General features: G+C 69.7%; 51 protein-coding genes and 2 tRNA genes (2 of these 53 cut by a window edge). 28 read left to right on the forward strand and 25 right to left on the reverse strand.

The window, feature by feature from the left end; all coding sequences use genetic code 11:
• Window positions 1-479: the 5' portion of an RNA polymerase subunit sigma-70 gene (locus tag EIZ44_RS16895; protein ID WP_240691324.1), read on the reverse strand. It extends 424 nt beyond the left edge of the window; only the first 479 of its 903 coding nucleotides appear in the window; its start codon is at window positions 477-479; its stop codon lies off the left edge, out of view.
• A 7-nt stretch (window positions 480-486) separates the two neighbouring features.
• Complete coding sequence (locus EIZ44_RS16900) at window positions 487-1,365, reverse strand: LysR family transcriptional regulator (protein WP_134729603.1); 879 nt, start codon at window positions 1,363-1,365, stop codon at window positions 487-489.
• A 112-nt stretch (window positions 1,366-1,477) separates the two neighbouring features.
• On the opposite strand from EIZ44_RS16900, the gene EIZ44_RS16905 reads away from it, so the two are divergent.
• From EIZ44_RS16905 to EIZ44_RS16930, 6 genes are read left to right on the forward strand one after another with little or no spacing between them, the layout of a single operon-like run.
• Window positions 1,478-2,938 (forward strand): aldehyde dehydrogenase family protein, encoded by a 1,461-nt coding sequence (locus EIZ44_RS16905; protein ID WP_205673177.1) that lies wholly within the window; start codon window positions 1,478-1,480, stop codon window positions 2,936-2,938.
• On the forward strand, window positions 2,935-4,587 hold the full coding sequence (locus EIZ44_RS16910) for a hypothetical protein (protein ID WP_134729607.1): 1,653 nt from the start codon (window positions 2,935-2,937) through the stop codon (window positions 4,585-4,587). The genes EIZ44_RS16905 and EIZ44_RS16910 overlap by 4 nt, the downstream gene beginning before the upstream one ends.
• A complete protein-coding gene (locus EIZ44_RS16915) occupies window positions 4,588-5,577 on the forward strand; it encodes a membrane dipeptidase (protein ID WP_037813984.1) in 990 nt (329 codons plus the stop codon).
• Window positions 5,574-6,269 carry a hypothetical protein gene (locus EIZ44_RS16920; RefSeq protein ID WP_134729609.1) on the forward strand — a complete coding sequence of 232 codons (696 nt, stop codon included), beginning with the start codon at window positions 5,574-5,576 and terminating at the stop codon, window positions 6,267-6,269. The genes EIZ44_RS16915 and EIZ44_RS16920 overlap by 4 nt, the downstream gene beginning before the upstream one ends.
• Window positions 6,266-6,667 carry a RidA family protein gene (locus EIZ44_RS16925; protein ID WP_134663108.1) on the forward strand — a complete coding sequence of 134 codons (402 nt, stop codon included), beginning with the start codon at window positions 6,266-6,268 and terminating at the stop codon, window positions 6,665-6,667. The genes EIZ44_RS16920 and EIZ44_RS16925 overlap by 4 nt, the downstream gene beginning before the upstream one ends.
• Window positions 6,657-7,997 (forward strand): MFS transporter, encoded by a 1,341-nt coding sequence (locus EIZ44_RS16930; protein ID WP_037813975.1) that lies wholly within the window; start codon window positions 6,657-6,659, stop codon window positions 7,995-7,997. The genes EIZ44_RS16925 and EIZ44_RS16930 overlap by 11 nt, the downstream gene beginning before the upstream one ends.
• Before the next feature lie 49 nt (window positions 7,998-8,046).
• On the opposite strand, the gene EIZ44_RS16935 is transcribed toward EIZ44_RS16930, so the two are convergent.
• A complete protein-coding gene (locus EIZ44_RS16935) occupies window positions 8,047-8,709 on the reverse strand; it encodes a fasciclin domain-containing protein (protein ID WP_134729611.1) in 663 nt (220 codons plus the stop codon).
• A 64-nt stretch (window positions 8,710-8,773) separates the two neighbouring features.
• Entirely contained in the window at window positions 8,774-10,300 is a 1,527-nt protein-coding gene (locus EIZ44_RS16940; protein ID WP_439098602.1) for a molybdopterin-dependent oxidoreductase, read from the reverse strand.
• A 185-nt stretch (window positions 10,301-10,485) separates the two neighbouring features.
• On the opposite strand from EIZ44_RS16940, the gene EIZ44_RS16945 reads away from it, so the two are divergent.
• Complete coding sequence (locus EIZ44_RS16945; RefSeq protein WP_167754164.1) at window positions 10,486-11,796, forward strand: outer membrane protein assembly factor BamB family protein; 1,311 nt, start codon at window positions 10,486-10,488, stop codon at window positions 11,794-11,796.
• Here the strand turns inward: EIZ44_RS16945 and EIZ44_RS16950 are convergent.
• A complete protein-coding gene (locus tag EIZ44_RS16950; RefSeq protein WP_240691330.1) occupies window positions 11,786-12,112 on the reverse strand; it encodes a mycothiol transferase in 327 nt (108 codons plus the stop codon). The two genes, EIZ44_RS16945 and EIZ44_RS16950, sit on opposite strands and share 11 nt — an antisense overlap.
• Window positions 12,113-12,117: 5 nt before the next feature.
• Complete coding sequence (locus tag EIZ44_RS16955; RefSeq protein WP_134729714.1) at window positions 12,118-12,612, reverse strand: DinB family protein; 495 nt, start codon at window positions 12,610-12,612, stop codon at window positions 12,118-12,120.
• Between the two features lie 50 nt (window positions 12,613-12,662).
• Here EIZ44_RS16955 and EIZ44_RS16960 point away from each other — a divergent pair, with 50 nt between their 5' ends.
• Window positions 12,663-13,841 carry a DUF6236 family protein gene (locus tag EIZ44_RS16960; RefSeq protein WP_134729625.1) on the forward strand — a complete coding sequence of 393 codons (1,179 nt, stop codon included), beginning with the start codon at window positions 12,663-12,665 and terminating at the stop codon, window positions 13,839-13,841.
• Between the two features lie 12 nt (window positions 13,842-13,853).
• On the opposite strand, the gene EIZ44_RS16965 is transcribed toward EIZ44_RS16960, so the two are convergent.
• The 4 genes from EIZ44_RS16965 to EIZ44_RS16980 form a co-directional block, all read right to left on the reverse strand.
• Complete coding sequence (locus EIZ44_RS16965) at window positions 13,854-16,646, reverse strand: AfsR/SARP family transcriptional regulator (RefSeq protein ID WP_240691325.1); 2,793 nt, start codon at window positions 16,644-16,646, stop codon at window positions 13,854-13,856.
• A 61-nt stretch (window positions 16,647-16,707) separates the two neighbouring features.
• The gene (locus EIZ44_RS16970; protein ID WP_134729627.1) at window positions 16,708-17,535 is read right to left on the reverse strand and encodes an SCO6745 family protein; all 828 of its coding nucleotides are present in this window, start codon (window positions 17,533-17,535) and stop codon (window positions 16,708-16,710) included.
• A gap of 7 nt (window positions 17,536-17,542) precedes the next feature.
• Entirely contained in the window at window positions 17,543-17,968 is a 426-nt protein-coding gene (locus EIZ44_RS16975; protein WP_037813958.1) for a HutD/Ves family protein, read from the reverse strand.
• A 58-nt stretch (window positions 17,969-18,026) separates the two neighbouring features.
• The gene (locus tag EIZ44_RS16980; RefSeq protein WP_240691331.1) at window positions 18,027-18,605 is read right to left on the reverse strand and encodes a TetR/AcrR family transcriptional regulator; all 579 of its coding nucleotides are present in this window, start codon (window positions 18,603-18,605) and stop codon (window positions 18,027-18,029) included.
• A 102-nt stretch (window positions 18,606-18,707) separates the two neighbouring features.
• Here EIZ44_RS16980 and EIZ44_RS16985 point away from each other — a divergent pair, with 102 nt between their 5' ends.
• Complete coding sequence (locus EIZ44_RS16985) at window positions 18,708-19,661, forward strand: hypothetical protein (RefSeq protein WP_134729631.1); 954 nt, start codon at window positions 18,708-18,710, stop codon at window positions 19,659-19,661.
• Window positions 19,662-19,689: 28 nt separating this feature from the next.
• Here EIZ44_RS16985 and EIZ44_RS16990 read toward each other — a convergent pair whose 3' ends face one another.
• Window positions 19,690-20,514, reverse strand: a complete 825-nt coding sequence (locus tag EIZ44_RS16990) for an SAM-dependent methyltransferase (protein ID WP_134729718.1) — start codon at window positions 20,512-20,514, stop codon at window positions 19,690-19,692.
• Between the two features lie 259 nt (window positions 20,515-20,773).
• On the opposite strand from EIZ44_RS16990, the gene EIZ44_RS16995 reads away from it, so the two are divergent.
• From EIZ44_RS16995 to EIZ44_RS17005, 3 genes are all read left to right on the forward strand, one after another.
• Window positions 20,774-21,811, forward strand: a complete 1,038-nt coding sequence (locus EIZ44_RS16995; RefSeq protein WP_134729633.1) for a M48 family metallopeptidase — start codon at window positions 20,774-20,776, stop codon at window positions 21,809-21,811.
• 365 nt (window positions 21,812-22,176) lie between these two features.
• On the forward strand, window positions 22,177-23,688 hold the full coding sequence (locus tag EIZ44_RS17000; protein ID WP_134729634.1) for a S1 family peptidase: 1,512 nt from the start codon (window positions 22,177-22,179) through the stop codon (window positions 23,686-23,688).
• Between the two features lie 135 nt (window positions 23,689-23,823).
• Window positions 23,824-24,780: an RNA polymerase subunit sigma-70 gene (locus EIZ44_RS17005; RefSeq protein WP_134729636.1), complete on the forward strand. Its 957-nt coding sequence runs from the start codon at window positions 23,824-23,826 to the stop codon at window positions 24,778-24,780.
• Here EIZ44_RS17005 and EIZ44_RS17010 read toward each other — a convergent pair whose 3' ends face one another.
• Both EIZ44_RS17010 and EIZ44_RS17015 read right to left on the reverse strand, forming a co-directional pair.
• Complete coding sequence (locus EIZ44_RS17010; RefSeq protein ID WP_134729638.1) at window positions 24,781-25,350, reverse strand: dihydrofolate reductase family protein; 570 nt, start codon at window positions 25,348-25,350, stop codon at window positions 24,781-24,783.
• 193 nt (window positions 25,351-25,543) lie between these two features.
• The gene (locus EIZ44_RS17015; protein WP_134729640.1) at window positions 25,544-25,876 is read right to left on the reverse strand and encodes a hypothetical protein; all 333 of its coding nucleotides are present in this window, start codon (window positions 25,874-25,876) and stop codon (window positions 25,544-25,546) included.
• 258 nt (window positions 25,877-26,134) lie between these two features.
• Here EIZ44_RS17015 and EIZ44_RS17020 point away from each other — a divergent pair, with 258 nt between their 5' ends.
• From EIZ44_RS17020 to EIZ44_RS17035, 4 genes are all read left to right on the forward strand, one after another.
• Window positions 26,135-26,596, forward strand: a complete 462-nt coding sequence (locus EIZ44_RS17020; RefSeq protein ID WP_134729642.1) for a hypothetical protein — start codon at window positions 26,135-26,137, stop codon at window positions 26,594-26,596.
• A 32-nt stretch (window positions 26,597-26,628) separates the two neighbouring features.
• Window positions 26,629-26,877, forward strand: a complete 249-nt coding sequence (locus tag EIZ44_RS17025; RefSeq protein ID WP_205673178.1) for a hypothetical protein — start codon at window positions 26,629-26,631, stop codon at window positions 26,875-26,877.
• Between the two features lie 334 nt (window positions 26,878-27,211).
• On the forward strand, window positions 27,212-27,661 hold the full coding sequence (locus EIZ44_RS17030) for a DUF4240 domain-containing protein (RefSeq protein WP_051729002.1): 450 nt from the start codon (window positions 27,212-27,214) through the stop codon (window positions 27,659-27,661).
• A gap of 179 nt (window positions 27,662-27,840) precedes the next feature.
• Window positions 27,841-28,185 (forward strand): ankyrin repeat domain-containing protein, encoded by a 345-nt coding sequence (locus EIZ44_RS17035; RefSeq protein ID WP_078870498.1) that lies wholly within the window; start codon window positions 27,841-27,843, stop codon window positions 28,183-28,185.
• Between the two features lie 290 nt (window positions 28,186-28,475).
• On the opposite strand, the gene EIZ44_RS17040 is transcribed toward EIZ44_RS17035, so the two are convergent.
• Window positions 28,476-28,549: transfer RNA gene (locus EIZ44_RS17040), tRNA-Pro, on the reverse strand.
• A 126-nt stretch (window positions 28,550-28,675) separates the two neighbouring features.
• Between EIZ44_RS17040 and EIZ44_RS17045 the strand changes: the two genes are divergently transcribed.
• Window positions 28,676-28,749: transfer RNA gene (locus tag EIZ44_RS17045), tRNA-Gly, on the forward strand.
• Here EIZ44_RS17045 and EIZ44_RS17050 read toward each other — a convergent pair.
• Window positions 28,701-33,209, reverse strand: a complete 4,509-nt coding sequence (locus EIZ44_RS17050; protein WP_238608284.1) for a HAMP domain-containing protein — start codon at window positions 33,207-33,209, stop codon at window positions 28,701-28,703. The genes EIZ44_RS17045 and EIZ44_RS17050 overlap by 49 nt on opposite strands.
• A 467-nt stretch (window positions 33,210-33,676) precedes the next feature.
• Here EIZ44_RS17050 and EIZ44_RS17055 point away from each other — a divergent pair, with 467 nt between their 5' ends.
• Window positions 33,677-35,110, forward strand: a complete 1,434-nt coding sequence (locus EIZ44_RS17055) for a PP2C family protein-serine/threonine phosphatase (RefSeq protein ID WP_240691326.1) — start codon at window positions 33,677-33,679, stop codon at window positions 35,108-35,110.
• Between the two features lie 30 nt (window positions 35,111-35,140).
• Here the strand turns inward: EIZ44_RS17055 and EIZ44_RS44725 are convergent, their stop codons facing one another.
• Together EIZ44_RS44725 and EIZ44_RS17060 are read right to left on the reverse strand one after the other, a co-directional pair.
• Window positions 35,141-35,290 carry a hypothetical protein gene (locus EIZ44_RS44725; RefSeq protein ID WP_158714492.1) on the reverse strand — a complete coding sequence of 50 codons (150 nt, stop codon included), beginning with the start codon at window positions 35,288-35,290 and terminating at the stop codon, window positions 35,141-35,143.
• A 96-nt stretch (window positions 35,291-35,386) separates the two neighbouring features.
• Window positions 35,387-36,694, reverse strand: a complete 1,308-nt coding sequence (locus EIZ44_RS17060) for a serine/threonine-protein kinase (RefSeq protein ID WP_051729001.1) — start codon at window positions 36,692-36,694, stop codon at window positions 35,387-35,389.
• Between the two features lie 247 nt (window positions 36,695-36,941).
• Here EIZ44_RS17060 and EIZ44_RS17065 point away from each other — a divergent pair, with 247 nt between their 5' ends.
• Window positions 36,942-37,394, forward strand: coding sequence for a MarR family winged helix-turn-helix transcriptional regulator (locus EIZ44_RS17065; protein WP_037813922.1), 453 nt, complete (start codon window positions 36,942-36,944; stop codon window positions 37,392-37,394).
• Between the two features lie 100 nt (window positions 37,395-37,494).
• Here EIZ44_RS17065 and aspS read toward each other — a convergent pair whose 3' ends face one another.
• Window positions 37,495-38,739: an aspartate--tRNA(Asn) ligase gene (aspS, locus tag EIZ44_RS17070; protein ID WP_134729644.1), complete on the reverse strand. Its 1,245-nt coding sequence runs from the start codon at window positions 38,737-38,739 to the stop codon at window positions 37,495-37,497.
• 289 nt (window positions 38,740-39,028) lie between these two features.
• Window positions 39,029-40,177, reverse strand: a complete 1,149-nt coding sequence (gene xylA / locus EIZ44_RS17075) for a xylose isomerase (RefSeq protein ID WP_134663091.1) — start codon at window positions 40,175-40,177, stop codon at window positions 39,029-39,031.
• A 79-nt stretch (window positions 40,178-40,256) separates the two neighbouring features.
• Between xylA and EIZ44_RS17080 the strand changes: the two genes are divergently transcribed.
• Entirely contained in the window at window positions 40,257-41,390 is a 1,134-nt protein-coding gene (locus EIZ44_RS17080) for an ROK family transcriptional regulator (protein ID WP_134729646.1), read from the forward strand.
• On the opposite strand, the gene EIZ44_RS17085 is transcribed toward EIZ44_RS17080, so the two are convergent.
• Window positions 41,387-42,109, reverse strand: coding sequence for a dienelactone hydrolase family protein (locus EIZ44_RS17085; RefSeq protein WP_134729648.1), 723 nt, complete (start codon window positions 42,107-42,109; stop codon window positions 41,387-41,389). The two genes, EIZ44_RS17080 and EIZ44_RS17085, sit on opposite strands and share 4 nt — an antisense overlap.
• A 134-nt stretch (window positions 42,110-42,243) precedes the next feature.
• Between EIZ44_RS17085 and EIZ44_RS17090 the strand changes: the two genes are divergently transcribed.
• Window positions 42,244-43,473 carry an alkaline phosphatase gene (locus tag EIZ44_RS17090; RefSeq protein WP_134729650.1) on the forward strand — a complete coding sequence of 410 codons (1,230 nt, stop codon included), beginning with the start codon at window positions 42,244-42,246 and terminating at the stop codon, window positions 43,471-43,473.
• On the opposite strand, the gene EIZ44_RS17095 is transcribed toward EIZ44_RS17090, so the two are convergent.
• From EIZ44_RS17095 to EIZ44_RS17105, 3 genes are read right to left on the reverse strand one after another with little or no spacing between them, the layout of a single operon-like run.
• A complete protein-coding gene (locus tag EIZ44_RS17095) occupies window positions 43,468-44,097 on the reverse strand; it encodes a dihydrofolate reductase family protein (RefSeq protein ID WP_134729652.1) in 630 nt (209 codons plus the stop codon). The genes EIZ44_RS17090 and EIZ44_RS17095 overlap by 6 nt on opposite strands.
• A complete protein-coding gene (locus EIZ44_RS17100) occupies window positions 44,097-44,567 on the reverse strand; it encodes an SRPBCC domain-containing protein (RefSeq protein WP_134729654.1) in 471 nt (156 codons plus the stop codon). Before EIZ44_RS17100 ends, EIZ44_RS17095 begins: the two co-directional genes overlap by 1 nt.
• On the reverse strand, window positions 44,564-44,899 hold the full coding sequence (locus EIZ44_RS17105) for an ArsR/SmtB family transcription factor (protein WP_134663085.1): 336 nt from the start codon (window positions 44,897-44,899) through the stop codon (window positions 44,564-44,566). The genes EIZ44_RS17100 and EIZ44_RS17105 overlap by 4 nt, the downstream gene beginning before the upstream one ends.
• Before the next feature lie 500 nt (window positions 44,900-45,399).
• On the opposite strand from EIZ44_RS17105, the gene EIZ44_RS17110 reads away from it, so the two are divergent.
• Window positions 45,400-46,854 (forward strand): amidohydrolase, encoded by a 1,455-nt coding sequence (locus tag EIZ44_RS17110; RefSeq protein WP_134729656.1) that lies wholly within the window; start codon window positions 45,400-45,402, stop codon window positions 46,852-46,854.
• Here the strand turns inward: EIZ44_RS17110 and EIZ44_RS17115 are convergent.
• Entirely contained in the window at window positions 46,851-47,852 is a 1,002-nt protein-coding gene (locus EIZ44_RS17115) for a glycoside hydrolase family protein (RefSeq protein WP_134729658.1), read from the reverse strand. The two genes, EIZ44_RS17110 and EIZ44_RS17115, sit on opposite strands and share 4 nt — an antisense overlap.
• Window positions 47,853-48,043: 191 nt before the next feature.
• On the opposite strand from EIZ44_RS17115, the gene EIZ44_RS17120 reads away from it, so the two are divergent.
• The 5 genes from EIZ44_RS17120 to EIZ44_RS17140 are packed head-to-tail and all read left to right on the forward strand — an operon-like array spanning window position 48,044 to window position 54,606.
• Window positions 48,044-49,036 (forward strand): LacI family DNA-binding transcriptional regulator, encoded by a 993-nt coding sequence (locus EIZ44_RS17120; RefSeq protein ID WP_240691327.1) that lies wholly within the window; start codon window positions 48,044-48,046, stop codon window positions 49,034-49,036.
• Window positions 49,037-49,045: 9 nt separating this feature from the next.
• The gene (locus EIZ44_RS17125) at window positions 49,046-50,662 is read left to right on the forward strand and encodes an FAD-dependent oxidoreductase (RefSeq protein WP_037813907.1); all 1,617 of its coding nucleotides are present in this window, start codon (window positions 49,046-49,048) and stop codon (window positions 50,660-50,662) included.
• 28 nt (window positions 50,663-50,690) lie between these two features.
• Window positions 50,691-52,823, forward strand: a complete 2,133-nt coding sequence (locus tag EIZ44_RS17130) for a hydantoinase/oxoprolinase family protein (RefSeq protein ID WP_037813904.1) — start codon at window positions 50,691-50,693, stop codon at window positions 52,821-52,823.
• A complete protein-coding gene (locus tag EIZ44_RS17135) occupies window positions 52,820-53,332 on the forward strand; it encodes a hypothetical protein (protein ID WP_037813902.1) in 513 nt (170 codons plus the stop codon). The genes EIZ44_RS17130 and EIZ44_RS17135 overlap by 4 nt, the downstream gene beginning before the upstream one ends.
• A gap of 2 nt (window positions 53,333-53,334) precedes the next feature.
• Window positions 53,335-54,606, forward strand: coding sequence for a TRAP transporter large permease (locus EIZ44_RS17140; protein WP_037813899.1), 1,272 nt, complete (start codon window positions 53,335-53,337; stop codon window positions 54,604-54,606).
• 1 nt (window position 54,607) lies between these two features.
• Here the strand turns inward: EIZ44_RS17140 and EIZ44_RS17145 are convergent, their stop codons facing one another.
• Window positions 54,608-55,372: an SDR family oxidoreductase gene (locus tag EIZ44_RS17145; RefSeq protein WP_037813898.1), complete on the reverse strand. Its 765-nt coding sequence runs from the start codon at window positions 55,370-55,372 to the stop codon at window positions 54,608-54,610.
• Window positions 55,373-55,473: 101 nt separating this feature from the next.
• Between EIZ44_RS17145 and EIZ44_RS17150 the strand changes: the two genes are divergently transcribed.
• Window positions 55,474-55,881, forward strand: partial view of a helix-turn-helix transcriptional regulator gene (locus EIZ44_RS17150; RefSeq protein ID WP_037813897.1) — the start only. The gene runs 432 nt beyond the window's last position; only the first 408 of its 840 coding nucleotides appear in the window; the start codon lies at window positions 55,474-55,476; the stop codon falls past the right edge of the window.

The raw sequence follows: 55,881 nt of genomic DNA on the forward strand, positions 1-55,881 counted from the left end.
AGTGCGCTGTTGACCGCCGGAACGGTCGTCTCCAGCTGGGTGGCGACCTCGGCCGCGCTGAATTCGAGCACCGACCGGAGCACGACGACCGCCCGTTGCCGCGCCGGGAGGACCTGGGTCGCGGCGACCCACGCCAGCCGCAGCCCGGCGCGGGTGTCGGCATCGCAGCGCGCGTCGGGGAACGGTTGCAGCCACGGGATGTCCGTCGCCGGCTGCAGCGGCGCGCCCGGATCGTCGCTGGCGGCGCCGAGACCGGACGGCAACGGACGCCGGGCCCGACCTTCCAACGCGGTCAGGCAGACGTTCGTCGCGATCCGATACAGCCAGGTCCGGACCGAAGCGCGGGCCGGGTCGTACCGGTCGCGGGCTTTCCACGCGCGCAGCAGCGTTTCCTGCACCAGATCCTCGGCCTCGTGGAACGAGCCGGCCATCCGGTAGCAGTAGGCGGTCAGCTCGCCGCGGTGCGATTCGAAGTCCACCGCGTCATCATCCGGCACGTGCGACGCTGAGGAAACGGTCGACCACGGGGTTGTTCTCGTGGTCGGTGCGCGAGATCGCTGAGACGGTGGAGAACGCGCCCGGGTCGGTGAGGGTGAGGTAGCGCAGTCCGGGCAGTTGCAAGGCGCGTAAGGCGTTCGGCACGATCGCGATGCCGGTGTCGGCGGCGACGAGGCCGAGCATGGTCGGGAATTGGACGGCTTCCTGGACCACGCGCATCCGGAATCCGGCGCGCAGGCACAGCGTCTCGATGTGGTCGTGCAGCCGCGAGACGCGCGTGCGAGGGAAGGCGAGGAAAGGCTCGTCGGCCAGTTCCGCCATCTCGACGGTTTCCTTGTCCGCCAACGGATGCGTCTCGGACACGGCCACGATCAGCCGTTCGCGGCCCAGTGGGTGCACGGTCAGTCCGGCGGCTTCGCCGACCTCGCGGGCGATGCCGACGTCGAGCTGACCGTCCCCGAGCGCGGCGATTTGCGCGTCCGTGGTCGATTCGGTCAGTTCAAATCGGACTTTCGGCCATTGCCGACGCATTTCCAGCACCGTGGCGGGCACGATTTCGAGCGCCGCCGAGCTGACGAACCCGATCCGCAGCAGTCCGAGTTCGCCCCGTGCGGCGTGTGCGACCGCGGTGAGGGCGTGTTGGCTGTCCGCGAGCACACGACGGCCTTCGGTCAGCAGCACGCGGCCCGGTTCGGTCAGCTCGACGCTGCGGGTCGTCCGCAGGAGCAGCCGCACGGACAGCTCCTTCTCCAGCTTCGCGATCTGCTGGCTGAGCGCGGGCTGGGCGAGGTGCAGCCGTTCGGCGGCGCGGCGGAAGCTGCGTTCCTCGGCAACCGCGACGAAGTAGCGAAGCTGGCGGAGTTCCACGCCGCTGATAATGGTTCCTTATCAGTGAGTAGGCAATAGATACTTCACTCTGTGTTCCGCGCGACTTAGCGTCATGGACGACAAGCACCGTCGCGAACGTCGAGGAGCACCCGTGGATCACGCATTGTCGTTGCAGCACTTCGTAGCGGGACGGTGGGTTCCCGGCGACGGACCGGTCGCGCGGAGTGCCGACCCGGCGGATCCCGCGCAGATCGTGGCCGAGTACCGGACGGCCGGTCCGGAACTGCTGGACGAGGCGGTGCGCGCGGCGGTGGCGGCGCAGCCGGAGTGGGATCGCCAGGGCACCATCGCGCGCGGTCTCGTGCTGCGGCGGGCGGCGGAACTGCTCGCCCAGCGCGCCGAATCGGTGGCCGCGTTGATGACCCGCGAACAGGGCAAGACGCTGGCGGAGTCGCGCGGCGAGGTGGCTGCCTCGGTCGAGACGCTGCACTATCACGCGGGCCGGGCGCGCAGTGCCGACGGCGTGCTCTACCCGTCCGGCAACCCGGACGAGGTCGTGCGGACCGTGCGCCGTCCGCTGGGTGTCGTCGGCGTGATCACGCCGTGGAACTTCCCGGTGCAGATCCCGGCGTGGAAGCTCGCGCCAGCGCTGCTGTGGGGCAACTCCGTGGTGTGGAAGCCGGCCAGCGACACGGTCGCGCTGGCGGTCGCGTTCGCCGAGATCCTGATCGAGGCCGGGGTGCCGGACGGCGTGCTCAACCTGCTGCTCGCGCCTGGATCGCTCGGTGCCGAGCTGGTGGAACGGCCGGAGCTGTCCGGCGTCACCTTCACCGGGTCGGTGCCGGTGGGCCGGGCGATCCAGGCTGCCGTCGTGCCGCGCGGGGCGAAGGTGCAGCTCGAACTCGGCGGGCACAGCGCGGCGATCGTCCTGCCCGACGCCGACCCGGCCCAGGCCGCCGCGGCGCTGGTCACCGCGTCGATGAGCGGGACCGGGCAGAAGTGCACGGCCGCCCGCCGGATCATCGCGGTCGGGGACGCCTACGACCGGCTGGTTGCCGAGCTGTCCGCGCGGGTCAAGGGCCTCGTGGTCGGCTCGGGCACGACGCCGGGAGTCGAGATCGGGCCGTTGGTGTCCGCCCGGGCGGCGGAAGAGGTCGAGGGCGCGATCCAGCAGGCGGTCGACGAGGGCGCGACGGTGCTGGCCCGCGCGGACTGCCCGCAGGGCGGGGCGTTCGTCGCACCGACCCTGCTGGCCGGGACGCCCGAACTGACGATCAGCCAGGAGGAAGTGTTCGGCCCGGTCGCCACCGTGCTGCGCGCCGCCGACCTGGACGAGGCGATCCGGCTCGCGAACGGCACCCGGTTCGGGCTCACCGCGGCGGTGTTCACCGACGACGAGCGCGCGGTGCGGCAGTGCCTGCGCGACCTGGACGCGGGCATCGTGAAGGTCAATGCGCCGAATACCGGGTCCGAGGTGCACGCGCCGTTCGGCGGTCTCAAGGACTCGTCGTTCCCGGCGCCCCGCGAGCAGAACGGCGAATCCGCCGCGGAGTTCTTCACCTGGACCAAAACCGCGTACCTGCGGACGTCCGCGCCCCGGGAACAATCGTGACCCGGCCTGCGGACACCGCGCTCGCCCCGGCGGAACTGGGCGCTGCCCGCTACACCCGGCACAGCTTCGCGCGGTCGTTCCTCCGGCAGGCCGCTCGGGAACGCTGGGCAGTGTCCCGCACCCGGTGGGAGTTCGACGACAGCGGTCACGGCGAGGCGGTGTACCGGATCGACGCGGACGGCACTCTGCTGCACTTCACGGTGTTTTCCACGGTACTGCAGGAAAACGAGCGCACTGACCGCGTGATCGCGAAGCGGTGGGATGTTACTGCCGCGCTGGTGGAAGGCCCAGTTCCGGACACTCGGATGGCAGAGCTGCGCCGTGAAGTACCACGGCAGGAAGCTGGCCGCGCCGACGCTGCGACGCTCGTGTGGACTCGGGCGAACCGGAGCGAACGGTTCTTCGAGTACGTCGCAGCTCAACTGGCCGCCGGTGAACAGCCAGACTGCGCCACGATGGGCGACAACTGCTACATCCTGCGCAGCACTGCCTTCTACAGCAACGGAAAGTTCGGTCTCGCCGACTTCGACCGGCTTGCCGAAATCCCGCCGCTGCAGGTGCCCTACCGCGCGCAAATGCTGGCCGCGTGGCTGCTGCGCGAGTTCAGCTACGACCTGGTCGAGCATTGCGCCGCCCGGCGAAACCCCGCCGCGGCAAAGCTTTCCGGCGACTGGCGGCGGTACCTCGGCCTCGGGAACGCGACCGGACTCGGCATGGTCCCGTTCGTGGTGAACCATCCGCACATCCTCGACGCCTGGTGCTCGGCACGGGAACTCCCGCTGGCCCATGCGCTCGACGCGGAGGCGGACGCCGGTGCGGTCCGGCGGGCGAGCGAACTGCTCGACCGCGCCCGCCGGTACTTCGCCGAACGCGACACCCTGACGACCGCGCCGTACCTGACCGGTCCCGAATTGGCTGAACGTCTCGCCGGAATCGCCTCGCTGCTCAGCGAATTCCCCGCGGGCGGCTTCCGGTGGCGGGACCTCGACGACCGGGCCGCGGAGTTCGGCGCCGAGGCCCGGGCCGTGCTGCACACCGTCCTGGTCGAACTGGACGATTCGCTCGACTCGGAGATCGAGCACCTGCTGACCTGCGACCAACGGCGGCGCGTCGACCTCGCCCAGTCCTGCGGCGAGCTGCGCGACCTGCTCGCCGACCGGTACGACTGGACCCGCGAGTTCGACTTCGCCGACCCGGACGAACAGGCGCGGTTCTGGTTCTCCGCCGAGGACAACGAAGAACCCCGGCGCGGCAACCGCGGCCAGGACCCGGGCGAATCGATGGAGCATCCGATCGACATCGCCCGCGCCGTGCACGCCCTCCGGCACGATCTGGCCGGTGCCGACGCGGGCCGTTCGGTCGCGGAGTTCCTGCTGGAATTCCCGTGGCACCGGGGCATTGTCGCGCGTGTGCAGTCGGTCGCCGGGCTCCGCTACGGCGAGGTCCGCGCGAACCTGCTCGCCGACGATTTCCTCCCGCTGCACCTGCAGCGATTCCAGCTCGCCCTCTACGGCATGGAGAACTACAGCCCGCAATCGACCGACTGGTTGCGCGTCACGCTGTTCTCCGGCGCGCCCCGGGCGCGCGACGTCGAGTCCGGAGTGGACGACGACTGGCTGTTCACCCGCAAGCCCGGAAAGGAGTCCTGAGTGGACCCCCTGGAGCACGGCGACCTCACTGTCGTCGACGGACTGCAGATCAACAACTGGGACCGCAAAGTCCTGGAGGAACTGAAAGCCGGCGGCGTCACCGGGGTGAACGCGACCTGCGCGGTCTGGGAAGGCCCGCAGGAAACGCTGCGCGCGGTCGCGGACTGGTACGAACTCGCGCGGGACAACGCCGATCTGGTCGTCCTCGCCGGGAACGCCGACGACATCCGGCAGGCGAAGCGCGACGGCAGGCTCGCCGTGCTGCTCGGCTTCCAGAACACCTCGCCGTTCGGCGACGACTACCGGATGGTCGAGGTCTTCCACCGGCTCGGCGTGCGCATCGCGCAGCTGACCTACAACATCCAGAACCTCGTCGGCGGCGCCTGCTACGACGAGCACGATTCCGGGCTCACCGCGTACGGCCGGTTCATCGTCGCGGAAATGAACCGCGTCGGGATGCTGGTCGACCTGTCGCACGTCGGGAACCGCACGAGCCGCGACGCGATCGACGCCTCGGCCGGGCCGGTCGCGATCACGCACGCGAACCCGCTGTCCTTCGCGGATTCGCCGCGCAACAAGCCGGACGACGTCATCGACGCGCTCGCCGCGCGCGGCGGAGTGCTCGGCTGTTGCCTGTACCCCAACGTGATCGGCGGCGAGAAGACGACCCGGCGGCAGTTCTGCGAGATGGTCGCGGGGCTGGTCGAGCGGATCGGGCCGGACCACGTCGCGCTCGGCAGCGACTGCACGCGGAACTGGTCGCAGGACTACGTCGCCTGGCTGCGCAACGGCCGGTGGCGGCCCGCGTCGGCGGTGCCGGTGGAGCCGCAGTGGCCGGTGTGGCCGAACTGGTTCGGCGGACCGGCCGATTTCCCGGTCCTCACCGAAGGATTGCTGGAAGTGGGCCTGGACGAGACCGTCGTGGCGCAGGTGCTGGGCGGAAACTGGCTCCGGCTGTTCGACACGGTGTTCCCCGGAGCCGGGCAATGACCGCGGCGAGGGCCGAGCGCGTCTCGGCGGCCGAAACCGTGCAGACGCGGGTTTCGGTCCGGGAGATCCACGAGGTTTCGCTGCGCGCCTTGCGGGCTTCGGGTCTGAGCAGCGGCGAGGCGGACTACCTGGCCGAGGTCATCGCGACCGCGGAAATCCACGAGGCCGCCGGGCTCGACGCCTTGACCATCGAGACGGCCCGGATCCCGGCCGGACGGGTCGGTCTCCGGCTGGAACATTGCGACGGGTACGCCGTGGCGCACGACCCGGCTTCGCGCGGTCCGCTGCAGGCTTTCGTGCCCGCCTGCGAAACGGCCGCCGTGGTGGGCACGTTGGTCGTACCGGGAATGGCTGGCAGTCCGGTACTGGACTGGGCTGCTTTGGACATCGCCGAACGGGCCGGGCGGATACTGTCCCTTTCGGACGGTGGGCACCGCACAGTCGTCACGCCCGGCGGGGATCTGCTGCGGCTTCCCGCCGGGCGTGACGAACCACGTCCGCCGGTCGCGGGATTGGTGATCCGCCCGCTGTCCGAGGTGCCGGACGCGCAGGTGATTTCCACCGCGGCGGAACGGAAACAGCGGAATCGCGAAGCGGTCACCCATGGCGTGTCCGTGAAAGCTCCATTGTGGACTCTCGCGTATTCGATCGCGCGCGGGTTCCTGATTCCGGACCACCGGGAGGGCCGATGACCTCGCGCGAGCTGGTGGCGCATCCGCACGGACCGCGGCCCTACGCCGGAGCCGCCGTGTTCGGCGGAGTGATCTGGGCGTGCGGGCAGGTCCCGGCACGGCGGGACGGCAGCGTCCCGGAAGGAATCGACGAGCAGGTGCGGGTCGCCCTCGACAACCTCGAGGACACCTTGCGGGCCGCGGGAGGGAGCCTGCGCACGCTGCTCAAACTGACGGTGTTCCTCGCCGACCTCGGCGAGTTCGACGCCTACCACCAGGCCTACCTCGACCGTTTCGCCGGCATCGACCTGCCGCCGCGGACCACGGTCCAGGTCGCCGGGTTCCGGGGGACGAAACGCATCGAGATCGACGCCGTGGCGGCGGTCGGCAGCGAGGAGACCAACCGACATGAAGACTGACCGCGCACCGGACAACGCTGTTCGGGCGACCCTGGATTCGGCCCGGCTCAACGGGTTCCACCGCAAGCTCGCGCTGTACTCGTCCGGCGGGCCGTTCCTGGACGGCTACATCCTCAGCATCATCGGCATCGCGCTGGTGCAGATCGGCCCGCAGTGGCAGATGGACTCGCTGTGGTCCGGCCTGATCGGCGCGTCCGCGCTGGTCGGCGTGTTCATCGGGGGAGCGGTGTTCGGCCCGCTCACCGACCGGATCGGCCGGAAGCTGATGTACACGATCGACCTGATCGCGATCATCGTGTGCTCGGTCCTGCAGTTCTTCGTCGCCGACGCCGCGCAACTGTTCGTGCTGCGGCTGCTGATCGGCATCGCGGTGGGCGCGGACTATCCGATCGCGACCGCGCTGGTCACCGAATTCGCGCCGAAAGCGTGGCGGGCGCGGCTGGTCGGCGGGCTGAACGCGATGTGGTTCGTCGGGGCCACCGTCGCCGCGTTCGTCGGGTTCTTCCTGCTGAACGTGGACCAGGGCTGGAAGTGGATGCTGCTGTCGTCGGCGGTGCCCGCGCTGCTGATCGTGATCGCCCGCACCAGCATTCCGGAATCGCCGCGCTGGCTGCACAGCAAGGGCCGCGACGCGGAAGCGCTGGAGGTGCTGCGCACGACGATCGGCGAGCACGCGACGCTGGACGATCTCCCGGAAGCCGAAACGAAAACCCCGATGTCCGCGTTGTGGCGCGGCGGATATCTCAAGCGGGTCGTGTTCATCTCGATCTTCTGGACGTGCACGGTCGTCCCGTTGTTCGCGATCTACGCCTTCGGGCCGCAGATCCTCGAACTGTTCAACCTCGGCGGCGGAAACCTGTCGCACCTCGGCTACGGCCTGATCAATTTCTTCTTCTTCGTCGGCAATATCGCCGCGCTGCTGCTGGTGGACCGGCTCGGCCGCCGTCCCGTCCTGATCTGGGGCTTCGCGATTTCCGCGGCCGGACTGTTCTATCTCGGTCTGCAACCGGGCGCCGCGTTGTGGCTGATCGCGCTCGCCTTCGCGGTGTACGCGGTGTTCAACGGCGGACCGTCCATTCTGGAATGGATCTACCCGAACGAGCTGTTCCCGACGGAGGTCCGCGCGTCGGCGGTGGGGCTCTGCACCGGGATCAGCCGGATCGGCGCGGCAGTCGGCACCTTCGCGACACCGTGGGCGCTCACCAATCTCGGATTGTCGGCCACGATGTACATCGCCGCTGGGATCGCCGCATTGGGCGCGATCGTGAGCGCGTTCATGGCCCCGGAGACCAAGAACGTCGATCTGCACGTGGCTTCTTCGCTCAGCTAGAACGGGAAACCGGGCCCGGCGCCGGGGAGGCGCGCCGGGCCCGGTGGCTTCAGTTCTTGTTGGTGCCCGGGGTGAGCACCTTGTCGATGACGAACACGGTCGCGTTCTTGGTCGGGATGTTGCCGCACAGGATCTTCGCGCCGTTGACGGTCATGTTCTCGCCCGAACCCTCGATCTTCAGCGGGCCGCCCGCGGTGTTCAGCGAGGTCACGGTGCCCGCAGCGGCGAGGCCCTTGGCGTCGTAGCGCTTGCCGACGACGTGGTACTGCAGGATCGGCGCGAGCTGGTTCGGGTTGGCCGCCAGTTCCTTGAACTTCGCGTCGCCGAGCGCGTTGAACGCCGGGTCGGCCGGGGCGAAGACGGTGATGGCCTGCTGGCTGTTGAGGGTGTCGACCAGGTTGGTGGCCTTGACCGCGGCGACCAGCTTCGTGAGCAGCGGGTTCGTCGAGGCGGCGGACGCGACCGGCTGCGGGCCCATCGAGTCGAGCGAACCCGGCGCGTTGCCCTGCGGCAGCTTCGAGCAGGCCGGGCCGAACACGTCGGCGTTGGTGGTGACACCGGAGTCGCTGCTGGACATCGGCGCCGAGGACGGCATCGACGAGGGCATCGCCGACGGGGAGCTGCCCGAGGCGTTGTTGTCGGTGCTGGTGCCGCACGCGGTGAGGGCGAGGGCGGCAGCGGCGCCGATACCGGCGAGGCGAAGGGTCTTCACGGCAATTCTCCGTTCACAGTGGATTGTTCGACAGGGATTCGGCGCCGGGCCGGAGCCGGATTGGTCAGGAAGCGATAAAAGTCGTGGAATGCCATCCGGTCGCCCCGTCGGGCACGGTTCCGGCGCGGGCCTCGGTCTGGGTGTAGCCGGAGTTGTCGGTCGCACGCACGAAAACCTGGTGCGTGCCGGGCTTGACGGAAATCTGGGTCCACCACATCCGCCAGGTGTTCCGGTTCACCTCGGCGGACAAGGTGGCCGGCTGCCAGGGCCCGCCGTCCACTTTGGTCTCCACCTTGGCGATCCCGGTGTGCTGGGCCCAGGCGACGCCGGCGATCCGCACCGCCCCGGCCGGAACGGTGGCGAATCCCTTGGGCGTGTCGATCCGGGATTCGGTCTTGATCGGCGCCTGCTCGCCCCAGCCGCGGCGAAGCCAGTACGCCTGCCGGGCCTTCCACGTGGTGACCTCGATGTCGACCACCCATTTGACCGCCGAGACGTACCCGTAGAGCCCGGGAGTGACCAGCCGCGCGGGGAAACCGTGCTCCAGCGGCAGCGGTTCGCGGTTCATCCCGATCGCCAGCATCGCGCCGCGCGAACGGTCCAGCGCGGCCGCGACCGGGGTGCCGGACGTCCAACCGTCCACACTGGAGCAGAACAGCTGCTCCGCGCCCGGCTGGACCCCGGCTTCCGCCAGCAGATCGGCGAGATCGACGCCGATGAAGTTCGAAGTGGACACATAGTCGCCGCCGACCTCGTTGGACACGCACGTCATCGTCACCGTGCGCTCGACCAGCGGCCGGTCGCGGAGATCGCGGTAGCGGTACCGGATTTCCCGGTCGACCATCCCGTGGATCCGCAGGCTCCAGTCCTCGGTGCGCACCTGCGGAACCGACAACGCGGTGTCGACGCGGTAGAAGTTCCGGTTGGGCGTGAGGAACGCGGGGGTGCCGAGTTTGGCGAAATCCGCGTCGGCGGGAATGGGCGGAGCCGAAACCGCGGGCACGAGCGGCCCGACCGCCTCCCGGGACGCCGCGGCATCTCTCGTTCCGCTGATCGCCTGCCCGGCACCGCCGAGAACTCCGGCCCCGACGACGGTGCCGACGCTGCTGAGCAAGAACGACCGGCGCGACGAATCCGTCGCCTGCTGTCGCGCAGCGATTCGGTGCAGCAGCAGGAAAACCGCGACCCCGACGACGAGACTGGCCAGCGGAGCCAGCAACGCGACCGCGGTCAGATCCGGCCGCGCGGCCACCGCGACCCCGCCGATCAGTCCAAACGCGACAATGATCGCGACACCCGGCCACGGCTTCCGCCGGGACAGCAGCCCCGCCGCCGCGGAGACGACGACCAGCACCGCCGCCATGCCGCCGAGCAGGACGGCTTTGTCGTAGGTGCCGAAGGTCCGCACCGCGAAGTCTTTCAGCGGCAGCGGCGTCAGGTCGATGGCTCCGTTGCCGACCGCGAGGTACGGCGAGGCGTTGACGTTGCCGAACGATGCAGCCAGGTGCCCGGCGGCCAGCGCCGAGAGCAAGGCGAGCACGCCGCACAGCGCTGCCGGAAGGAACCGCAGACGGGAGGTCATGCCAGGCATTCGCAGCCGGACCGGGCGCGGATGGGTGGGTATGCGTCACCCGTCCGGGGGTCCGCTCGGGCCTGTGGCGCCTTTCTCGGCGCATTTGCGTGATTTCGTGCGCAAGCGGCCGTTCCGTCGGCTAAATTCCCGGACGACTCCGGATGGAGCAGTCATTCGGGAGAATGGGGACACCGATGCGGCGAATGGTGATCACTGCGGCCTGTCTGGGGGTGCTGGCAGCCACGGCCGCGTGCGGCGGCGGGGCGGCCCCGGCCCTGCCCGCCGACCAGGCCGGACCGGCCGGGCAGCCGCCCGCGTCGTCCGCCGAGCCGGAAGCGGTCACCGCCGATCCGCCGATGGCCTTCGACACGAGCAAGGGCGTCGCGCTGCCCCGCACGGCGCTGCAGGCCAACATGGGCGGCTCGGTCACGTCGAAGTTCATGACGCTGCGCGACCGCACCGGCTACATCATCGCCCCCGAATCGCTGAGCGCGGTCGACGTCCTCACCGGCCGCGAGAAGTGGAACACCAGGATCGAGGGCCCGGCCGCCGACCCGAACGCGCACAAGGGCCCGTTCGTCGAGCAGAGCGGACCGCGTCCGCCGCTCGTCACCGACCAGCTCGCCGTCGGAGCCGTCCCGCTGCGGATGCCCGAGCAGGGCACGACGCCCGGCTACCTCGCGCTCGCCGTCATCGCGGTGAATCCGCAGACCGGGGCCAAGGTCTGGCAGACGAACACCAAGATCGCCGACGACCAGTACGGGATCAGCGGCGACCGTTCGGTCACGCACGTCGTCGCGGCCACCGGCAAGGCCGTGGTCGCCAGCTTCGCGCAGTCGGAGGGCAACCTCACCGTCGCGCTGGACCCGGCGACCGGGAAGCAGCTGTGGGTGCGCAAGGACTACGACGCGGGCAGCGTGAACGGCGACGTCGTCGTCGGAGTCGACTCGAATGTCGCCGAGAACGAGTCGATGGTCCAGGCGACCGCGCTCGACATCGCCACCGGCCAGCAGAAGTGGGTCGGCGCCGCCAAATCGAGCGCGGTCGAGATCCTGCCCGCCGATCCGGCGATGGTGGTCCTGAAGGCCAACGAGTACAGCAGCGGCCACGCCTTCCTGAAGTTCCTCGACGCGGCGACCGGCGCGGAGAAGTTCTCCGTGGAAGGCACCCGGAACCTCGGCCCCGATTCCTACGGCGACTGCCTGTACGACGAGCAGTCAGTGCTCGCGTGCACCGACTCCGGCGTGCTGACCGCGTACGACGCGAAGGCCGGGACCAAACTGTGGAGCCTCCCGGACCAGGCCGCGAACCGCGTCGCGCCGGGCGGCCTGACCGTCGCCTGGCACGGCGCGCTGTACGGCTACACCAACGGAAGGCAGCCGATCGTCCTCGACGCGAAGACCGGCAAGGACCTGTCCACCGAGGTGGGCTTCGTGCCGGACTGGGTCAGCAAGTACGCCGCGGCGGGCGTCGACCAGGACGGCTCTCCGAAGGCTTATCCGGTCAAGAAGTAGCCGTCGCGCCGTCCTCCGCGAGGATCTGCTCGCGGAGGATGTCCGCGTGGCCGCAGTGCTGTGCGAGTTCGCGCAGTACGTGCAGGTAGACGAACCGCAGCGGGAGCGGGCCGCGCCGGTTGCCGGGCAGGATGTCGGTCAGTTCGAGCGGCGCGGTGGCTTCACGGGCGGCTTCGCACGCCTCGCGGTGCGCCTGCTGAATGGAGGCGATGGTGTCGTCGTCGGTGAGGACGAATGATTCGTCGGGTGTCTCCGGGATCCCGATTTCGGCGCGCGAACGTCCGGTGACGGCCTCGTCGAACCAGGCCTTCTCCACGAAGGTCAAGAAGTAGCCGTCGCGCCGTCCTCCGCGAGGATCTGCTCGCGGAGGATGTCCGCGTGGCCGCAGTGCTGTGCGAGTTCGCGCAGTACGTGCAGGTAGACGAACCGCAGCGGGAGCGGGCCGCGGCGGTTGCCAGGGAGGATGTCGGTCAGCTCGAGCGACGCGGTGGCTTCACGGGCGGCTTCGCATGCCTCGCGGTGCGCCTGCTGAATGGAGGCGATGGTGTCGTCGTCGGTGAGGACGAATGATTCGTCGGGTGTCTCCGGGATCCCGATTTCGGCGCGCGAACGCCCGGTGACGGCCTCGTCGAACCAGACCTTCTCCACGAAGGTCACGTGTTTGACCAGCCCGAGCAGCGTGGTCTTCGACGGCACGAGCCTCCGGCGGGCCTGCTCCTCGGTGAGCCCGTCGAGGCAGTGCTGGAGCGCTTCGCGGTGTTCGTCGATGAAGTAGTCGAACTGGGCCTTGGCGTGGTTGTCGATCGCTGATTCCATGGGCACGGACCCAGCTTGCCGGATGTCGGAATCCAGGTGAAGGAGCAGGCATGCCGTCGTTCGGCCTGTACTACCCGTGGACGCACTTCCAGAACGACAACTGGCTCAAGCTCGCGCTGCTGACCTGGGACCGGCTGGCCCGGATGCGCCCGCCCGCGGCGCCGGACCGGGACGGGGACCTCGTCCGCCGTCTCCGCGGCGAGACCGATTTCCTGGTGGAGACCGCGCCGAGCGCCGCCGTGCTGAACGTCGTCGCCGAGTCGTTCGGCGAGATTTTCGATGCCGACCCCGGCCGCCTGCTCGACCGCTACGGGCTGGACGAGCCGCGGGCGTGCGACGGAGACCCGAGGGGGCCGGGCTGGCGAGGGTACGCGCCGCCGATCACCCAGCACATGGTGATGGGGCCGCCGCCGGTCGAGGTGCTGACGGCGGTCCCGGTCGGCGGGCCGGGCGCGAAAATGACCGGCGGGCTCCGGGACGGGCTGGTCCGGCTCGGCCTCGCGGTGCCGATGGACGGACAGTGGGTCGGTCTCGACCCGGAACTGGCCTCCATCTACCTCGCGGTGCTGGCCGACGCGATGAGCCACCGCGAAGCGCTGTCGCCGGTCACCGACGACCCGCGCATGCATCACGCGACCGGTGCGCTGGACCGGTTGGTGTCGCTGGTGTTCGACGAGCACGTTCCGGTGCCGGCGGTGGAGAACGTCTCCAGCGCCTACCTGCAGATCGCGCTCGAGACGGTGCTCGAACCGTCCCATGTGGACCGGGTGCCGGGGGAAAAGCTCATCAGTTTCCGGGAAAAGCACCGGGCCGAGCTCGCCGTGTTCCAGGCGCACGTGGCGAGCCTCGGCCCGGAGCTGCAGGCCGCCGCCGAAGCGGACAATCTGGAAGTGGCGGTGGCGCATCTGCGCGCGTTGTACGAAACCCGGACCCGGCCGCAGCTGGAAGAACTCCGCAAAGCGTTGCGCGGCATGGGCATCGAGGCGTCCGCGGGAACATTGGTGCAGAAGATCGACCTCAACGCGGCGGCGGGCACCGTGCTCGGCAGTGTCGCCGCGGCAGGCGGACAGCTTGCGGTAGCGGGTGTCGCAGTCGCGGTGACGCTCGTGCCTTATCTGGCGGGGAAGACGAAGGCACGGCGGCAGCAGATGGCGAAATCGCCGGTAGCGTATTTGCTTGCGGCAGACCGCAAACTCACCGGACGCGCGCTGCTGCGGCGCGATCGCTAGGGGACGCGCGATTCAGTACGGCGCGGACCGGGTCTTCCCGGCATCGAGCCGAGCCAACGCCGTTTCCACCGCGTTGACCTCCGCGAACCGGCCTTGGGCGCGGAACAGATCGAGCGCCAGCTGCCACACCGAGCGAGCCTTGGCAGAGTCGCCCATTGCGCGGTGGGTGTGGCCGAGGTGTTCGAGGGTGTCGGCCTCCAGGTAGGTGTTGCCGGATTCCCGGTACAGCGCAAGCGCTTCGCGATAGTGCTCGATGGCGTCGATGTGGCGGCCGGTGTGGTGGGCGATGTGCGCGAGGCTGTCCAGGACGTCGGCCACCGCCGGGTGGTTCGCAGTCCGGTAAAGCTGGAGCGCGCGTTCGCAGTGCGGCCGGGCCTGCTCGTGCTGGCCGAGGAGGGTGAGATACCAGCCGACGCCGTTCTCGGCCTGCGCTTCCCACACCGGATTGCCGAGCGGGCGGAACAGTTCCAGCGAGCGCTGAGCGTGTTCGAGCGCGGCGCGCTGGTCACCGTACAGCTCCCAGGTTTGGGCGAGGTCGTGTTCGATGATTGCCCGGACGCGCTGGTCCTCGCCGCGGTCGGCCAGGTCCAGCGCTTCTGCTAGGTGGGCGAGGGCGTCGTCGTGCCGGGCCCCGCGGGCGCAAGCCAGGCCGTAGCGGCGGTGCGCGAGGACGCGGGTTTCCGGAGTCCCGAGCGCGTCGGCGGCCTGCACCGCGACAGGCCAGACCGCGAGGTCTTCATGCAGGAATCCACGCCGGTAGTGATAGGCGGTGAGCGCCAAGGCGATCTGCCACGCGGGTTGGTGCCACCCGTGTGCGGAGGCGACGCGCTGGGCGTCGAGAAGGCAATCGTGGTCCGCGTCGAACCAGTCGAGAGCTTCTCCGGTGCTCGCCGGCGGATGCGGATAGGGATGGTTGTGTCCGGTGTCGATGCCGGGCGGGAGGACGCCGTGCGGATGCAGGACCCGGTTTCCGGCCAGCGCGGTGCCGGTGTAGTAGCCGATGACGCGGACCAGCGCCGCGGTGCGCGCCTCGGCGGGAAGGCTGGTGTGGGTCCTCGCGAAGAGGCGGACCAGGTCGTGCATCCGGTAGCGGCCGGGCGCGTCCTGCTCCACCAGTGAAACCCGTTCCAGCGCAAGGAGAATCGCCGCGGTGGCGTTCGGGGACAAGCCGGTGAGGTTGGCGGCCGCGCGGACGCTGATGTCCGGTCCGGGAGCGAGGCCGAGCAGTTCGAACACCTCGGCGTGCTGCGGCGGGAGAGCGCGCAAGGACCACGACAGGACCGCGGCGACACTGGCATCGCCGTCGTCGAGCGCGCTCACGTCGGTGAGTTCGGCGGCCAGCGCGGCCAACGGGAAATCGGGGTGTTCGGCGGCGCGGGCGGCCAGGATTCCCAGTGCCAGCGGAGAACCGGCGCAGCGGGTGACGAGTTGTTCGGCGGCGTCGGGGTCGGCGTCGAGATAGTCCGGGCCGAGCCGGTCGACCAGGACGCTTCGGGCGTGTGCCGCGGGCAGCGGCCGGACCGCCAGCGGAGTGGCGCCGTGCGTGGTGGTCAGGCTGGTCATGCGGTTGCGGCTGGTCACGACGACGGCGCAGCTCGGCTCGCCCGGCAGCAGCGGCGTGATCTGGCTGGGGTCGCGGGCGTTGTCGAGGACGACGAGGACGCGTTTCCCGGCGAGAAGGGTGCGGTAGAGCGCGGTCTGCGCGTCGGGTTCGGCCGGGATGGCGGAGCCGGTGACGCCGAGCGCGTGCAGAAAACCCCGCAACGCGACGTCAGGCGCGGTCGGGTCTCCGTCCGGGCTGAAGCCGCGCAGGTCGACGTAGAGGCGGCCGTCCGGGAACGCGGTCGCTTGCCGGTGGGCCCAGTGCAGCGCGAGGGCGGTTTTGCCCATGCCGCCACCGCCGTGCAGGACGGTGACGGGCACCGCGGCGTGTGGTTCGGCGAGGGTGTCGAGGTGCCGGAGTTCGTCTTCGCGACCTGCGAATCGCGGCGGCGGGGACGGGAGTTGCTGGGGGACCGGCGCTGCCCACGCCCGCAGCGGTGCGGGGCCGGGAGTTTGGGCGGCGAGGATTTCCTCGTGCACCGCGCGCAGGTGCGGCGACGGGTCGGCGCCGAGTTCGTCGACGAGCATCGTGCGGGTGCGCTGGTACCGGGCCAGGGCTTCGTCGGTGCGGCCGCTGTGGTGGAGGGCGCGCATGAGGGCGGCGGCGATGCGTTCGTCCAGCGGGTATTCGTCCGCGCGCCGGGCGAGGAGACCGAGGACAGCGCCGTGCTGTCCGCGACGCAGCTGCCGGTCGGCGTAGTCGAGTTCGGCGGCGGTGCGCTGGCGGGCAAGGGAATGCCGGACGTTGTCGGCCCACGCCGAATCGACCCCGAGCAACGCGTCGCCCTGCCACCTTTCGAGGGCGTGTTCGTACAACCGCGCGGCCTCGGCGTCGTCGGCGGTCGCACGGGCTTGGCCGACCAGGTCGGTGAACTGGTGCAGATCGAGCGCGTCGGGGCTGGGCAGCGGGATGACGTATCCGCCGGACCGCCGTTCGATCCCGCCGCCGTGCGGATGCAGGACCCGGCGCAGGCGGGCGACATAGGTCTGCAGCGCGTTCGCGACGCGCGACGGCGGATGCTCGCCCCACACCCGGGTCACGAGCTGATCGGCCGGAACGACGCGCCCGGCGTCGAGCAGCAACGCGGCCAGCACGAGCCGCTGCCGCGCGTGCCCGACCGCCAGCACCTCGCCGTCCGCGGTCGCGCCGACCTCGCCCAGCACCCGGAACTCCAGCGCCATCGCGTAGCCTCCCCGGTCCACCGGACGAGGCTAAAGCATTGCCGAGCGGGCATGAATCGAAAATGAGCCAGACCCTTGCCCGTCACCGCGATCCGGCGGCCACCAGCTTCGCCGTGATCGGTTCCAGCGCGGCGATCAACTCGTCGAGTTCGGCCGCCGACAGCGCTTCGTACGGCGCAGCGGCAAGCTCGTCGGTCAAGCTCTCGATGCGCTGCTTCACTTCACGGCCCGCGTCGGTGAACCGACCCTCCGCGTCGACGAGACCTCGTTCGCGCAAGCCGTCCATGATCGCGGCCAGCCGCTTCTTCGGCAGGTGATGCACGCGCCCGAACGACTCCGGCGGGTGGATGCCCATCTCCAGCGCGGACAGGATGTGCGCCTCCGCGCCGCCGATCCGCGCGCCGACCAGCGCGGCGATGTGCCCGTCCCCGCGATGCTCGCGCAGCATGGTCGCGGAATGCCACAACCGCGCGACCGGATCGCTCGGCATCGGCAGGGTGCGCATCCCGGCGTACATCATCCGACCCACGGTGGGCGCGCTCGTCGCGGCCTTGGCGGTCAGGTCGGCGGCGCGCACCAGACCCGGGGAACCGGCGAGGTCGTCGCCGAGGATCCGGCGCACCGACGCGGCGCTGCCTCGTTCCCGCGCGGCGACGGAAGCCTCGGGCGGGATCGTCTGCCACGCGCTCGGGATGTGCCGCGCGGCCTCGCCTTCGGCGAAGTTGTAGAACGCCGCGTGGACGACCTCCGCCGGCACCCGCCCGAGCGGCGCGGCGCGGCTGGCGAAGTATCCGTCCCAATAGGTGCGGTGGCCGAGTGCGGCCAGTTCTTCGTTGCACTCGTCGGCGAAGAAGGTGACGAGGCAGATCGGCTCCAGGAGCTCGAACATGCGCCGGGCAGTGCTGGTCATCGCTGCATCATGCCAGCGTGGTGAGGAAAATATCGGCGATTTGTTCGCCGAGGTCGACCGACGCGACCGCGCCGTCCGGGCCGTTCTCCGCCGGGGAGCGAAGGACGACCTCCGCTCGGTACAGCCCGCGCCGGGTCATCACGTTGAGCGCGCGGGTCGGCTGATCGAGGGTGACGCTGACCGTGTCCTCCCCGGCGAACCGGAGCTGGTCGCCGCGCTCGAGGTCCGTCGTGGTTCCGTTGACGGTCAGCCGGAGCGGCCCGAGAGCGGTGAAAAGCCGGTCGATTCCGGGGAAAGACGAGAACGGCGCGTCTTCGAGAAGGTCCGCGACGCTGATCCGCCACCGGGAGGGATCGGCGTCGGCGGCGAGTTCGCGGGTGGTGCCTGCGCCGTTGCGCCAGGGGACCGGGGCGACTTCGGACGGGTTGAGCATCAGGGCATCTCACTCGTTCTCCGCGGCAGATGCAAACCCGCCGGGCGTCAAACGGGGTTCACCGCGGCAACAGCGTGCGGACCGCGTCCGGGAATCCGGCCACTCCGTCCGGTCCGGACAGTGCCAGGTTGAAGAGAAACCCGGGCAGGAGCGCCAAAATCGCCTGCGCGAGCACCTCGGCCGGCACACCGGTCCAGGCCCCGGCCTCCTGGCGGCTGCGCACGAGACCGGCCACCTCGGCACTCATCTCGGCCGACGCGGCGGCGAGGCGCTCGGCGAGTTCCGGATTGCGCTGGGCTTCCGACCAGACCAGCACCGCCATACTCGCCAGTTCCCGGTCGCGGTGCAGTCCGGTGACGGCCTCCAGCAGTTCCGCCATCACCTCGCCGACACCGTTCTCATCGCCGCGGGCGAGGGCAGCGCGCAGCACGCCGGTGACGTCGTCGAGGTTCTGCGCGGCGACCGCGACGATCATGTCCTCCTTCTTCGGGAAGTACCGGTAAACCGCGCCCGCGGACTTGCCCGCCTCGGTGAAGACGTCCTGCATCGACGTGCGGTGGAAGCCGTCGCGGAGGAAACAGCGGCGCGCGGCCGCGAGGATTTCCCCGCGCTGGTCGTCCTTGTACTGCTGGCTCACCCTCGGCAACGTCCGCTCCTCGCCTTGACACCCGTCGCCGGGGCAGCCTAGCGTAAAAGAAAAGCGGATGTCCGTCCTCTTTTAGTGTCAGGAGACCCCGTCATGCCCATGACTCCCGTCCCGGACGTCACGCTGACCCCGGTCGCGTCCTTCCCGGAGAAGTACTTCCCGGAAAACCTCGCCGTCCGCTCCGACGGTTCGGTGCTGGTCACCGTCCTCCTGCAGCAGGAGCTGTGGATCGTGCCGGAGCAGCAGCGACCCGTTCTCGTGCACCGCTTCGACCATCCCGTGACCGGGATCGTCGAGGTGCAGCCGGACGTCTTCGTGCTCAGCCTGACCGAGGGCTACACCACCCACGAATCGCATCTGGTGCGCCTCGACCTCACCGGCTGGACGCCCGGCGAACCGGTCGCCCCGGAGGTCGTCTTCACCTTCGACGACCGGGTGCGCGCACTCAACGGCAGCTGTCTGCTCGGCAGCGGAGTGCTGGCCGTCGCCGACTGCTTCGCCGGGCTGATCTGGCGCGTCGACCTCGATGCCGACGCTCGTAGTGGGCAGGCCCGGGTCTGGCTGGCCCACGACACCATGGCCGACGACCCGGACGCCGAGATCGCCCCGCCGCGGCAGCCAGGCGTCAACGGCGTCCGGTACAGCGCGCGGACCGGCTACCTCTACTACACGTCCACCGCGCAGAAAGTCTTCATGCGAGTGCCAGTCGACCCCGAGACGCTCGACCCGGCCGGTGGCGCGGAATTCGTCGCCGCGATCGACAACGCCGACGACTTCGCCCTGGACGACGAGGCCGGATTCGCTTACGTGACAAGGCATCGCGCCAACACGCTCGACCGGGTGCCGCTCATTCCGCGGCACGGCAGCGAAGTCCGGCACATCGCGGGCGAGCCGTTCGACGAACGCCTGGTCGGGCCGTCCAGCGCGGCCTGGGTTCCGGGGCAGGAAGGGCGAGCCTTCTACGTGACCACGGACGGCGGCACGACCGCCCCGCCGGACGGGATCCTTCGCAACGCCATGCTGCTACGGGCTGACCTGCATCCGTGATGCTTAGGGGAGGCGGTTTCGGCGCGGATCAGGGCTTGCGCGCGACACCCGCCAGCATCGCCGCCTCGCTCGGATCCGCGAAGTCGACCACCGGCGTGTTGACCCCGCTTTCCTCGGGATGCCAGGCGGCGGTCCAGGTGACCCCCGGGTCCAGCATCTCGAAATCGCCGAACAACGCGCGGATTTCCGCGTTCGAGCGCAGCACGTGCTTGCTGACATTGGTGTCGTACAGCTGGATCACCGCGCGCAACTGCCTGGCGATATCCTCGGGCAACCCTTCGTGGGTGATCTGCGACAGCACGAGATACGACCCCGAGGGCAGCATTTCCCGGTACCGCGCGATGGCCTCCGGCCCGAGGTCGCGCCCGTCCGGGCCGGGCTGCTGGATGTGCAGGACCGCGGTGACCAGCAGCGCCAGCGGCCGGCCGGGATCGATGACGCCGGTGTCCGCGACGGACTGCCACAGTTCGTCCGGTTCGCGAAGATCGCCCTGGATCACCGCGTGGCGTTCGGGATCCCCGTGGCGCTCCAGCAGGATCCGGGAATGCGCGACCGCCACGGGTTCGCGGTCGATGTAGACGACGCGGGAATCCGGCGCGACCTCGTCGGCGATCTGGTGGACGTTGCCCATCGTCGGGACGCCGGACCCGATGTCGACGAACTGGCGCACGCCGAGGCGCACGAGATGCCGCACCGCGCGGTGCAGGAACGCGCGGTTGGCCCGGGCGCAGTACATCCCGGCCGGGAAGGCGGAGAGGACCATCTTGCCGAACTCGCGGTCGATGGCCCAGTTGGCCGTGCCGCCGAGATACCAGTCGTAAACCCGCGCCACGCTGGGCCGGTCGAGGTCCACGCCCGGGATGGGCTCTTCAGGTCCTTGCGCCACGCCGCCTCCCCCGCAGTCGTGGCCCAATCGTAGCCAATCCGGCCGATCCCGCCGGACGGGCACAGCGGCGACCGCCGGCCCGGCGCGGGCAGTGGTCTGGACAACGCGGATATTCCTTGCGTGATCCACTGCGTTTTCGTTAATGGGAAACAGCAGTTCAGCGCCGGGGAATCGGCCGGTGATCGTCGTTGAGTAGGCTGCTGTCAACGACTTCATTGGGGGAGCGATGACTGAAGAAATCGAACCGGTGCGCCGGGCCGCCGTCCGTTTTCCGGGAATCAGCCCGAGAGCCTACGAACACCCGGTGGACCGCGGCGCGCTCGCCACGTTGCGCGCGATGCCCGGATTCGCCCAGGTGATCAAGGCCGTCTCCGGTTTCTACAACGAACGCGGCGAACGGCTGATGGCGCTGGCGTCGTCGATTCGCGTGGGACCGAAGCAGTATCCGGAACTCGACCGGTTGCGCCACGAATGCGCCGAAACGCTCGATCTCCCCGCCGTGCCGAACCTGTTCGTCTACCAGGACCCGCGGCTGCAAGCGTCCGCGCTCGGCATGGACGAGCCGTTCATCCGGATCAGCACCGCGCTCGTCGAGCGGCTGAGCCACGAATCGCTGCGGTTCGCCATCGGCCACGAAATGGGGCACGTGCTGTCCGGGCACGCGGTCTACCGCACGATCATGGTGCGCCTGATCAACCTCCAGATGTCGATGTCCTGGACGCCGGTCAGCGCGCTCGGCATCCGGGCGATCATCGCGGCGCTGAGCGAGTGGTACCGCAAGGCCGAACTGTCCTGCGACCGCGCGGGCCTGCTCTGCGGCCAGGACCCGACCGCCGCGCTGCGCGCGCAGATCCAGCTCGCCGGCGGCGTCGACCCTTCCCGCATCGACATCCCGTCCTTCCTCCAGCAGGGAGCGGAATACGAGTCGGGCGAAGACATCCGGGACAGCCTGCTGAAGCTGAAGTACGTCGAGACCGAAACCCACCCGTTCGCCGTGGTCCGGGCGACGCAGCTGCAGAAATGGGCCGCGTCCGAGGAGTACCGGGCGATCCTGACCGGCGAGTACCCGCGCCGGGACGACGACGCGCCCGCCACGGACTGGAAGGACGACCTGAAGTCCGCGGCGAAGTCGTACAAGGATTCCTGGACCGCCTCGGCGGACCCGCTGACGAAGGTCTTCACCGACGTCGGGGAGACGGTCGCGGACACCGCGAGCAAGGTGTGGGCCAAGTTCGGCGGGGGCTCGGAGAACGGCAACGCCTGAGCTCGGCTTCGCGCGGAAATTCGGAACCGGAAAAGGCCGCGGCGAAATAACTGACAATTCTTGTCTGCTCGGACGCCGACAAAGCGCCGCATCTTAACCACGTATCCAGAGCCCGCGGAATGTGGGGTACGTCACCGCGTGCTGCGGTAATGGCGGCCTGATGTGCGCGATGGTATCTGCGGCGCGTGAGGGGATGGGGCGCGTCGGCAAACGGGGGAGGGGCATGCGGCAAACGGAGGAATGGCTTCCCGTGCCGCGGTGGATTCCCCGGCGTGGACCGGCCGTAATCGGCGAGTGCGGAAAATCCTCGCTGTTCTGTGGCCGGTAATCGGAGGAATTCAGCGTCCGAACGAAAGGGTTTCTTCATGGTGTTCAACCGGAAAGCTTCGCGCTTGGCCGGCTGTGTCGCCGGGGTGACCGCCGCGGGGCTGCTGGCCGCCGCGGCGCCGGCGAACGCGGTGGCCGGGGGTGCACCGGTCACCGGTGCCGCGGCGTCCTCGCTGGTCCGGCTCGCGATCGGGGGTGACGCGACCAGCGGCGGCCACGCCTGCACGGGAACCCTGGTTTCCTCGCAATGGATTCTGACGACCGCGTCGTGCCTCACCGGCAAGACCGGGGCGCACGCCGGCGACGGACTGGTCGACGGCGCGCCGCCTGCCGTCGCCGTGAACGCCGCGGTGACTGAAACCGGGAAGCCGACCCGGCAGATCGCCGTGGACCGCGTGGCGACGCGGACCGACCGCGACGTCGTGTTGCTGCGGCTGGTCGCGCCGGTTCTCGGGGCCAGCGCGGGGAATCTCGCCGCGACGCCGCCGCCGTCGAGCGGGCAGGTGACGGTGGCCGGGTTCGGCCGCACGGCGACCGAATGGATCCCGGACGCTCCGCAGTCGGCTTCGCTGACCATCGCGGCCGGCGCACCGGACCACGGACTGGCCCTCGAGGCGTCCGGCACGAGCGGCGTGTGCCGAGGCGACGCCGGAGCGCCGGTGTTCACTGCCGACGGGCGGATCACCGGCGTCATCACCGGTTCGTATCAGCACAACTGCCTCGGCGAGACCGCGACCAACCCGGCAGTGAGTGCCGCCCGGGTGGACGACCTCGGCGACTGGGTCACGGCGCACACCGTCGCGGGACACCACGGCCTGTACCGCGTCGACGCCAACGGGGCGGTCCTCGCCTATTCCGGCACCGGCAGCGCTTGGACGACCCTGGGCACCGGGTTCGACCGGGTCTACGCCGGGGAAAGCGCGGTGGTCGCGACCCGCGCCGACACTCACGACGTCTACCGCTACACCGGGACCCCCGGCCAGTGGGCGAAGATCGGCGGCCCGGGCGACGGGTTCGTGGTCAACGCCGACGGCGTCTACGGCTACAACGGCGGCGGCGTCCTGCGCTGGACCGGCACCGGCTGGGAAACGGTCGGCCCCGCCGGGACCGCGTTCTACGCCGCCGGCCACCTGCTCGCCCGGACCGTGCCCGGCACCGGCGACCTCTACCTGATGACCGCACCCGGCACCTGGGTCAAGATCGGCACCTCCGGCAGCGGCTTCGCGATCAACGACGACGGCATCTACGGAGCCAACGGCGGCGGCGTGTACCACTGGACCGGCAGCGGCAGCGCCTGGGCGAGCGTCGGCAAGGCGCAGAGCGCGCTGTACGCGGGCGCGCACACGCTGCTCGGCATCGAACCGGCCACCAAGGACGTCAACCTGCTGACCGGCAACGGCTGGGCCCGCATCGGCGGCTCCGGCGACGCGTTCGCGGCCAACGCCGACGGCGTGTACGGCATCAACAGCGGCGGCATCTACCGCTGGAACGCCCAGTCCGGCGGCTGGGCGGCGATCGGTCCCGCCACCCGGGCTCTCGCCACTGACTGATCCCGCGCACCGGCCGTGAAGGACCCCTTGCGGGACTGGGATTCCCGCATGGGGTCCTTCACAGACCGATGAGAAATCCTCCGCCCGGTCGTCAGTTCTGGTGACCCCCTCTCCGCGGTGGAAGGATCGACGACCATGAGCCCGCCGGACACCGACGACCCAGCGCGGTTCGCGCTGCTGACCGAGCGCCACCGGCGTGAGCTGCAAGTGCACTGCTACCGAATGCTCGCGAACTACGAAGACGCCCAGGACCTGACGCAGGAGACCTTCCTGCGAGCGTGGAACAAACGGGAGTCCTTCAACGGCCGTGCTGCGCTGCGAACCTGGCTGTACCGGATCGCGACCAACGCCTGCCTCGATTTCCTGGAAAAGCGCAACGACCGCACCCCCGTGCCGTCCGACCTCGCGGGCGCTGAGCTGCCGTACCTGCAGCCGTACCCCGACCGGATGCTCCCCGAAGACCCGCAGGAATCGGTGGTAGCACGGGAGACGATCGAGCTGGCGTTCATCGTCGCCGTCCAGCACCTGCCGCCGAGGCAACGTGCAGTCCTCATCATGCGCGACGTCCTAGGCTGGCCAGCGCCGAAAGCCGCGGAAGCCCTCGAGCTGACCGTCGCGTCGGTAACCAGCGCACTGCAACGGGCGCGCGTGACAATGCGCGAGCAACTACCCGCCCGCCGTCTGGACTGGCGCAGCCCGGCCATCCACGAACTGTCGCAAGACGAGCGCGCCGTGGTGAAGTCGTACATCGAAGCCCACGAACGCAACGACCTCGACCGCCTCATGTCCCTTCTCCGCGACGACCTGCGCTTCGCGATGCTGCCCGACCCCGGCACCGTGATCACAACGGCCCGGGACGCCGTCGACGGCTGGGTCTCCGGCGGCCTCTTCCAGCGCTACGACGACTGGCGCTGCATCGCCACGACGGTCAACCGCATGCCCGCCGCCGCGCTCTACCTCCGGACCGCCGACGACCCGGCGTACCGGCTGCTGAACCTCGCGGTCCTGCACATCGCCGACGGAAAGATCGCCGAACCCACCGGATTCGAGGTCGCCGACAAACCATGGCTGGGCCTGGTCGCGACCCTGTGATCACCGCCTGGTCTCGTAGCGGGTCAGCACCACGCCGCCGGGAAACGTCCGCGTCTCGACCAGATTGAGGTTCACCCAGCTGTCCAGCGCGCTGAAGAACGGCGTACCGCCACCCACCAGAACCGGATGGGTGACCACCGCGTACTCGTCGACCAGCCCCGCCCGCATAGCCGCCCCGGCGAGCGTCGCGCCGCCGACGCTCAGCGGCCCACCGTCGCCTGCCTTGAGGTGCGCGATCTCGGCGACCGCGTCGCCAGCGAACAGCCGGGCGTTCCAGCCGACCTGTCCGATCGTCGACGAAAACACGACCTTCGGCGTATCCCGCCAGTTCCGCGCGAACTCGACCTCCGCCGCCGTGGCGCCCGGCTGCTGGTCGCCGGTCGGCCAGTAGGAACTCATCGCCTCCCACAGCTTGCGCCCGTAGAGCGACATGCTGTTCGCGCGCTCCTGATCAAGCCACCACTGGAACAACTCCTCGCTCGGCGGCCCGCTCCAGCCGATGTCGTCTCCCGTCGCGGCGATGTAGCCGTCCAGTGTCAGGTTCATGCCGAAGATCAGTTTCCGGGTCATGCCAGCCTCCCTTGTGCGTCGATCGCACACATACAGACGGGTGGGGCGCGAAAACCTCATCGGGGGCTGTCAGGGCCATGCTGGATCTCCATCAGCCCCACCACGACCTGGTCGCCGAGCCCGGCTCGCCCCTCCCGGCGTGTTGGCGAGCCAGCACAGCCCGAACCGGGGTGTCCAGTTGACTGCTTGGCAGTCACGCACGACGCGGCCCACGGTCGTCTTCGACGGCAGCGGGCGGCCAGGGTTCGAAGCCGGTGTCGCCGATCTCGCCCACGACCATCAGTCCTTTGCGGAGCAGGTAGCCGAGCACGGCGGCGAAGAACCTGGCGAAGCGATCGCTGTCTTCGGGAACCACCCGTGCTGTGTTGGTGATCAGCCAATCCAGCGAAACCCAGTCGTCGAGACCGTCCTCGATGGTCTCGACGACGAGCCGCTCGACATCATTCCGCGAGAACGGAAGCCTGCGCGCGGGAAACTGTTGCGATGAGCATCGCGACAATCGCAACGACGAGCCCGGCGACGCCACCCTCGACGTACAGCCTGAATGCGGGAGCGCACCCCGTGTCCTACACCCCCGCGGGATCTCGCGGCGGGCAGGGCGATTTGTGTCGGTGCGCACAAACGCTTCAGTGGGCCTCGCGAACGAATGGCGGAAAATTCTGACGGAAAGGCGTGGCATCTGGGCTCACGACATGCACCGATCGCCGGGGTTCCGACTAACCTCGTACCCGATCCTGCTCCCTCCTCTGGAGTGGTTGCGTCAACGGCCAGGTTGGGAGTGAAAATGACTAACTTTTCGAACTTCGACAGCCACGGCGACCTCTACTACGGAGGCGGCGTGGCTCGGTTCTCTTTCGGCTTGCTGGTGGTTTCCTCCCCGGACAGTGTTGACGACCACTCGAGCGGGGACCCCGCACGCGAAAATGTGCACGCTGGCAAGGATTCAGTGCACGTGCCCGTTCGTCAGTCGGCCAGCGGGCTGGTTGCTGTCGCGTGTGTCGAAGAGCCCGTCATTCCGGAGGGGCTCGCGCTGGTGCATCGCGGCGTGATTCAGCTGGCTCGATCGTCGATAGTGCTCTACGACCCCAACGGCCAGCTTCGTTTGGAATTGCCCGTGGAACGCGACTTGAACGCGATATCCGTCTACGGCGACGACCCCGCAGAACCAGCCGAGGTCGTCGTGGTGCTAGGCGTTCCCCGACAACACCGTCCGGTGGCCGCTTCCTGGGGCCCAGGAAATAACTAGACAGCCTTGAGAGAATATTGATGGGAGCGAATATGACGGATATCGAGCAGTTGATGGATAAGCTGTGCCGCGCAGGCGTCACGGTAATCCTCAAGGCGGACGACGACAGAATGAGGGAGGGCGGCAAGCCGTGGACGTTGGTGATGTCAGGCGCGGGCCTCGGAGGGCAGGGATTCATCCGCGCCGAAGCCGCCAGCCTCGACGACTGCCTGGAACAAGGCCTCAAGCGACTGCGCGCCAAGTGCGACGGCTTCGAATGGCTGGCTGAGATCCAGCGCTGATCGGCCGGCGGCCTCAAGGATGAGTGATTGGACTGGAAATAAAATGACCGATCTATTCGCAGTGGTCGGCGAGGCCGCTGCCTGGATATTCGATCGCCGTGCAGATTTGGAAGACCGTGGCATGAGGGTAATCGTAGATTCGGGCAGCGACCGAATCTATACCTAGTCGAAACGGCCGCGGGTCGTTCGTGGATGAACTGCGGTGTGCACTTGGCGATCATGTGCGCGGTACCCAGCAGGACCGCGAGCGAGTTGAAGCCGGATTGATCGAAGAACTGGGCGGCATCGGTAATCTCAGCCACATTGTCAACTCACCCGGAGGGAACAGGTCCTGATGGACGACCACGAGTTCTGGGCACTCGTCTCCTTGGTGCGGCAGGACCCTCCGGCGACGGATCAGGCCGCTTTCGCTCCTCTGGAAGAGGAACTCGGCAGGCGCGACGAAGCTGAGATCAAGAAGTTCGAGGACATCCTCGCCCAGCGTCTCTACGACCTGGACCGGTCCGAGTTCGCCGCGGTGCCGTCGGCCGCCACCGGTTTGCCTCTCTCCAACGATTCCTTCCTGTACTGCCGGGCAGCGGTGGTGCTGGCGGGGGAACAGGCCTACCGATCTGTTCTCGAAGACCCGGAAAAATTCGGTTCATACGCCGGGACCGGTGGACCAGAGGCCGAATTCCTGCTCTACGTCGCGCAACACGCATACGAGAGCTCGACAGGAAAAGAATGGGACCATGTCAGCCCTGTCGACTACGAGACGGGATCGAACCCGGCGGGCTGGAGCTGAAGTGGGGTTCGGAGACAAAGCCGTGCAAATTCGCCTCGCCAGAGAGTGAAGCACAGTCGGTTCGGGCGGATGTCCGCGTGGTTGGGATACCGAGCTCAAAATATTGACCTACCTCGCCGATCGCCTAAGAATTTCCGGGAATCAAAGCAGAGGTCACCAGTGGTGGAGAGGATGTTGTTGTGGTCGAGTATATGACGCCCGCACATATTGCGGTAGAGATGAGCGATCTTCCGGCTCTTCGGGATCTTTTGGATCAAGGTGTCGATGTCGACGAAGAATGCAACGGCATGACGCTCCTGCAGCATGCCATTGACGTCGAAGGCGATGGTCATGTGCAGACGGGCACTCCATTGCATGTCGATCTCACGGCTTATCTTCTCGCTCGCGGAGCCGACCCGCTTCGTCGAAGCACTGACTTCGAGCAGGTGACGGCAGAGGAGATGGCTCGAAGCTACGGTCACTGGCTGGCGCTTGCCCTGTTTGAAGCATGGAAACACCGCGAAAGTCGATCGTCTGATCTGTGATGTTGAGTCGGTGGCAGCGCAGCGATTGCTCCGGTGGTGCCGATGCCAGGTCATGCGATCGGGTCGGCGAGCCAGGTGCGGAAGAGTGCACCGTGTCGCAGTAGCCGCGGATGGGTGCGAGAGCTCTTGGGTTCCACCTTGAGTGGCGTAGATCACCCATCGATCAAGGCCTACCAGGCGAGCGAGCCGAGGTCAGTGCTCGGCGCGAAGGTGGCAAACCTCAAACAGAAGGGTGGCCGCGTCCGGCGGCACGAAAAAGGGGCTGAACCCGCAGGTCCAGCCCCTATCGGTCGGGATGACAGGATTTGAACCTGCGACCCTCCGCTCCCAAAGCGGATGCGCTACCAAGCTGCGCCACATCCCGGCACCCCCGAAGCCCATGGCCTCCGGGGCCTCGCGAAGGCCTCCGGAACCCAGGTACCCGGGGGGTGTACGACCCACCCTAGCGGGCACGCTAAGCTTGCTTCGCTCCCGGGTCACCGAGGGCGCTGCGGGTGTAGCTCAATGGTAGAGCCCTAGTCTTCCAAACTAGCTACGCGGGTTCGATTCCCGTCACCCGCTCCAAGCACTTCCGAGTTCGAGGACGACGCCGCGTCCGCCTCCAGGCGGGCGGCGATCACGTCCAGCAGCAGGTCAGTGTCCACCGGCTTCGTGATGTAGTCGTCCGCTCCCGAAGCCAGCGTGCGTTCGCGGTCTTCCTCCGTCGCCTTCGCTGTGACGGCGATCACTGGCAGGTCTTCGTGGGCCGCTTCGGCTCGGATGGCTGCGATGGTGGCGTTGCCGTCCAGTTCCGGCATCATCACGTCCATCAGCACCAGCGCGGTGTCCTCGTGGCGTTCCAGCGCCCGGATTCCGGCCACACCGGTGTCGGCGTAGATGACTTCCAGGCCCGCTTGTTCCAGGACCGCTGCGAGGGCGAAGACGTTGCGCAGGTCGTCGTCGACGATGAGGACCTTTTCGCCGTTGAAGCGTTTCGGGGCGCTGTTCGGTTCGGCCACGGTGATGGTGCTCGGCAGGACCGGCAGCTTCGGGGTCGGGCGCACGGGGGTCGTCGGGGCGATCAGGTTCGCGGCGCCGACCGGCAGGTACAGCGTGAAGGTGCTGCCCTTGCCGGGGACGCTGCTGACGCGCAGTTCGCCGCTCAACAGCTCGGTCAGCTGCTGGCTGATCGACAGGCCCAAGCCGGTGCCGCCGTACTTGCGGCTCGTCGTGCCGTCCGCTTGGCGGAAGGCGTCGAAGATGACTTCCAGCTTCTCCTCGGGGATGCCGATGCCGGTGTCCTCGACGCCGAACGCGATGATCCCGGCCGCCGAGCGCAGCGATTCCTGTTCGACTTCCTCGGGGTCTGCCATCCGGATGTGCAGGCGTACGCCGCCCTCGTCGGTGAATTTCGCGGCGTTCGACAGGAGGTTCCGGAGCACCTGCTGGAGGCGGTGTTCGTCGGTGTGCACGCTGCCCGGCACCGGCGGGTCGATCATGACGGCGAACTCCAGGCCCTTGTCCGCGGTCAGCGGGCGGCACAGCGATTCGACGTAGTTCACCAGCTCCGGCAGCGTCACGTCGGACATCTGCAGGTCCAGCTTCCCGGCCTCGACCTTCGCCAGGTCCAGGATGTCGTTGATCAGCTGCTGCAGGTCGGAACCCGCCGCCCAGATCGTCTTCGCGAACTGGATCTGCTTCTCCGTGAGGTTGCCCTCCGGGTTCTCCGACAGCAGTTTCGCCAGGATCAGCGCGCTGTTGAGCGGAGTTCGCAGCTCGTGCGACATGTTCGCCATGAATTCGTTCTTGTACTGCGACGCGACCGTCAGCTGCCCGGCCCGTTCCTCGAGCTCCTGGCGGGCCTGCTCGATCTCGATGTTCTTGACCTCGATGTCGCGGTTCTGCTGGGCCAGCAGCGCCGCCTTCTCGGCCAGTTCGGTGTTCGACCGGCGCAGTTCGCCCTGCTGGGCCTGCAACTGCTCGGACCGCGCGCGCAGTTCCTGGGCCAGCCGCTGCGATTCGGTCAGCAGCGCTTCGGTGCGCGAGTTCGACAGGATCGTGTTCACGTTGACGCCGATCGTGTGCCGCAACTGCTCCAGCAGGTCCAGGTGCACCGCGGAGAACTCGTTGACCGACGCCAGTTCCAGCACGCCGAGCACCTCGCCCTGGAACAGCACCGGCAGCACGATCACGTTGACCGGCGGCGCCGAGCCGAGCCCGGACGACACCAGCGCGTACTCCGGGGGAGCGCCGTTGACCAGTATCGTCCGCCGGTCCACCGCGGCCTGGCCGATCAGCGATTCGCCGAGCCGGAAACGCAGGCCGGTGCGCGCCTGGGCGAGGCCGTAGGCGGCGATGCAGTCGAGCAGCTTGTCCGGGTCGCCGGCGTCCTCGTCGTCGTGCGCGATGAAGAACGCGCCCTGCTGCGCGCTCACCAGCGGGGCCAGCTCCGACAGGATCAGCGTCGCCACCGACGCGAGGTCGCGGTGGCCCTGCATCCGCCCGGACAGCCGCGCCAGGTTCGTCTTCAGCCAGTCCTGTTCGCGGTTCGCGGAGGTGGTCTCCTTGAGGTTCGCGATCATCTGGTTGATGTTGTCCTTGAGGTCCGCCAGCTCGCCGGACGCGTCCACGGTGATGTGCCGGGTCAGATCGCCCGCGGTCACCGCCGTCGCGACCTGGCCGATCGCGCGGACCTGCGTGGTCAGGTTGCCCGCCAGCTGGTTCACGCTCTCGGTCAGCCGCTTCCAGGTGCCGGACACGCCTTCGACCTCGGCCTGACCGCCCAGCTTGCCCTCGGTGCCGACCTCCCGGGCGACCCGGGTGACCTCCGCGGCGAACGCGGACAGCTGGTCGACCATCGTGTTCATCGTGGTCTTGAGCTCGAGGATCTCGCCCCGGGCGTCGACGTCGATCTTGCGCGACAGGTCGCCGCGCGCGACCGCCGTCGTGACCTGCGAGATGTTCCGCACCTGACTGGTCAGGTTGTGCGCCATGAAGTTGACGTTCTCGGTCAGGTCCTTCCACGTCCCGGCCACGCCGGGCACCCGCGCCTGACCGCCGAGGATGCCTTCCGTGCCGACCTCGCGGGCAACCCGCGTCACCTCGTCGGCGAACGCGCGCAGCGTCTCGACCATGTCGTTCAGCGTTCCGGCCAGCGCCGCGACCTCGCCCGCCGCGTCGATGGAGATCTTCTTCGACAGATCGCCGTTCGCCACCGCGCTCGCCATCGTGGCGATGCTCCGGACCTGCACGGTCAGGTTGTCGGCCATGACGTTCACGTTGTCGGTGAGGTCTTTCCAGATCCCCGCGACGCCCGGAACGCGCGCCTGGCCGCCCAGCCGTCCTTCGGTGCCGACCTCGCGGGCGACCCGGGTGACCTCGTCCGCGAAGGCGGACAGCTGGTCGACCATCGTGTTCAGGATGTTCTTGAGCTCCAGGATCTCGCCGCGCGCGTCGACGGTGATCTTCTGCGTCAGATCGCCGCGCGCCACCGCCGAGGTGACCTGGGAGATGTTCCGCACCTGGTCGGTGAGGTTGTTGGCCATGAAGTTGACGTTGTCGGTGAGGTCCTTCCAGGTCCCCGCCACGCCCGGCACGGTCGCCTGACCGCCCAGTTTTCCTTCCGTGCCAACCTCTCGCGACACTCGGGTGACCTCGTCGGCGAAGGACGAGAGCTGGTCGACCATCGTGTTCAGCGTCGTCTTCAGCTCGAGGATTTCGCCGCGTGCGTCGACCGCGATCTTCTTCGTCAGGTCGCCCCGCGCGACCGCCGTCGCGACCTGCGCGATGTTCCGGACCTGCGCGGTGAGGTTGTTGGCCATGAAGTTCACCGAGCCGGTGAGGTCGCGCCAGATGCCGGCGACCCCGGGCACGGTGGCCTGGCCGCCCAGCTGCCCTTCGGTGCCGACCTCGCGGGCGACTCGGGTGACCTCGTCGGCGAAGGACGAGAGCTGGTCGACCATCGTGTTCATCGTGGTCTTGAGCTCGAGGATCTCGCCCCGCGCGTCCACGGTGATCTTCTGCGTCAGGTCGCCCTTCGCGACCGCGGTGGTCACGTGCGAGATGTTGCGGACCTGGTCGGTCAGGTTGTCGGCCATCTGGTTGACCGAGTCGGTCAGGCCGCGCCACGTGCCGGCCGCGCCGGGGACCTCCGCCTGACCGCCGAGGCGGCCTTCGCTGCCGACCTCGCGGGCCACTCGGGTGACTTCGTCGGCGAAGGAGGAGAGCTGGTCGACCATCGTGTTCAGCGTCGTCTTCAGCTGCAGGATCTCGCCCCGCGCGTCGACGTCGATCTTCTTCGTCAGATCGCCCGCCGCGACCGCCGTGGCGACCTGCGAGATGTTGCGGACCTGGTCGGTCAGGTTGTCCGCCATCAGGTTCACCGAGTCGGTGAGGTCGCGCCAGGTGCCCGCCACGCCCGGCACGCGCGCCTGGCCGCCCAGGCGGCCCTCGGAACCGACTTCGCGCGACACCCGGGTGACTTCGTCGGCGAAGGACGAGAGCTGGTCGACCATCGTGTTGATGGTGTTCTTGAGCTCGAGGATCTCGCCCCGGGCGTCGACGTTGATCTTCTGCGTCAGGTCGCCGCGGGCCACCGCGGTGGTGACCGACGCGATGTTCCGGACCTGCTCGGTGAGGTTGTCGGCGAGGAAGTTGACCGAGTCGGTGAGGTCGCGCCACGTCCCGGCCACGCCGGGGACCTCGGCCTGACCGCCGAGGCGGCCCTCTCCGGCGATCTCCCGGGACAGCCGGATCACCTCGGCGGCGAACCGCGACAGCTGCGCGTTGAGGCCGTTCACGGTCTTCGCCAGCTCGGCGTACTGCCCGCGCAGCGGACGGCCGTCCAGCTGCAGCGCCATCGGCTGCGACAGATCGCCCTCGGCGACCGCGCCCAGCACCCGGTCCAGCTCCACGACCGGGCGGCTGACGTCCTCGATCAGCCCGTTGACCGTGTCGACCGCGGTGGCCCAGCCGCCGGGGCCGATCTCGGTGCGCACGCGTTCGGTGAGCTTGCCCTCCTGGCCCACCTCGCCGCGCACGCGCATGAGTTCCGTCACGAGCCGCTGGTTGCGCTCGGCGATGTCGTTGAACGCCGACGCGAGCCGGGCGGTGATCCCGTCGCCGTGCGCCACGAACCGCCGCCGGAAGTTGCCGTCCCCGAGGTCGTGGACCGCGGCGAGCAGCCGCTCCAGTGCCGCGACCTCGTTCGCCGGGACGGAATCCGGGTCAGGGGCCCCGGAGTTCCGGGGGCTCCCGGAAGCCTGGGGAGTCTCTGTCATCTCTGCCGACCTTCCCACCACGCGTGTGCCAGCCATGGTCGTCGACCCAGCCTGCCACGGTTCGCCCTACACTTCGACCCAGTCCGCCCGCGCACACTGTGCCAACCTGGAAGGACCAGGACCGTCAGGTCGACCCGGAGGCAGGAGGTTCGTGCATGGTGTCACGGCCCGCTCCGGCGTCGGCCCTGCCACCCGGCGCCGAGCTGCCCGGGCACGCCGGTTTCTGGCGCTCGGTGCTCGACGACGTCCGGGAGCCGGTGTTCCTCCAGGACCCGGAAGGCGCCCTGCGCTGGGCCAACGCGGCCGCGCAGCGGCTCGGCCCGGCCGAGCTCGTCGGCGTGACCGAGACCACCGGCAAGGTCGGCCACCGCCCGGCCAAGGTCCGCGCGCTGCCCGGCGGCTGGCGCGCCTGGACCGTGGTCGACGACGGCCGCCGCCGTCCCGAAGAGTTCCTCGCCGAGGCCGGTCCGAAACTGGCGCTCGCGCGCGGACGGCACGGCACGGCCCGGGTGATCGCCGAGCTGGCGGCGTCCGCCTTGGGCGATTGCGCCTTCGTGCTGCTGCCGACGACCCGCGGCCGCTGGGAATGGTGGAGCTGCACCGAGCACGGCGCGGCGGGCCACGGCCGGATCCGGCGGGTGCCGGCCCAGCTCGCGCCCGTGGTGTCCGACGCGGTCACCGACGTCGCCCGGCCCGAGGTCCGCGCGGTGCCCGCGACCGAGGTCGCGGCGCTGCCCGCGGCGGTCGCCGAGCCGTTCGAGGGGCACCTTGAGGTGTCAGTGGTTTCGTTCGGCTCCGGCATGGCGGGCGCGGTGCTGCTCGGCAGGCGCGGCGAGCCCGCGTTCGGTCTCTCGCAAGGCGAAGCCGTCGAGGCGTTCGCGGACGCGGCCGGCACGGCGCTGGCCAACGCGCAGCGCTATGCCCGCCAGGAGGAAGCCACGCGCGGGCTCGAATCGACGTTGCTGCCGACGCCGCCCGCGCAGGTCGAGGGCGCGAATTTCGAGCTGTGGTACGAACCCGCGGGCGGGGTGCTGGGCGTCGGCGGCGATTTCTACGACGTCCTTTCCCGCGACGACGGCAGCGCGTTCGTGGTGGTCGGCGACATCTGCGGCAAGGGCGCCGAGGCGGCCGCGCTGACCGGACGCGTGCGGCATTCGCTGGCCGCGCTGCATCTCGTCGAACGCGACGGCCGGACGATGCTGCGGCTGCTCAACGAACTCCTGATCTCCGGCGGCAGCAACCGGTTCGCGACGCTCGTGCTCGGTTCGGTCGCGGCCGCCGAGTCCGGGCTCGACGTCACTCTCGCCTCCGGCGGCCATCCCGCCCCGCTCGTGCTGCGGCGCGGGGGCGGGGTCGAGGAGATCAGCGTGCCCGGCACGCTCGTCGGCGTGTCGCCGCAGGCCCGCTTCGCCGAGGCGACGACGCATCTGGACGAGGGCGACGTCTGCCTGCTCTACACCGACGGCGTCACCGAAGCCCGCAACCGCACGGAATCCACCGAACTGTTCGGCGACGAACGGCTTTACACGGTGCTGGAGGACTGCGTCGGGCAACCGGCGCGCGAGGTCGTGCGCCGGTTGCGCGAGGCGGTGCGGGCCTGGCTCGGGAATTCCGGCCACGACGACATCGCGGTGCTGGCGATCGAGGCCGCGCCGCGGGCAGAGTAAGCACCGTTTTCCTTGCCCGGCACCGGAAAGCTACTTCCCGGGCCGGGTCTCCGGCTCCGGCGCTCGCTCCGGTTCCGGAACCGCCTCGGCGTCCGGTTTCGGCTCGGCCGTGCGGGCGGGTTCCGGGCGCTCGAAGTGTTCGCGGCACTGCCGTCCGAACCGGCGCGAGTGTGCGGTCATCGGTTCCACCTCCCCGGCTCGCCACCAGGATCGCGCGCCGGGACGGACTTCGCCACCGAATTGCGCCGCGTCAGCCGACCGGGTGGTCCGGTCTGTCTAATGTGGAGGCTTGCCGCTCGGCGGACCGGTGGCCGTGTTGCGGGGCGGTTTCGTCTGTCCTGGCGGGGTTTTCGGCGGTGTCCGGCCCGGCTGGCTCGTTGGGCTGACCTGGCTTTCCGATGCCGGCGCGGTCTGGGCCGTCGTGCCGGGCGGAACCGCCGTGGTCTGCACGGGCGGCGTCGCCGCGTTCGTCGAACGGACCGGCGGCGCGGACGGCGAATGCCGCGGCGCCTGGTCCGGGGAATCGGACGGAGCGGACGACGGCGGAGAAACCGGAACCGGTGCCGGGTCGAGGCCCGGCGCGGACCCGGTGCCGGGGCGAAGCGGAGACGCGAACAGCAGCGTTCCGGCCGCGACCAGCACGACCGGCAGGCCCGCCGCGAGCACCGCGCGCCGCCGCGAGACCCGGTGGCGGCGGCAGAAGACGGCCAACCGCGTTTTGATCGGAAGCCGCAACGTTTCCGTGCCGCGCAACGCACGCGCCACGGCGGTCGCGGAGGGTCTTTCTTCCGGATCGCGCATGGTCATCGCGCGCAGAGTCCTCGCCAGCGGTTCCGGCGTGCCCGGCGGCACCCGCGGCGATCGATGCAGCCGCACTACCGCGGTTTCCGCTGCCGTACCCGGGTATTCGCGGACGCCGGTGAGGCATTCCAGGAGGACGAGCCCGAGCGCGTACACGTCCGAAGCCGGGCCGGGGTGCTCGCCGAGCACCTGCTCCGGCGAGAGGTAAGCCGCCGTCCCGACGACCGCGCCGGTGTCGGTCACGCGGGTCGCGTCCACGATGCGCGCGACGCCGAAGTCGGCGATCCGCGGGCCGTCGTCGGACATGAGGATGTTGGCGGGTTTGAGGTCGCGGTGGGTCACCTCGTGCGCGTGGACGTGAGCGAGCGCCTCGGCCAGCTGCGCGCCCAGTTCGACCACCCGGTCGGCGGGCAGCGGCCCGGAGCACAGCCATTCGGACAGGTTGGGCCCGTGCACGCAGTCCATGACGAGGTACGCGTACCCCTCGTCGATTCCGGCGTCGACGAACCCGACCAACCCCGGATGCCGCACCGCGCGCAGCGCCGCGATCTCCTGGTCCCGGCGGTTGCGGCCCAGTTCGACCGCTCCGGCGTGGAACAGCTTGACCGCGACCTCGCCTCCGGTTTCGCGGTCCTCGCCGCGGTGCACGCTGGCGGTCGCGCCTTCGCCGATCCGCTCGCCCACCTCGTACCGGCCGGCCAGGACCAGCGGAGCGGGCCCGTACCGGCCCAGCGCGAACCGTCTCGCGGTCGTGCCCGCGTCCGCATCGCCGGTGCCGGTCATGTGCCGCTCGCCTTTCCCCCGGGTAGCGGGGACAACTTACTCGCCGTCGGGCGAGGACAAAAGCTGAGCCGGGTCCGGGGGAGGACGCACGAGGTCACGCCGCCGGGCGGACCTCCCGGCGTTTCGCGAGTACAGTGGCAGCTGAGTACTACCGGCGCGCGCAATACTTGCAGTCACATTGACCTGCGCCGATGCTGCTCGGGGCCCGCGGCCGCCCGCAACCGGGGCCGTCTGGAGGAGGTGCACCATGTCGGTGTCGGACGACGCCGTCGAGGCGCGCGCGCAAGGCTGGCGGACGCTGGCGGCGCTGCACGCGCGGATCGAAGACCGGCTGAACCGCGCGCTGGAAAGCGAGCACGAGCTGTCGGTGAGCGAGTACACGGTGCTCGACGTGCTCGGCCGCCAGGACGGCTTCCATCTGCGGATGAGCCAGCTGGCCAACGCGGTGGTGCTGAGCCAGTCGGCGACGACCCGGCTGGTCACCCGGCTGGAGGAGCGCGGCCTGCTGTCGCGCTACCTGTGCCAGGACGACCGGCGCGGCATCTACACCGAGGTCACGCCGTCCGGGCAGAAGCTGCTGGCCGCCGCCCGCCCGACGCACGACACGGCGCTTTCCGCCGCGCTCGCCGAGGCGGAGGAGCTGCCGGAGCTGGCGCCCTTGGTCACCGCGCTGGGGTCGCTCACCTTCGCTGCTCAGTGACGTTCCGTGAAGGGCTCCTTGAGGGAACCAGATTCCCTCAAGGAGTCCTTCACGGACCGCACACCCCGCGTACCAGGCCAGCGGCACCTTCGAGGGGCGATCAGGGCCGCAGGCGGTGCAGGTCCCGGGGGAAGAGCGTCGCCCCGCGCACGTTCGCCACGCCCAGCACGCGCGCGACCCAGCGCTCCAGCCCGATCGCGAACCCGCCGTGCGGCGGCATGCCGTATGCGAACGCGTCGAGATAGTCCGAGTACTGCCCGGCCGCCTCGCCGAGCACGGCGAGGTAGTCCGCGTGCCGGTGCAGCCGCTGGCCGCCGGTCACCAGTTCCAGGCCGCGGAAAAGCAGGTCGAAACTGTTCGACCGGGCCAGGTCCGCCGGGTCCGGATGGGTGTAGAACGGCCGTTTCGCCATCGGGTATCCGGTCACGAACAGGAATTCCGACCCGTGTTCCCGCTCGGCCCATGCGCACAGCCAGCGTTCGTGCGCGGGCGCGAGGTCCGGTTCGCCGCGCGGGTCCTCGCCGGTGTTCCGGGCCAGAAGTTCTTGCGCCGCGGCGAAATCGATCGACGGGATCTCGTCCGGCACCGTCGGCGCGTCCGGTCCGGCCGCGGCGGCCATCTCCGCTACGACGTCGCGCAGCATGGCCATGACGTCGCGGTGGTCGGCGATGAAGCCCAGTTCCGCGTCGAGACTCGTGTACTGGGCCAGATGTCGTGCGGTGTCATGCGGTTCGGCCCGGAAAACCGGCCCCACCTCGTACACCCGCTCGAACACGCCGACCATGGCCTGCTTGAAGAACTGCGGCGACTGCGCGAGGTAAGCGGGACGGCCGAAGTAGTCGAGCTGGAACACATTCGCCCCGGATTCCGTCGCGGTGGCGACGATCTTCGGCGTATGAATCTCAGTGAATCCCTGCCTGTCCAACGCCCGGCGGAACGCCGCGACACTGGCCGCGGCCACCTCGAATCGCCGCCGCAGTACCGGATGCCGCAACGCGACCGCGGCATTGTCCAGCACCACCGGCAACCCGGCGGCCACTTCGGGCCGATAAAGATCGAACGGCGGCCGCTTTTCCGGCGCGGACAGCACTTCTAAAACCGGTTCCCGCAGTTCAATTCCTTGCGGTGCCTGCGGATTGGCGACCACCTGCCCGGTGAGCCGCACGACGGTCTCCTCGGCGACCTCCGGCGGCTCGGCGAACACCGCCTGCGCGGTGCCGGACCGGTCGCGGACGACCAGGAACGCCACGGATTTCAGCACGCGCCGGCGGTGCACCCAGCCGGCGATCGTCACGGTGGAGCCCACGCGGTCACGCAGGCAGGCCACCGGGGTGCGGGTACTCATTCCTTCTCCTGAGCGCACTCGGCGACCCCTTGGGGGTGCGGGCGAGAAGGGACACTCGCGGTGCCACCGCACCTTCGCCGCCGAGTGGGCGGCCTCGTTCTGGCCGGGTGACGGCGGCCGGGCCGTCGGGGCATTTCCTCCCCGCACTCAGGAGTGTCTTCGCGCTGGGCCGCGACGCTGCCTTCTCACCGGCGGCAGCTCTCTGTCCCTCGCGGTGCCCTGCGCTACTCGTCTCCGTCAACGTGTTGCCCGCAACGGTAAAACACCGCCACCGCCCGTGTCGCCTGATTTACCGCACGCCCAGCAGGTGCTCCAACGCCAGTTGGTTGAGCCGGGTGAAGTGGTAGCCGCGGCGGCCGGCCGCTTCGACGTCGAACTCGTCGGCGGCCAGATCGTCCAGGGTTTCGCCCTCGGACAGCGTCGGCGTCGCCAGCTCCGGCACCCGCGACGCGGCGAGCGCTTCGGCGACCTCCGGATCGGCGCGGAACGCACGGGCTTTCTCGCGCAGGATCAGGTAAGTGCGCATGTTCGCCGCCGCGGAAACCCAGACGTCCTCGGGATCCTCGGTGCGCAGCGGTTTGTAGTCGAAGTGCCGCGGGCCGTCGTAGCCGCCGTGCTCCAGGAGGTCGACGAGGAAGAACGCGCTGGCGAGATCGCCGTGCCCGAAGATCAGGTCCTGGTCGTACTTCGGGCCGTGCTGGCCGTTGAGGTCGAGGTGGAACAGCTTGCCCTGCCACAGCGCCTGCGCGATGCCGTGCACGAAGTTCAGCCCGGCCATCTGCTCGTGGCCGACCTCCGGGTTCAGCCCGAACAGCTCGGGCCGCTCCAGTTGCGAGATGAACCCGAGCGCGTGGCCGATCGTCGGCAGGAGGATGTCGCCGCGCGGTTCGTTCGGCTTCGGCTCCAGCGCGAACCGCAGGTCGTAGCCTTGCGAAACGGCGTAGTCGGCGAGGACGTCGAGCCCTTCCTTGTAGCGGGCGAGTGCGGCGCGGACGTCTTTCGCCGCATCGGATTCCGCGCCTTCGCGGCCGCCCCACAGCACGTAGGTCTGCGCGCCGAGTTCGGCGGCGAGGTCGAGATTGCGCCGGACCTTGGTCAGCGCGTACCGCCGGATGTCGCGGTCGTTGCTGGTCAGGCCGCCGTCCTTGAAGACCGGATGGCTGAACAGGTTCGTCGTCGCCATCGGCACGCGCAGGCCGGTTTCCTCGAGCGCGCGCTTGAACTTGGCGATCGCGGTGTCGCGGTCCGGTTCGGTGGCGAGGAGGTCGTCGTCGTGAAAGGTGACGCCGTACGCGCCCAGTTCGGCCAGCCGGTGCACGCTCTCGACCGGGTCGAGCGGCGGGCGCGTGGCGACGCCGAACGGGTCGGCCGCGGGCCAGCCGACGGTCCACAGTCCGAACGAAAATTTGTCCTCCGGTGCGGGGGCGTAGTCGGCCATGCCCGTCCCTTCATTTAGTTCACGTTGTAGACTAAATACTGCGCTACGGTCGTCCCGGCCGTCAAGAGCGGAGGTCTGCATGGAACCGGTCCGGCACGACGCGATGCGGGCGCGGAACCTCGAACTGGTGCTCGGCGAGATCAGCCGCGGCGGCCCGCTGACCCGCGCCGCGCTGGCGGAGCTGACCGGGCTGACCAAGTCGACGGTGTCCACTTTGGTCGGCTCGCTGCTGGACGCGGGCTTCCTGTCCGAGACCGCCGCAGTGCGCGCGGGGGAGCGCGGCCGGCCCGGGGTCGAGGTTTCGCTGAGCGGCGCGCGGATGGCTTCGCTGGGGCTCGAGGCCAATGTGGACTATCTCGCCGCGTGCGTCCTGGACTTGACCGGCACGGTCCGCCGGTCGGTTCGCATCGAGCGGGACAACCGCGGCGTGCCAGCGGAAACTGTGCTGAAGGCGGTGCGGGAACTGGCTTCCGCGGAGTTGGCCGAGGCGCGCGAGCTGGGCTTGACGGTCGCCGGTGCGGTGCTCGCGGTGTCCGGCCCGGTGCGGGACGGCGTGGTGCTGAGCGCGCCGAACCTCGGCTGGCGGAACGTTCCGGTCGAGCTGGAGCTGCCGGTCCCGGTTTCGGTGGACAACGAGGCGAATCTCGGTGCTCTCGGCGAGCTGTGGTTCGGTGCCGGGGCGGCGGATTTCCTTTACGTGTCGGGCGAGATCGGCATCGGCGCGGGACTGGTCGTGGACTCGCGGTTGTTCCGCGGCACCGGCGGCGAACTGGGGCACGTGCTGGTTTCCCCGTCCGGGCCGTCCTGTCGCTGCGGTGCGGCGGGCTGTCTGGAGACCTACGCCGGGCAGGAAGCGATGCTCGCCGCGGCTGGAGTATCCGCAGTGGACGCTCTCGCCGCCGCTTTGGCCGCGGGTGACGACGCGGCGTTGTCGGCCGTCTCGGCGGCGGGGGAGGCTCTAGGATTGGCGCTGGCGTCGGCGGTCAATCTCGTGGATGTGGACCGCGTGGTGCTCGGCGGCGTATTCGGGCCGCTGTTTCCCTGGCTGGCACCCGCTGCCGAGGCTGTGTTGCGGGCGCGGTTGACCGGCCTCCGCGGTTCGGTGCCGGTGCTGAGCCCGTCCGCACTCGGCGATTCCGCCGCGACGCTCGGTGCCGCTGGCCGCACCATCCACGGCGTTTTGGCTGATCCGGGGCCGTTCCTCGCCCGTTAGCCGAGGTTGTCGGCAAGCAGGGTCAGGACGTCGCGCCAGGCTCGCTCGGCCTGCACCGGGTGATAGCCGACGCCGGGGAGAAGCCGCTGCTCCGGGCCGATCGGCGGGTGGTGGAACGCGTGCTGGGCGCCGCCGTAGACGGTGAGTCGCCAGTCGACGCCCGCCGCCTGCATCTCGGCGGCGAACGCGTCCCGTTGCGCGGCAGGCATGATCGGGTCCTCCGAGCCGACGCCCGCCCACACCGGGCAGCGGATGTTCGCTGCCTCGCCCGGACGGCCGGTGACCAGGCCGTTGATCGTGCCGATCGCGCGCAGATCGACGCCCGCGCGGCCGAGCTCCAGCACGATCGCGCCGCCGGTGCCGTAGCCGATCCCGGCGATCCGGTCCGGGTCGGTCCGCGGTTCGGCGAGCAGCACGTCGAGGGCCGCGCGGCCGATGTCGCGCATCCGGTCCGGGTCGTCGAGCAGCGGCAGGCAGCGCGCCAGCATTTCGTCGGGATCGGTGAACCAGCGTCCGCCGTGGATGTCGAACGCGAGGGCCACGTAACCGAGTTCGGCCAGCGCGTCGGCCCGTGCGCGCTGAAAGTCGTTGAGGCCGGTGCCTTCCGGCCCGATCAGGACCGCGGGCCGAGGGCCGGTCCCCGCGGGGAGCGCGAGACGCCCGACCATGGTGAGGCCGTCGGCCGGGTATTCGACGGTGCGCGTCGTGACGGTCTCCATGAAAACCCACCGTAATGAGCGGCGGGCCCCGGCGGGGTGCTGTTCACCGTCGGCGGACACGTCCATTCAGGTGACCCTCTCGCGGCGCTTCCGGAAACATGTTAGGAAAGCTTCCTAACTAAAGGAGGATCCGGATGCGCAAGACGATGGTGCTCACCGCGGCCGTGCTCGCGGTGGCCGGAGCGGTGCCCGCGGTCGCGATGGCGGGGGACGGTCCGGCCGCGGATTCCGCTGGGTGGCATCCGAAAGCGCGCAACATCGTCTACATCCAGGGCGACGGCATGGGCGCGGCGCAGCGGGAGTTCGTCCGGCTCGCGACGACCGGCCGCAAGGGCGACCTGGTCATGAACCGGCTCCCGGTCACCGGCATGGTGCACACCGACCCCGACGACCCGGAAGAACTCGTCACCGACTCCGCCGCGGCGGCGACCGCGCTCGCCACCGGGCACAAGACCCGCAACGGCGCGGTCGGCCAGGACGCGCAGGGCCGCCGTCTGCTGACCGTGCTCGAGCAGGCGAAACGCGCCGGGAAGTCGACCGGACTGGTCACCACCGCGCAGGTCACCGGGGCGTCGCCGGCCGCGTTCGCGTCCCACGTGCCGTCGCGGGATCTGCAGAGTGACATCGCGAAGCAGTACATCACCGAAAGCCGTCCGGAAGTCCTCCTCGGCGGCGGCGAAGACTGGTGGCTGCCGAAGGGCGATCCGGGCGCGTGGCCGGACAAGCCGGGCGAGGAAAGCCGCAGCACGCACGGAAACCTCATCGAGCAGGCGAAGCGCTCCGGCTACACCTACGTGCGGAACGCCAGCGAACTCGCCGCGACTCGCGCGCCGCGGCTGCTCGGACTGTTCGCGAACGAGGACATGGTCGATTACGGCCCGGACGGCAAGGGCGCGTACCAGCCGAAGGTCGCGTTGCCGGTGATGGCGAAGAAGGCGCTCGACACGCTTTCCGCCAACCCGCGCGGCTTCTTCCTGTTCCTGGAAGAAGAAGGCATCGACGGGATGTCCCACGAAAACAACGCGCACGGCGTCCTCGACGCGGGCCGGGCGCTCGACGCGGCTGTCGCCGAGGTGCTGCGCTTCACCCGCTCGCATCCGGACACCCTGGTGATCATCGGCGGCGACCACGAGACCGGCGGACTGGCCATCGAGAACACCGACGGTGCGCCCGAAGGCAACGAGGACGGCCCGTTTCCCGTTCCCGGCACCAAACTTTCGCTGACCGTCGACTGGACGAGCGGCGACCACAGCGGCGTGCCGACCCCGGTCACCGCGACCGGCCCCGGCTCGGACCGCCTCGACGGGACGCTGGACAACACCGACGTCTACCGCGCGATGGTCTCCGCCGCGCACCTTTCATGAGGCGAGATTCGTGACTCCGTCGTAGTCGTCGAGCGCGGCTGCTCCGGTGACGTCGTACTCCAGCAGCACCAGTCCGCTGGGCGTGGCTTCGTGGCGGACGAGCCGCAACCCGGTCGCCGACACCGGATGCGGGAACTGCAGCCGTCCCGCCCCGAGCACCGTCGGCGTCATGACCAACCGGACCTTGTCCACGACTCCCTCGGACAGCAGGGTGTTGCCGAGCCGGGCGCTGCCGTGAATCTGCAGCTCCCGGCCCGGCTGCGCCTTGAGCTCGCGCACCGCGGTGGCCGGATCGCCGCGCAATACGGTGGTCGGGGCCCAAACGCCGGTTTCGAGCGTGTTCGACACGACGTACTTCGGCAGGGAGTTCATCCGCTCGGCGAATGGATCGTCCGGATCCGTGACCGCGGGCCAATCCCGCGCGAACGACGTGTACGTGCGGCGGCCGAACAACAGTCCGTCCGCCAAATCCAGCCACTCCGACGCCCGCTGGACGAACGCCTGGTCGAGATGCGGAACGAACCAGCCGCCGCGGGAGAACTCGCCGCTGGTGTCCTCTGTGGACGATCCGGGCCCTTGGCTGACGCCGTCGAGCGTGACGAACGCGGTGAGGGAGATTTGCATCAGGCCCCGCCCTCCGCGACCCGGGCGAGCTGAGCCGTGACCGTGCCCCAGCCGTCCGCGAACCCGAGATCGGCGTGCCGTTCCCTGGCCGCCGGATCCCCGTGCCGGACGACGACGCGGTAATCCGTCCCGTCCGGATGATCCCGGAGGACGATCTCCGCCGTCATCGCGACCGGCTGCGGTTTCGCCGGCCGCCACGCGCTGTCGAGGGCATTCGTGAAAACGAGCCGCTCGTAGTCCTCGACCACGAGGAAGCACGCGTCGAGATGCGGGACGAAGGTGTCGCCGTCCTCGCTCATCCGCGTGACGAACGCACCCCCAGCGCGCACGTCCAGCTCCTCGACGCGGCACCGCAGCGGGGCGGGAATCCACCACTGGGCGAGGCTGGCCGGGTCGGTCCAGGCGTCCCAGACGCGTTTGCGGGGCGCGCGGATGACGCGGTCGAGGGAAAGATCGAGGTCGGGGTTCACGGCTGGTCCTCCTGGCTGGTGACGAACTGCTCGAGCCGGTCGGTGCGCCCGGCCCAGACGCGCCGCTGCTCGGCGAGCCAGTCCTCGACGAGCGCGAACCGCTCGCGGTTGAGGACGCACGTCCGCACCCGCCCGGACTTCTCGGTGCGGATCAGCCCGTGCGACTCGAGCATCCGCACGTGCTTCATGAAGGACGGCAAGGTCATCGGCGCGTCGCCCGCGAGCTCCCCGACACTCGCCGGCCCCACCCCGAGCCGCCGCACGACAGCCCGCCGGGTCGGATCGGCGAGGGCGGAGAAGACCCCGTCGAGCGTGGTCGAATACTGAGCCATGAGGCTAAGTATTGCGGGCGGTGATGGTTAGCGCAAGGGCTAAGTGTTTCGGTCGCGGCGGGGACGGGGCTCGGCTCACGGTCGGAGTCCGACGGGGTGTCGGCTGCGGGGCGGGCGAGGCAGCTGGCCGGGCGGAATGCGAGATCCTGCGCGAAGCGGGGTCAGCTGGTCGCGCTCCGTGCGGAGGTGTTCGAAGCTTCCGCTGCGTCAGGTCAGACCGGGCGGCCGATGTCGGCGCTCAAAGCCCAGCCTACGAGGGGATCAGCCGTGCAACGGCCACCGCGAACCAAGACAGCTCCGCCCGACCCGCGCGGTCCAGCGGAACAAAGCGGCAACCGAGGGAGTCGAACCCTGCGCGGCTTGTGAAGGCGGCGCTCCTGACCGGCCCTGACCCTTCGGCGGGCGACGGCTGCCATGCATTGCGTGTACCCGTTTCAACGCCCGCCCCAGCATCGCAATTCCCGCTTCACCCGAACGGGGCCTGCTGGCAGGCTGGGCGCATGGACGATCTTCTCCTCCGCCGCGTCCGGGTCGGGTTGCAGGGGCCGCTGGCCGACGTTCGGGTGCGCGACGGTGTCGTATCGGCTGTCGAGGAACCGGGCGCTGGGACCGGGTTCGCCGCCCGCGTGCTCGACGGGCACGGCGGCACGCTTCTGCCCGGGCTCGTCGACGCGCACGCGCACCTCGTGCAGTGGGCCGGATTCCGCAGGCGCATCCCGCTGGACGGTGCGCGATCCGCGGTGGGCGCGGTCGAATTGCTGATGGAGAAGCTGCTCGGTGCTCCGGCGGGGGAGCTCGTCGTCGGCGTCGGGTTCCGGGACGGGCTCTGGCCGGACCGGCCGCACAAGGATCTGCTGCAGCGCGCGCTCCCGGGCCGCGCGGTGGCGTTGTTCAGCGCGGATTTGCATACGTTGTGGCTCAGCCCGGCCGCGTTGAAGCTGATCGGCCGTGAGCATCCGACCGGCGTCCTGCTGGAGAACGACTGCATGAGCGCCACGGCCGCGTTGCCGTCCGCGCCGGTCGAGGTTCAGGACGCTTGGGTTGCCGACGCGCTGGCTGCCGCCGCGAAGCGGGGCGTGACGTCGGTGGTCGACTACGAATACGCGGACACGGTCACGGATTGGACCCGGCGGGCGGCCACGGCAAAGCCAGCGACGAGGGTTTCCTGTGTGATCGCAAGGTATTTGCTGGACGAGACCATCCAAAGAGGACACCGGACCGGGGACGTGCTCGACGCGGGCGAAGGACTGCTCACGGTCGGCCCGTTCAAGCTGTTCGTCGACGGTTCGCTCAACACCCGCACCGCTTACTGCCACGATTCGTACCCGGGATCCGGCGAGAACGGGCTGCTGGAGCTGCCGCCGGAGGAGTTGGTGCCGTTGCTGCGCCGCGCGCACGAGCACGGGCTGACCCCGGCGGTGCACGCGATCGGCGACCACGCCAACACCATCGCGCTGGACGCGTTCGCCGAGGTCGGCTGCCCGGGCCGGATCGAGCACGCGCAGTTGCTGCGGCCCGAGGACGTGCCGAGGTTCGCCGCGCTCGGGCTGGTCGCGAGTGTGCAGCCCGCGCACCAGCCCGACGACCGCGACGTCGCCGACTGGCATTGGCACGGCCGCACCGACCGCGCGTACGCGTACCGCGCCCTGCTCGAATCCGGTGCCCGGCTGGAACTCGGCTCGGACGCGCCGGTCGCGCCGCTCGATCCGTGGGACGGGATCGCCGCCGCGGTCGGCCGGACCGACGACGAGCGGCCGCCGTGGCATCCCGAGCAGGCCATCCCGCTCGCCGACGCACTGGCCGCGTCCTCGGGCGGCCGCCGCGGCGTCCAGGTCGGCGACGTGGCCGATCTGGTCCTGACGGCGGCCGACCCGAGTGGACTGTCCACGAAGGAACTGCGGGAAATGCCGGTGTCCGCGACGATCGTGGCGGGGAGGCCGACGTACTTGGCCTAGACCGCGCGGGCGATGGCGATCGCGCCCTTGAGCCGTTCGCCCGCCTCGTAGAACATGTACTCCTTGCCGTTCATCGTGCCGAACGACGCGGCGGCGCACCGGCCGTTGTCCGGCGCGCCCGCGAGCGGAGCGTGGAAGACGCCGAGGTGCTCGCGTTTGCCGAAGTCGTTGCCGACCTCGGTGATCAGCATGTTCCCGCCGGCCTCGATGTTCTCGTGGTACACGACGTAGGTGGAATTGTTGCGCCGCACCACGGTCGGCGCGCCGATGTTGCTCGCGCCGACTTCTTCGGGACGGATCAGCGGCGTCTGCGAGAATGTCCAATCGCGAGCGTCGGCCGACCAGCCCCACCCGATGCTGCGGTGGTTGGCGGTGGTGTTGATCATGAACACCATCACGTACTTCGCGCCGCGCGAAGGCAGGTCGTGCTCGAACACCTTGGCGTAGGAGGTTTCGGTGGTGCCCTTGGGCAGCATCGACGTCGACAGCACCGTTTTGTCGTAGGTGAAGTGGATCCCGTCCTTTGACCGCGCGAGGCGAGTCGTGGTGTTCTCGCCGTGGAAATACAGCCACAGCTCGCGGGTCTGCTCGTGCCACAGGACGAACGGCGACGACACGTGCGACACGTCGTAGTGCGGCTTCCAGACGTTCTTGACGATCGGGTTGCGCGGGTATTCGACGAACGGCCCTTCGAGACTGTCCGCATAGGACAGGCAGATGCCGCCCGGCGCGTCGTGCGGGGCGTAGTACAGGTAATAGCGGCCGAGCGGGTTGGCGAGCTTGTCATAGACGCCGCGGATGCACGGGAAGATCACCTCGCGCCTCGCCGGCGGGTACTGCAGTTTGCTTTTGTCGAACGCGGTGCGCACGAACCGGTACTCCGGGAATCCGGCGGGCGCGGCGCTCGCTGTTCCGGTGCCGAGCAGGGGCAGCGCGGCCAGTGCGAAGCTCGCTCCGGCTGCGCCGCGCAGGGCGGTGCGGCGGGAAAGTTCGGTCATGCGGACGCTCCCTTTCATCGGCGGTTACCCGGAGCGACTCTTCGGGCGCGGCTGAGGGGCTGTCAAGGTGCTAATACGTATTAGTCCCTCGCTCCGGCAAAACAGGACAGAAACATCCCGGAAGCCTTGACGGTGCCGCGCCCGGCGCAGATCCTCGCCTAATCCGCATTAGCGCTCCCCGGAGGTGACCCGTGCCCGGCCGCAACCGCATGCCTCGCCAAGCCGACATCGCCCGCATCGCCGGGGTGTCCCAGGCGACGGTTTCGGTCGTGCTGGCGGGCAACCGGACCGTGCGGATGGCCGAGTCGACCCGCAGCCGGGTGCTGCGGGTGGCCGAGGAACTGGGCTACGTGCCGAATCCGGCGGCCACCCGGCTCGCGTCGGCGCGGGCGAATCTGCTCGGGCTGTACACCTTCCGCACGGCGTTCCCGACCGACGAGGCCGACGCGTACCACCCGATCCTCTCCGGAGTCGAGGAGGAAGCCGCGGCGCTGGGCCAGGATCTGATCCTGTTCACCGGCACGAGCGGGCCGCACGCGCGGCAGGAGGAGGCGATCCGCCGGACGCGGATGGCCGACGGCTGCCTGTTTTTCGGCAGGCACGTCCCGGAGGGACCGGTTTCGCGGCTGATGGCGTCCGGGTTCCCGTTGGTCTACATCGGACGCCGGCCGGAGCTGGACGGACAGATCCCGTACATCGGCGCGGATTACGTCACCGCTTCGGCGCAAGTGCTGGAGCGGCTGATCGGCCTCGGCCACCGGGAAATCCGGTACGTCCGGGAGACGGACGAGGCACCGTCCTCTGCGGACCGTCAGCTCGGCGTGCTGCGCGCGGCACCGGACACGAAGATCGTCCGGCTCAACGGAAAGCCGGTTCCGATCCGGGAATGGCTCGAAGAAGGCGTCACGGCGGTGGTCGTGGAAGGAACCGACACCGGCGCCGCACACCGTGCGGTGCGGGCCGCGATCGACCAGGCCGGACTGTCCACTCCGGACGACCTGTCCCTCGCGGTGCTGGGCGGGACGGCGGGGACGAGCGGATTCGAGGTCCCGATGCGGGAGATGGGCCGGTTGGCCGTGCGCCTGCTCGTGGACCTCGTCACCGAGAAGACGACCACGCGGCAGCAGCTGCTGTGGTGCCCACCGGTGGCCGGCGAGGACGTCGGCGCACCACGATCCGGTTAGGACAGAGCAATGGCTGAACTCGGCACGGAGATCCTCGTCGCGGGCGGCGGGGTGGGCGGCGTCGCCGCCGCGCTGGCCGCCGCGTCGGCAGGACACCGCGTCGTGCTGACCGAGGAGACCGACTGGCTCGGCGGCCAGTTCACCGCGCAGGCGGTGCCCCCGGACGAGAATCCCTGGATCGAACAGTTCGGCGGCACCGCGACGTATCGCCGGTTCCGCGAAGGGGTGCGCGACTACTACCGGCGGCACTATCCGTTGCGGGCCGAAGCGGCCGCACTGACCGAGTTGAATCCCGGTGCGGGCCGGGTCAGCAAGCTGTGCCACGAGCCGCGCGTCGCGCTCGCGGTGCTGGAATCGATGCTGGCCCCGCATCGCTCGTCCGGCCGGCTGACTGTCCTTTTGCGACACCGGCCGGTCGCGGCGGACGTGACCGGCGACCGTGTCGAGGCGGTCACCTTCGAAGGGCCGGACGGGAACCGCACGACGGTTCGCGCCGAGTACACATTGGACGCCACCGAAAACGGCGACCTCTTGCCCCTCACCGGTACCGAGTTCGCGATCGGGGCCGAAGCGCAGTCCGAGCACGGCGAACCGCACGCGCCGGAGCAGGCCGACCCGGGCAACCTCCAGGGCATCACCTACTGCTTCGCGCTGTCCCATCACGCGGGCGAGGACCACACGATCGACCGGCCGGAACTGTACGGCGTCTGGAGCGAATACCAGCCGGACTTCTGGCCCGGTCCGCTGCTCGGGTTCCTCGCCCCGGATCCCCGGTCGCTGGAGCCGGTGCCGCGGACCTTCGACCCGAACCCGGAGACGGATCCGCTCGCGGTGAGCGCCGACCAGAGCGCCGACGCCGGGGACAAGGAATTGTGGGGCTTCCGGCGGATCCTCGCCCGCAAACTGCACCAGCCGGGCGCGTTCGATTCCGACCTCACCCTGGTCAACTGGCCGCTCAACGACTACTGGCTGCGGCCCGCGCTGGAGATCGACGGGGTCACGACCGCCGCGGACGTGGCCCGCGCGCACTACGAGGCGAAACAGCTTTCGCTGTCGGTGCTGTATTGGCTCCAGACCGAGGCGCCACGGCTGGACGGCGGCACCGGTTTCCCCGGCCTGAAGCTGCGCCCGGATGTGGTCGGCACCGACGACGGGCTGGCGAAGTCCGCGTACGTGCGCGAAGCGAGGCGGATCCGGGCGGTCACCACGGTCGTCGAACAGGACGTGTCGCTCGACATCCTCGGCCCGACCGGCCGCAAGCGGCGCGAGGATTCGGTCGGGGTCGGCAGTTACCGGATCGACCTCCACCCGTCGACCGCCGGGGACAGCTACCTCGACGTGCCGAGCGTCCCGTTCGAACTGCCGCTGGGCGCGCTGCTGCCGCAACGGATGCGCAACCTGTTGCCCGCGGGCAAAAACATCGGCACCACGCACATCACCAACGGCTGTCACCGGTTGCATCCGGTGGAGTGGAACGTCGGCGAGGTCGCCGGCCATCTCGTCGGTTTCGCGCTGCGCGAAGGGCTGCAGCCGCACCAAATCCGCGAGGACCGGTTCGACGAGTTCGCCCGCGTGCTGGACCGCGCCGGGGTCGAACGGCGCTGGCCCGACGTCCGCGGCTACTGATCACGATTTCCCTCAGGAGGTGCGGACAATGGCGTTCCATCCCGGTCCCGTGCGCGTCGGCATCGACGTCGGCGGCACGTTCACCGACGCCGTCGCCGTCGACGCGCGGACGTTCGAACTGCTCGGCCAGGTGAAAGTGCCGACCAGCCACGACCACGAAGACGGCGTCGCCCACGGCATTCTCGAAGCGCTGGAGAAACTGCGGGCGGAGGTCGGCGCGGAGGACGTGTCGTTCCTCGCGCACGGCACCACCCAGGCGACGAACGCGTTGCTGGAAGGCGACGTCGCCACCGTCGGCATCGCCGGCGTGGGCACCGGTTTCGACGCGTTCGCCACCCGGCGGCTCACTGCGCTCGGCAAAATGGAATTGGCTCCCGGGCGGCGGATGCCGGTGCGGTTCGCCCCGGTCGCCGACCTCTCGGCGGCTGGGGACGCGGTCGACGACCTGGTGAAACAGGGTGCCGAGGTGATCGTCGCCGTCGAACCGTTCAGTGTGGACGATCCCGAGGGCGAGCGGGCGGTGACAGCCGCGGCGAGGGAACGCGGAGTCCTCGCGACGGCTACGCATGAGATCACCGGGCTGTACGGGCTGACCAAACGAGCCCGGACGGCCGTGCTGAACGCCGGGATCATGCCGCGGATGGTGTCCACCGCGGACGTGGTCGAGGCCAGTGTGCAGCGTGCCGGGATCACCGCGCCGCTGATGGTCGTGCGCGGTGACGGCGGGGTGATGTCGCTGCCGGAGATGCGTCGCCGTCCGTTGCTGACGGCGTTGTCCGGCCCGGCCGCCGGAGTGGCCGGCGCGTTGATGGGGGAGAAGCTCAGCGAGGGCGTTTTCCTGGAAACAGGCGGGACTTCCACGGACATCAGCGTGATCCGGCGCGGTCGCGTCCAGGTGCGGCACGCACATCTCGGCGGGCACGAGACGTATATGCCCGCGCTCGACGTGCGGACGGTCGGCATCGGCGGCGGCTCGCTGATCCGGTTCTCCGGGCGCGCGGTGACCGAGGTCGGGCCCCGCAGCGCGCACATCGCGGGGCTGCCGTACGCGTGTTTCGAGCCGGTTTCCGCGTTGGCGGGGGCGAAGCTGGTCACGGTGTCGCCGAGGCCGGACGACCCGTCGGATTACGTCGCACTGGAGCTGTCCGCCGGTCGTCGCTGCGCGCTGACGCTCACTTGCGCGGCCAACGCGCTCGGCGTGGTTCCGGATGACGCCTATGCGCTCGCCGAGCGTGAATCGGCACGGCTGGCGATGGAACCGCTGGCCGCGGCGCTGCGGATGACGGTCGACGAGGCCGCGCGGACGGTGCTGGAGCAGGCGGTCAAACCGGTCCGGACGGTCGTGGACGGACTGGTCGCCGAATACCGGCTGAACCGGCCGACGCTCGTCGGCGGCGGTGGCGGAGCGGCGGCAGTCACGCCGTTCCTCGGCGCGCAATCCTCCCACGACTGGCGGATCGCCGCGCACGCCGAAGTGATCAGCCCGCTCGGTGCGGCGCTCGCGCTGGTGCGGGAATCGGTGGAACGGATCGTGCCGAGTCCGTCCAATGCGGACATTCTCGCCGTGCGCACCGAAGCGGAATCCGCCGTCGTGGCCCAAGGTGCGGATCCCGCGGGCGTCGAAGTGGACGTGACGGTGGACCCGCAGCGCAACCTGGTGCGTGCGATCGCCACCGGGGCAACCGAACTGCGCACCAAGGATCGAGCCTCCACTGTGGACGAAGCAGCGGTACGAGCCGAGGTCGCGCGCAGCATCGGGGTCCAGCCGGGCGAAGTGCGGGAACTGGACGGCACCGCGCAGCACCGCGTCTTCGGCGCGAAAGCGCGGCGTGCGGGATTCCTCGGGCGGTTCGCCCGGTCCGTCGAGCAGGTGCGCGTGGTCGACGGCGAGGGGGTGATCCGGTTGCACGGCACCGGCTCAGTCATCGAGCACACGGACGCCGGCTCCGCGCAAGCCCGCCTGGCGACGCTGGCCGACCAGCACACCCGTTACGGCGACGGCGGGTCCCAGGCGCCGGCGGTGTGGTTGCTGGTCGGGCCGAAGATCGCGGACCTGTCCGGCGTGCTCGACCGGGACCAGCTGGTCGCGCTGGCCGGAGCCGAGGTCAAAACCCGAGCGGCGGACGAGCCGGTCGTCCTGATCCTGGAGGACCGCCGGTGAACACCGATCTGGACCTGGCCGTCGACCTGCTGCGCGCGACGCCCACCCACGAGAACCGCAGCGAGGACCAGCTCCGCGAATGGGCCGCGATCGCCCTCGCCTACGGCGACGAACTGGCCGCCGGAACGGACGAAGACGTGCACGTCGTGGAGCGCGAGGGAGGGGTCCGCCGCGACGAGATCCTGGTCGCCGAACACCACGGAGGCACCGTCACGGTGTACACGGATTCCTTGACCCGACTGGCAAAACTCGCCGCCGAGCACGGGTATCAAGTTTCCCGCGAAGCGTTGCGAAAGGCTGCCGTCGCCCACGAGACGGCCCACCACTGCCTCGACGTCCGCGAGCTGAACCGCCGGCTCGGCCACACCGCGCTCCGGCTCGGCCCGTTCCGCGTGCGCGGCCACGTCGCCGGGGCCGAAGAGATCGCCGCACACCGCTTCGCCCACCGCCGCAGCGGCTTGAGCGTCAGCCCGCTGCTGCTCACCACCGCACTCGCGGGAGGGAACTGACCATGGGTATCGCGATTCTGGTCCTGATGGCGGTCGGGGTGGTGCTGATGCTCACCCGGGTGCTGCCGACGGCGTTCGCACTGGTGTTCCTCGCGATCGGCATCTCGCTGCTCGCCGGCGCGCCGCTGGCCGAGGGGAAGAACAGCATCCTCGCCGGCGTCCTGCAAACGGGCGCCGCGGCATTGGCGTCCACGATGATCGCCGTGCTGCTCGGCTCGTGGCTCGGCACGCTGATGGACGAAACCGGCATCGCCGGGACACTGGTGCGCAAGATCGTCGAATTCGGCGGCGAACGGCCGTCTGTGGTGGCGCTCGGCGTGTTCGCGGTGTCGATCCTGTGCGGCAGCATCACCGGCTCGGCCCCCGCCGCGATGCTCGCCGGGGTGGTCGGCATCCCGGCGATGATCGCGGTCGGCGTGCGCCCGGTCGCCGCGGGCGGCACCGTCCTGATGGGCATTTCCGCGGGCTCGCCGCTGGAACTCCCGGTGTGGCAGTTCCTCTCCGACGCGCTGGGCGCGCCGGTCGCCGACGTCAAGTCCATCATGATCAAACTGTTCCCGATGGCGCTGATAGTCGGCATCGTCTACGTCCTTGTCCAGACTCGCCGCGGCGCGCGGCACGCGTGGGCGGTGAAACTCGACCGGCCCAAGGCACGCGTCCGGCGCGGCGACGCGCCCTGGTACGCGCTGCTCACGCCGTTGCTGCCGATCGTGCTGGCGCTCGGGTTCGCGGTGCCGATCGTACCGTCGTTGCTGGCCGGAGTGCTGTACGGGCTGGTCGCCACCACGAAATGGGGCGAGCTCAATGGCCGCGCGCTGCGTTCGCTGTACAAGGCGTTCGACGTCGCCGCCCCGCCGATCGCGCTGTTCGTCGCGATCGGGATGCTGCTCGCGGCGGTGAAACTTCCCGGCGCCAAGAACGCGCTGACGCCGATCGTGTCGGCGATCAGCCCGTCCGGCGCCGTCTGGTTCGTGGTGGTCTTCGTGCTTCTCGTGCCGCTGTGCCTGTTCCGCGGGCCGCTCAACGTGTTCGGCCTCGGCGCGGGCGTCGCGGGCGTGCTGGTGACCGGCGGCATCTACCCGCTGCCCGCCGTGGTCGGGCTGATGGCGTCGTACAACCAGGTGTTCGGCGTGTCCGACCCGACCAGCACCCAGACGGTGTGGGCCGCGCAGTACTCCGGCGTGCGCCCGGAGCGGGCGATGGCCTCGACGCTGCCCTACACCTGGGTGGTCGCGCTCGGCGGCATGGTGCTCACCGCCGTGCTGTACCTGTGAATCACTTCCCGTGCGGGTCCGCGGCGTTGAGCATCGCCACCACCTGGTGGTAGTCGCCGCGGGCCTCGCCGTGCCGGAGGAATTTGACGTTCTCGACCTGGATCTCGGTCGCGTCCGGCTGCGTTTCGAGCAGCGTCATGACCTCGGCGACGAAGGCGTCCAGCGGCATCGCGAACTCGCTTTCCTCCTGGCCGGGCAGGAGCGCGGTGCGCACGGACGGCGGCTCCAACTCGACGACCTTCACCGAGGTGTCGGCCAGTTGCAGCCGCAGCGATTCGCTGAGCATGTGGATCGCGGCCTTCGACGCGTTGTAGCTCGGCGTGGCCTTCAGCGGCGCGAAGGCGAGGCCGGACGAAACGGTCAGGATGGTGGCGTCCGGACGCGTTTGCAGGTGCTCGACGAACGCGGCGATGAGCCGGATCGGGCCGAGGACGTTGGTGGTCACGGTGGCTTCCGCGCTGTCCACAAAGGACTCCGGGTGGTGCCAGTCCTCGACGCGCATGATGCCTGCCATCGGCACGAGCACGTTGAGGTCCGGATGCTTCGCGAGCACCTCCTTGGCCGCGGCTTCGATGCTCGCCGGATCGGTGGTGTCGATCTGGACGGTGTCGAGACCGGGGTGTTCGGCGGCGATCTGCGCGAGCAGTTCGGTGCGCCGCCCGCCGACGATGACGGTGTTGCCCTTCGCCCGCAGTTCGAGGGCGAGAGCGAGGCCGATGCCGCTGGTCGAGCCGGGGATGAAGACGGTGTTTCCGGTGATGTTCATGCCACTGAGTTTCGGCCGGCCGGCGTCGCGGCGGCAGAGAGCGCATATCGGGGGATCGGCGGTCCCTGGCTGAGGCGCCGGACCGAGCCGATACTGGACCCATGGATCGAGCTGAGCTGGCTGCCTTCCTCCGCAGCCGTCGCGAGGGATTGCGGCCCGAGGACGTCGGGCTGCCCGCGGGCGCGCGGCGGCGGGCGGCGGGACTGCGGCGGGAGGAGGTCGCGGCGCTGGCGGCGATGTCCACCGACTACTACACGCGGCTGGAGCAGCAACGTGGACCGCAGCCGAGCGAGCAGATGCTGGCCTCGCTGGCGAGGGCGTTGCGGCTCACCGACGACGAGCGCGACTACCTGTTCCACCTCGCGGGCCGCAACGCACCATCGCCGATCGTCGCGGCCACGCACGTCGCGCCCGCGCTGATGCGGGTCCTCGACCGGCTGTCGGACACGCCCGCGCTCATCCTGTCGAACCTCGGCGAAGTGCTGGTGCAGAACCGGTTCGCGGAGGCG

The organism is Amycolatopsis nivea (assembly GCF_004522235.1).
In the GTDB taxonomy this organism is placed as follows: Bacteria; Actinomycetota; Actinomycetes; order Mycobacteriales; family Pseudonocardiaceae; genus Amycolatopsis; species Amycolatopsis nivea.

What these genes read in the sequence shown, in the direction of transcription:
- EIZ44_RS16920 (WP_134729609.1), top strand. Translation starts at nt 5,574, where the DNA reads ATGACCGCGGCGAGGGCCGAGCGCGTCTCGGCGGCCGAAACCGTGCAG.
- EIZ44_RS16925 (WP_134663108.1), top strand. Translation starts at nt 6,266, where the DNA reads ATGACCTCGCGCGAGCTGGTGGCGCATCCGCACGGACCGCGGCCCTAC.
- EIZ44_RS16930 (WP_037813975.1), top strand. Translation starts at nt 6,657, where the DNA reads ATGAAGACTGACCGCGCACCGGACAACGCTGTTCGGGCGACCCTGGAT.
- EIZ44_RS16940 (WP_439098602.1), bottom strand. Translation starts at nt 10,300, where the DNA reads ATGCCTGGCATGACCTCCCGTCTGCGGTTCCTTCCGGCAGCGCTGTGC.
- EIZ44_RS16945 (WP_167754164.1), top strand. Translation starts at nt 10,486, where the DNA reads ATGGTGATCACTGCGGCCTGTCTGGGGGTGCTGGCAGCCACGGCCGCG.
- EIZ44_RS16955 (WP_134729714.1), bottom strand. Translation starts at nt 12,612, where the DNA reads ATGGAATCAGCGATCGACAACCACGCCAAGGCCCAGTTCGACTACTTC.
- EIZ44_RS16960 (WP_134729625.1), top strand. Translation starts at nt 12,663, where the DNA reads ATGCCGTCGTTCGGCCTGTACTACCCGTGGACGCACTTCCAGAACGAC.
- EIZ44_RS16970 (WP_134729627.1), bottom strand. Translation starts at nt 17,535, where the DNA reads ATGACCAGCACTGCCCGGCGCATGTTCGAGCTCCTGGAGCCGATCTGC.
- EIZ44_RS16975 (WP_037813958.1), bottom strand. Translation starts at nt 17,968, where the DNA reads ATGCTCAACCCGTCCGAAGTCGCCCCGGTCCCCTGGCGCAACGGCGCA.
- EIZ44_RS16985 (WP_134729631.1), top strand. Translation starts at nt 18,708, where the DNA reads ATGCCCATGACTCCCGTCCCGGACGTCACGCTGACCCCGGTCGCGTCC.
- EIZ44_RS16995 (WP_134729633.1), top strand. Translation starts at nt 20,774, where the DNA reads ATGACTGAAGAAATCGAACCGGTGCGCCGGGCCGCCGTCCGTTTTCCG.
- EIZ44_RS17000 (WP_134729634.1), top strand. Translation starts at nt 22,177, where the DNA reads ATGGTGTTCAACCGGAAAGCTTCGCGCTTGGCCGGCTGTGTCGCCGGG.
- EIZ44_RS17005 (WP_134729636.1), top strand. Translation starts at nt 23,824, where the DNA reads ATGAGCCCGCCGGACACCGACGACCCAGCGCGGTTCGCGCTGCTGACC.
- EIZ44_RS17010 (WP_134729638.1), bottom strand. Translation starts at nt 25,350, where the DNA reads ATGACCCGGAAACTGATCTTCGGCATGAACCTGACACTGGACGGCTAC.
- EIZ44_RS17020 (WP_134729642.1), top strand. Translation starts at nt 26,135, where the DNA reads ATGACTAACTTTTCGAACTTCGACAGCCACGGCGACCTCTACTACGGA.
- EIZ44_RS17025 (WP_205673178.1), top strand. Translation starts at nt 26,629, where the DNA reads ATGACGGATATCGAGCAGTTGATGGATAAGCTGTGCCGCGCAGGCGTC.
- EIZ44_RS17030 (WP_051729002.1), top strand. Translation starts at nt 27,212, where the DNA reads ATGGACGACCACGAGTTCTGGGCACTCGTCTCCTTGGTGCGGCAGGAC.
- EIZ44_RS17050 (WP_238608284.1), bottom strand. Translation starts at nt 33,209, where the DNA reads ATGCGCGTGCGCGGCGAGGTGGGCCAGGAGGGCAAGCTCACCGAACGC.
- EIZ44_RS44725 (WP_158714492.1), bottom strand. Translation starts at nt 35,290, where the DNA reads ATGACCGCACACTCGCGCCGGTTCGGACGGCAGTGCCGCGAACACTTC.
- EIZ44_RS17060 (WP_051729001.1), bottom strand. Translation starts at nt 36,694, where the DNA reads ATGACCGGCACCGGCGATGCGGACGCGGGCACGACCGCGAGACGGTTC.
- EIZ44_RS17065 (WP_037813922.1), top strand. Translation starts at nt 36,942, where the DNA reads ATGTCGGTGTCGGACGACGCCGTCGAGGCGCGCGCGCAAGGCTGGCGG.
- aspS (WP_134729644.1), bottom strand. Translation starts at nt 38,739, where the DNA reads ATGAGTACCCGCACCCCGGTGGCCTGCCTGCGTGACCGCGTGGGCTCC.
- xylA (WP_134663091.1), bottom strand. Translation starts at nt 40,177, where the DNA reads ATGGCCGACTACGCCCCCGCACCGGAGGACAAATTTTCGTTCGGACTG.
- EIZ44_RS17080 (WP_134729646.1), top strand. Translation starts at nt 40,257, where the DNA reads ATGGAACCGGTCCGGCACGACGCGATGCGGGCGCGGAACCTCGAACTG.
- EIZ44_RS17085 (WP_134729648.1), bottom strand. Translation starts at nt 42,109, where the DNA reads ATGGAGACCGTCACGACGCGCACCGTCGAATACCCGGCCGACGGCCTC.
- EIZ44_RS17090 (WP_134729650.1), top strand. Translation starts at nt 42,244, where the DNA reads ATGCGCAAGACGATGGTGCTCACCGCGGCCGTGCTCGCGGTGGCCGGA.
- EIZ44_RS17095 (WP_134729652.1), bottom strand. Translation starts at nt 44,097, where the DNA reads ATGCAAATCTCCCTCACCGCGTTCGTCACGCTCGACGGCGTCAGCCAA.
- EIZ44_RS17105 (WP_134663085.1), bottom strand. Translation starts at nt 44,899, where the DNA reads ATGGCTCAGTATTCGACCACGCTCGACGGGGTCTTCTCCGCCCTCGCC.
- EIZ44_RS17110 (WP_134729656.1), top strand. Translation starts at nt 45,400, where the DNA reads ATGGACGATCTTCTCCTCCGCCGCGTCCGGGTCGGGTTGCAGGGGCCG.
- EIZ44_RS17115 (WP_134729658.1), bottom strand. Translation starts at nt 47,852, where the DNA reads ATGACCGAACTTTCCCGCCGCACCGCCCTGCGCGGCGCAGCCGGAGCG.
- EIZ44_RS17125 (WP_037813907.1), top strand. Translation starts at nt 49,046, where the DNA reads ATGGCTGAACTCGGCACGGAGATCCTCGTCGCGGGCGGCGGGGTGGGC.
- EIZ44_RS17130 (WP_037813904.1), top strand. Translation starts at nt 50,691, where the DNA reads ATGGCGTTCCATCCCGGTCCCGTGCGCGTCGGCATCGACGTCGGCGGC.
- EIZ44_RS17140 (WP_037813899.1), top strand. Translation starts at nt 53,335, where the DNA reads ATGGGTATCGCGATTCTGGTCCTGATGGCGGTCGGGGTGGTGCTGATG.
- EIZ44_RS17145 (WP_037813898.1), bottom strand. Translation starts at nt 55,372, where the DNA reads ATGAACATCACCGGAAACACCGTCTTCATCCCCGGCTCGACCAGCGGC.